Origin of the sequence: Streptomyces sp. NBC_01446, assembly GCF_026340095.1 — a bacterium.
GTDB classification, from domain to species: Bacteria; Actinomycetota; Actinomycetes; order Streptomycetales; family Streptomycetaceae; genus Streptomyces; species Streptomyces aureus.
The window spans coordinates 57,672-106,690 of record NZ_JAPEPO010000004.1; the positions used below are offsets into that span (position 1 = coordinate 57,672).

At 67.7% G+C, this 49,019-nt stretch carries 38 protein-coding genes, 5 pseudogenes and 1 CRISPR repeat array (1 of these 44 only partly in view); of the genes and pseudogenes, 18 read left to right on the forward strand and 25 right to left on the reverse strand.

Features of this window, described 5'->3' with window-relative positions:
• On the forward strand, positions 1–1,859 hold the 3' portion of the coding sequence (locus OG456_RS50150) for a hypothetical protein (protein WP_266571855.1). Its footprint begins 448 nt before the window's first position; 1,859 of the gene's 2,307 nt are visible here — the last part of the coding sequence; the start codon falls outside the window, past its left edge; it ends in the stop codon at positions 1,857–1,859.
• Between the two features lie 10 nt (positions 1,860–1,869).
• Complete coding sequence (locus tag OG456_RS50155; protein WP_266571857.1) at positions 1,870–2,241, forward strand: hypothetical protein; 372 nt, start codon at positions 1,870–1,872, stop codon at positions 2,239–2,241.
• Between the two features lie 9 nt (positions 2,242–2,250).
• Here OG456_RS50155 and OG456_RS50160 read toward each other — a convergent pair whose 3' ends face one another.
• Positions 2,251–2,877: a hypothetical protein gene (locus OG456_RS50160; protein WP_266571858.1), complete on the reverse strand. Its 627-nt coding sequence runs from the start codon at positions 2,875–2,877 to the stop codon at positions 2,251–2,253.
• A 270-nt stretch (positions 2,878–3,147) separates the two neighbouring features.
• On the opposite strand from OG456_RS50160, the gene OG456_RS50165 reads away from it, so the two are divergent.
• Entirely contained in the window at positions 3,148–4,116 is a 969-nt protein-coding gene (locus tag OG456_RS50165) for a DUF6424 family protein (RefSeq protein WP_266571859.1), read from the forward strand.
• An 8-nt stretch (positions 4,117–4,124) separates the two neighbouring features.
• The gene (locus OG456_RS50170) at positions 4,125–5,249 is read left to right on the forward strand and encodes a DUF2235 domain-containing protein (RefSeq protein WP_266571860.1); all 1,125 of its coding nucleotides are present in this window, start codon (positions 4,125–4,127) and stop codon (positions 5,247–5,249) included.
• 526 nt (positions 5,250–5,775) lie between these two features.
• Here OG456_RS50170 and OG456_RS50175 read toward each other — a convergent pair.
• Positions 5,776–6,081 carry a hypothetical protein gene (locus tag OG456_RS50175; protein WP_266571861.1) on the reverse strand — a complete coding sequence of 102 codons (306 nt, stop codon included), beginning with the start codon at positions 6,079–6,081 and terminating at the stop codon, positions 5,776–5,778.
• A 50-nt stretch (positions 6,082–6,131) separates the two neighbouring features.
• Complete coding sequence (locus tag OG456_RS50180; RefSeq protein ID WP_266571862.1) at positions 6,132–6,461, reverse strand: hypothetical protein; 330 nt, start codon at positions 6,459–6,461, stop codon at positions 6,132–6,134.
• A 386-nt stretch (positions 6,462–6,847) separates the two neighbouring features.
• Here OG456_RS50180 and OG456_RS50185 point away from each other — a divergent pair, with 386 nt between their 5' ends.
• Positions 6,848–7,357, forward strand: coding sequence for a hypothetical protein (locus tag OG456_RS50185; protein ID WP_266571863.1), 510 nt, complete (start codon positions 6,848–6,850; stop codon positions 7,355–7,357).
• Here OG456_RS50185 and OG456_RS50190 read toward each other — a convergent pair.
• Positions 7,326–8,105 (reverse strand): IS5 family transposase, encoded by a 780-nt coding sequence (locus OG456_RS50190; protein ID WP_266571894.1) that lies wholly within the window; start codon positions 8,103–8,105, stop codon positions 7,326–7,328. The two genes, OG456_RS50185 and OG456_RS50190, sit on opposite strands and share 32 nt — an antisense overlap.
• A gap of 303 nt (positions 8,106–8,408) precedes the next feature.
• Here OG456_RS50190 and OG456_RS50195 point away from each other — a divergent pair, with 303 nt between their 5' ends.
• The 4 genes and pseudogenes from OG456_RS50195 (at position 8,409) to OG456_RS50210 (ending at position 12,663) form a co-directional block, all read left to right on the forward strand.
• Positions 8,409–9,059 (forward strand): hypothetical protein, encoded by a 651-nt coding sequence (locus OG456_RS50195; RefSeq protein WP_266571864.1) that lies wholly within the window; start codon positions 8,409–8,411, stop codon positions 9,057–9,059.
• A 205-nt stretch (positions 9,060–9,264) separates the two neighbouring features.
• A pseudogene (locus OG456_RS50200) lies at positions 9,265–9,978 on the forward strand (transposase); the annotation flags it as partial.
• Positions 9,979–10,229: 251 nt separating this feature from the next.
• Entirely contained in the window at positions 10,230–11,360 is a 1,131-nt protein-coding gene (locus OG456_RS50205; RefSeq protein ID WP_266571865.1) for a hypothetical protein, read from the forward strand.
• Positions 11,361–11,482: 122 nt separating this feature from the next.
• Positions 11,483–12,663, forward strand: a protein-coding gene (locus OG456_RS50210; protein WP_266571866.1) for an IS3 family transposase whose coding sequence is annotated in 2 segments (ribosomal slippage) — positions 11,483–11,747 and positions 11,747–12,663 — 1,182 coding nt in all. Because the reading frame shifts where the segments join, the coding sequence is not laid out codon by codon here.
• Between the two features lie 40 nt (positions 12,664–12,703).
• Here the strand turns inward: OG456_RS50210 and OG456_RS50215 are convergent.
• Positions 12,704–12,967: an integrase core domain-containing protein gene (locus tag OG456_RS50215; RefSeq protein WP_266571867.1), complete on the reverse strand. Its 264-nt coding sequence runs from the start codon at positions 12,965–12,967 to the stop codon at positions 12,704–12,706.
• Positions 12,968–13,010: 43 nt separating this feature from the next.
• Here OG456_RS50215 and OG456_RS50220 point away from each other — a divergent pair.
• From OG456_RS50220 to OG456_RS50230, 3 genes and pseudogenes are all read left to right on the forward strand, one after another.
• Positions 13,011–13,157 (forward strand): annotated as a pseudogene (locus tag OG456_RS50220) (IS6 family transposase); the annotation flags it as partial.
• A 155-nt stretch (positions 13,158–13,312) separates the two neighbouring features.
• Positions 13,313–14,203 (forward strand): DUF6424 family protein, encoded by an 891-nt coding sequence (locus tag OG456_RS50225; protein WP_266571868.1) that lies wholly within the window; start codon positions 13,313–13,315, stop codon positions 14,201–14,203.
• A 22-nt stretch (positions 14,204–14,225) separates the two neighbouring features.
• Entirely contained in the window at positions 14,226–15,347 is a 1,122-nt protein-coding gene (locus OG456_RS50230) for a DUF2235 domain-containing protein (RefSeq protein WP_266571869.1), read from the forward strand.
• Between the two features lie 24 nt (positions 15,348–15,371).
• On the opposite strand, the gene OG456_RS50235 is transcribed toward OG456_RS50230, so the two are convergent.
• From OG456_RS50235 to OG456_RS50250, 4 genes and pseudogenes are all read right to left on the reverse strand, one after another.
• Positions 15,372–15,731: a M23 family metallopeptidase gene (locus OG456_RS50235; protein ID WP_266571895.1), complete on the reverse strand. Its 360-nt coding sequence runs from the start codon at positions 15,729–15,731 to the stop codon at positions 15,372–15,374.
• 36 nt (positions 15,732–15,767) lie between these two features.
• Positions 15,768–16,007, reverse strand: a pseudogene (locus tag OG456_RS50240) (peptidoglycan-binding protein); the annotation flags it as partial.
• Between the two features lie 16 nt (positions 16,008–16,023).
• Complete coding sequence (locus OG456_RS50245) at positions 16,024–16,716, reverse strand: transglycosylase SLT domain-containing protein (protein ID WP_266571871.1); 693 nt, start codon at positions 16,714–16,716, stop codon at positions 16,024–16,026.
• 203 nt (positions 16,717–16,919) lie between these two features.
• The gene (locus OG456_RS50250; RefSeq protein ID WP_266571873.1) at positions 16,920–17,798 is read right to left on the reverse strand and encodes a peptidoglycan-binding protein; all 879 of its coding nucleotides are present in this window, start codon (positions 17,796–17,798) and stop codon (positions 16,920–16,922) included.
• A gap of 602 nt (positions 17,799–18,400) precedes the next feature.
• Here OG456_RS50250 and OG456_RS50255 point away from each other — a divergent pair.
• On the forward strand, positions 18,401–19,501 hold the full coding sequence (locus tag OG456_RS50255) for a M4 family metallopeptidase (protein ID WP_266571874.1): 1,101 nt from the start codon (positions 18,401–18,403) through the stop codon (positions 19,499–19,501).
• 501 nt (positions 19,502–20,002) lie between these two features.
• Complete coding sequence (locus tag OG456_RS50260) at positions 20,003–21,304, forward strand: hypothetical protein (RefSeq protein ID WP_266571875.1); 1,302 nt, start codon at positions 20,003–20,005, stop codon at positions 21,302–21,304.
• Here OG456_RS50260 and OG456_RS50265 read toward each other — a convergent pair.
• Both OG456_RS50265 and OG456_RS50270 read right to left on the reverse strand, forming a co-directional pair.
• On the reverse strand, positions 21,288–23,099 hold the full coding sequence (locus OG456_RS50265) for an asparagine synthase-related protein (protein ID WP_266571876.1): 1,812 nt from the start codon (positions 23,097–23,099) through the stop codon (positions 21,288–21,290). The two genes, OG456_RS50260 and OG456_RS50265, sit on opposite strands and share 17 nt — an antisense overlap.
• Position 23,100: 1 nt before the next feature.
• The gene (locus OG456_RS50270; protein ID WP_266571877.1) at positions 23,101–23,724 is read right to left on the reverse strand and encodes a lasso peptide biosynthesis B2 protein; all 624 of its coding nucleotides are present in this window, start codon (positions 23,722–23,724) and stop codon (positions 23,101–23,103) included.
• Positions 23,725–24,008: 284 nt separating this feature from the next.
• Between OG456_RS50270 and OG456_RS50275 the strand changes: the two are divergent.
• Positions 24,009–24,173: pseudogene (locus OG456_RS50275) on the forward strand (IS5/IS1182 family transposase); the annotation flags it as partial.
• A gap of 261 nt (positions 24,174–24,434) precedes the next feature.
• Here OG456_RS50275 and OG456_RS50280 read toward each other — a convergent pair.
• Positions 24,435–24,683, reverse strand: coding sequence for an HD domain-containing protein (locus tag OG456_RS50280; RefSeq protein WP_323136498.1), 249 nt, complete (start codon positions 24,681–24,683; stop codon positions 24,435–24,437).
• 947 nt (positions 24,684–25,630) lie between these two features.
• Here OG456_RS50280 and OG456_RS50285 point away from each other — a divergent pair.
• From OG456_RS50285 to OG456_RS50295, 3 genes are all read left to right on the forward strand, one after another.
• Positions 25,631–25,831, forward strand: coding sequence for a hypothetical protein (locus tag OG456_RS50285; protein WP_266571878.1), 201 nt, complete (start codon positions 25,631–25,633; stop codon positions 25,829–25,831).
• Positions 25,832–25,854: 23 nt separating this feature from the next.
• Entirely contained in the window at positions 25,855–27,357 is a 1,503-nt protein-coding gene (locus tag OG456_RS50290) for a glycosyltransferase (RefSeq protein WP_266571879.1), read from the forward strand.
• 210 nt (positions 27,358–27,567) lie between these two features.
• A complete protein-coding gene (locus OG456_RS50295; protein WP_266571880.1) occupies positions 27,568–28,899 on the forward strand; it encodes a UDP-glucose/GDP-mannose dehydrogenase family protein in 1,332 nt (443 codons plus the stop codon).
• A 320-nt stretch (positions 28,900–29,219) separates the two neighbouring features.
• Here OG456_RS50295 and OG456_RS50300 read toward each other — a convergent pair whose 3' ends face one another.
• The 13 genes and pseudogenes from OG456_RS50300 to OG456_RS50360 all read right to left on the reverse strand — a co-directional run.
• Entirely contained in the window at positions 29,220–29,945 is a 726-nt protein-coding gene (locus tag OG456_RS50300) for a hypothetical protein (RefSeq protein WP_266571881.1), read from the reverse strand.
• A 24-nt stretch (positions 29,946–29,969) separates the two neighbouring features.
• Complete coding sequence (locus OG456_RS50305; protein WP_266571882.1) at positions 29,970–32,984, reverse strand: CHAT domain-containing protein; 3,015 nt, start codon at positions 32,982–32,984, stop codon at positions 29,970–29,972.
• Between the two features lie 612 nt (positions 32,985–33,596).
• The gene (locus OG456_RS50310; protein ID WP_266571883.1) at positions 33,597–34,418 is read right to left on the reverse strand and encodes an ATP-binding protein; all 822 of its coding nucleotides are present in this window, start codon (positions 34,416–34,418) and stop codon (positions 33,597–33,599) included.
• On the reverse strand, positions 34,415–35,977 hold the full coding sequence (locus OG456_RS50315; RefSeq protein WP_266571884.1) for a transposase family protein: 1,563 nt from the start codon (positions 35,975–35,977) through the stop codon (positions 34,415–34,417). The genes OG456_RS50310 and OG456_RS50315 overlap by 4 nt, the downstream gene beginning before the upstream one ends.
• Positions 35,978–35,989: 12 nt before the next feature.
• Complete coding sequence (gene cas6e, locus OG456_RS50320) at positions 35,990–36,661, reverse strand: type I-E CRISPR-associated protein Cas6/Cse3/CasE (protein ID WP_266571885.1); 672 nt, start codon at positions 36,659–36,661, stop codon at positions 35,990–35,992.
• Entirely contained in the window at positions 36,631–37,449 is an 819-nt protein-coding gene (gene cas5e / locus OG456_RS50325; protein ID WP_266571886.1) for a type I-E CRISPR-associated protein Cas5/CasD, read from the reverse strand. Before cas5e ends, cas6e begins: the two co-directional genes overlap by 31 nt.
• The gene (cas7e, locus tag OG456_RS50330; protein WP_266571887.1) at positions 37,446–38,618 is read right to left on the reverse strand and encodes a type I-E CRISPR-associated protein Cas7/Cse4/CasC; all 1,173 of its coding nucleotides are present in this window, start codon (positions 38,616–38,618) and stop codon (positions 37,446–37,448) included. Before cas7e ends, cas5e begins: the two co-directional genes overlap by 4 nt.
• 89 nt (positions 38,619–38,707) lie before the next feature.
• Complete coding sequence (casB, locus tag OG456_RS50335; protein ID WP_266571888.1) at positions 38,708–39,331, reverse strand: type I-E CRISPR-associated protein Cse2/CasB; 624 nt, start codon at positions 39,329–39,331, stop codon at positions 38,708–38,710.
• Positions 39,331–40,878, reverse strand: a complete 1,548-nt coding sequence (casA, locus tag OG456_RS50340) for a type I-E CRISPR-associated protein Cse1/CasA (RefSeq protein WP_266571889.1) — start codon at positions 40,876–40,878, stop codon at positions 39,331–39,333. The genes casB and casA overlap by 1 nt, the downstream gene beginning before the upstream one ends.
• Before the next feature lie 304 nt (positions 40,879–41,182).
• Positions 41,183–44,026 carry a CRISPR-associated endonuclease Cas3'' gene (locus tag OG456_RS50345; protein ID WP_266571890.1) on the reverse strand — a complete coding sequence of 948 codons (2,844 nt, stop codon included), beginning with the start codon at positions 44,024–44,026 and terminating at the stop codon, positions 41,183–41,185.
• 243 nt (positions 44,027–44,269) lie between these two features.
• Positions 44,270–44,598: direct repeats of the CRISPR family, unit length 22 nt; unit sequence CCCGCGCGAGCGGGGGTGACTC.
• A 2,597-nt stretch (positions 44,599–47,195) separates the two neighbouring features.
• Positions 47,196–47,897 (reverse strand): annotated as a pseudogene (locus OG456_RS50350) (DUF2637 domain-containing protein); the annotation flags it as partial.
• A 313-nt stretch (positions 47,898–48,210) separates the two neighbouring features.
• Positions 48,211–48,783, reverse strand: coding sequence for a hypothetical protein (locus tag OG456_RS50355; protein ID WP_266571891.1), 573 nt, complete (start codon positions 48,781–48,783; stop codon positions 48,211–48,213).
• Positions 48,783–49,019, reverse strand: a 237-nt coding sequence (locus OG456_RS50360; protein WP_266571892.1) for a hypothetical protein, incomplete at its 5' end; no start/stop codon positions are given. The genes OG456_RS50355 and OG456_RS50360, both read right to left, overlap by 1 nt.

Genomic DNA, 49,019 nt, shown 5'->3' on the forward strand with positions numbered 1-49,019 from the left:
TCGTGTACCTGGCCTCGCTGGAGAAGCAGCGGATGCTCCGGCAGGCCAGGGAAATCGCCGCCTGCCGGCACGTCGGACTCGCCTTCTCGGGCGCTCTCGACTCGCTCGGCCGCGATCTCGGCGTGTACCGCCTGCCCGACGAGGACGACGACCGGTACCGCGGCCGCCTGAAGATCTTCACCTCCTGGCGGCTGCCGACCCCCGCCGGGCTGGGGCGGGCCCTCAACGGCCCGGGCGCGGACACGGACGGCAACACCGGGCTGCCGGGCGGCTTCGGGGTCACCGCGCGATTCCGCCTGGTGGAGGAGCAGAACCCGCTGGCCCTGGCCATCTGCCTGGTCGATGTCGGCCCCGGCGGGGCGGCCGTCCGCGCCCAGGTCCACGAACTGCTGCGCACCGTGTACCTACTCGACCTCGACCAGCCGCTCCCGGCGCTGGTGCCGCCGGAGCAGCGCCGGGAGCTGGAGGATGTACGCCGGGTGCTGACCACCGAGGTGACCCGGCCCGCCGGCCCGCCCGAGGTGCGGCATCTGGCACCCTCCCTGGCGGTCTGCCTGGCCCGGATGGTCCGCCTGATGCGCGCGCTGGGCGATTCCGGTCCGGTGTCCCTGCTCCGCGCCCACGTGGAGAAAGCCGACCCGCTGCACGAACTGGGCCTGGGCGCGACACTCGGGCGGTTCGGCGCGCAGCGGCTGACAGCGATGGCCGCGGCCGTGGACGGGCTGGCCCGGGCCAAGTCGGAGCTGTCGGCGCTGGCCGCGACACTGGTTCCCCGTCCTTTCGCCGAGGACCCGGTGGGGCGCTGGCTGGCCGAGCCGTGCGGGCTGCGCACCGTGCATCCGCTGACCGACGACGCCTTCTTCGTCTCCAGCCTGCCCATGGCGGGACTCGCCATCGACGGGCCGTCCCGGATGGCCGTCGCCGAACAGGCCGGCTACCAGGCCGGGCACCGGGCGGACGCGACCTGGGGCGGCCTCCACCCGCTGGCCGGCGAGGCCGCGCACCGGGCGGCGACGCGCTTCTCCGAGGCAGGTCTCGGTCCGGCCCCCGCGCAGATCACCGGCGATGCCCTGGCCACCTCCCTACAGGACCTCTCCGGGCGGACCGGAGTGACCCCGCCCGAGGCACTGGCCCCGCTCGTCGCGGGCGACCTGCTCGCCACCGACGGGGCGGCTTTCGCCGCACAGGTCCTCGACGTGGTCGTACTCGACCAGATCGTCGCCTATCCGTTCACCGTGGCCGAGCTCGGTGCCCTCGGCAGCGGCGAGGCGCTGCGCGGTGCCGTGGCCGCGCGGGCCGGACTCCTGCTGGACAGCGGCTTCTACAGCGTGTACGGAGTGTTCGACCGCGAGGCGCAGCGGGTGCTGATGCTGGCCGCGGTGAGCCTGCTGCCCGGCAGGCCCCCCAAGCCGGGCGAGGCGCCGCCCGCCGAGTTCCAGTGGCTCGTCACCGAGGTCCCCCGTCCGCCCCTGCCTGCCACCGACGACCTGCCGCTGTCCCTGGTCAACTCCTCCGGCGGACGCATCCATGCCGTGGCGCAGCGCGAGGGGCTGGCCCTGTTGGTGTGCCTCGGCCATACCCGGCGCGGCCTGGCCGATCCCTACCAGGTGCGGGTTGAGCTGCCCGGCGACGCCCGTCTCGACCGCGAGCAGTACAGCTACGTGATGAACATCCTCGAAACCCTGTGTCCGCTGGGCATCGAGATCAACACCGTCGAACTGCGGCGCGATCACGTCGACTTCGGGGCGGACGTGGCGGGCGATGCCTTCCCCACGCAGGACGCATCGCGCACGTACCGCCGCTACCGGCGCAGGCGCGACGTGGGCAGCCATGCCGAGCGGCCGCTGAACGAGACGTAGGGAGAAGTCATTGGCGGACGACAAGGTAGTGGTGGTGCGGGGCGGGATCACGGCGACCGCGAGCAAGGCGGCTCAGCCCAACGAACTCGTGGAAGGCGCCAACAGCGGGAAGTGGACCGCCGGAGAGGTGAAGGAGGTTGCCTCCAGCACGCTCAGCGTGGGAGGGGCGTTCGTGCTGCACGAGGCGACGTGCGAGTTCGGCTTCTCCGGGGCGAACTCCAGTGGTGTGGCTGTGGTCGGTGCATCGACCGTGACCCTGCAGGCGAGTAACCGCCGTCTGCGGGCCGACGGCCGGGGCGTCCTGCTCGACGGCGACACGGCCAAGGACAAGTACGGCAACACGCTGGCGGCCTCCTCGACGGGGCCGCTCAGCTCCACCTGACCGTACGGATCAGGACTCCTGATACCTCACCCGGAATCCGGTGAGCGTCACCGAGCTGTCGTGCCCCGTGCCGCCGACATGGGCGGTGATGTAGTAGGCCGATTGCGGATCGATCTGCGCCACGGAGGGAGCGGGCTGCCTCTCGCGGAACGCCGCGCTCTCGGACGCCTGGATCCGCACGATCGGGGGCACTTCGCCGCCGCTGCCGTCCAGGCTGCGCCGGGTCAGATCGACTCTGACCTCGGCGGCCTGTGCGATCGTCCCGAATGCCTGGAAGCCCAGGATCCGCCCTGGGGCGGGCAGGGTGACGGGCACGGCTCCCGTGATCCCCACGGTGTCCACCTCGCCGCGCACACTCGCCTTGCCCGGGGTGGTGGACAGGTCCCAGTCCGAGGCGCCGCCGACGGGGGTCAGCAGCGGCGGGACTACGAGCGTGCGCTCGGCCCCGCCGACGCGGACCAGGGAGTCGAGTGCCGCGCTCACGGTTGTGAAGCGATCCCCGATCGTGTCGAGATCCTCCCCAAGCCGCTGGAACCGGATGTTGAATCCGTTGTCACCCGCAGCCGACACCCGGTCGACGGCGTCGATCCAGGGGGTGTGCTTGAAGGTACGCGCGAACGAGATGCCGAAAGCCAAGAGGACCACCTCCTCCGGCGCAGCCCGCCGTTGCTCCGGCCTGCGCCATTCCCATCGTCTGCCCTCCCGGTCCGGCCTGTCCACCGCAGCCGTCGGCGGCCGCCAGGGGCATGGCCGCGGCACGCCAAGTGGCGGACGCACGGCGGGGCTTCCGCAGCCGCAAGAGCCGTCCGTCGACTGGCCTGCCCCCGGCTCCGGGCGCACGATGGAGACATAGGCACTGGCGCCGCGGGTCCGACGCGAGTCCGCGTCACCGGCGCGAGGCCGACCGTGACACACACCGCTTCCCCTTCAGCAGCCAAGTCCCGTACCGCAACCGGCGCGAAGCCCCGGCCATCCGCCACCGCCAAGCCCCGAACCCGGGCGGCGCTCACGCCCGGCGGCACGGAATCGGAAAACCACCCCTGGAAAATACAGCTGGTCGACCACCCCCCGCGTTTCGAGTCGACGTACTTCCAGGCCGCGAAGAAGGCGGCGCACAAGATCCTCGCCGAGATGAGCGAGGACGACCTCCCCTACGGGCCCCGGCCTCCCGGCGCCGAGCACTGGGAGATGCACCACGGCGGCAGTCTGTGGGTCAAGGGGGCCAGTAGCTGGCGGATGTACCGCGCGCGGGTGGGCATCGAGTGGAGCATGCAGTTCTGCGCCGACCCGGCGAAGGTGGACCGGCTGCGGCAGGAGGCCGCCGAGCTCATCGGCGCCTTCCCGGACACCCTGCCCGCCCTTGGGGAACTGGGCTACAAAGGCGCCGAAGAACTGCTGCGCACTCCGATCACGGACGCCGACGGCGTCGAGCGGTGGACCGACTCGTTGTTCAACGCGTGCGTGCCGATGAGCCACGGCAACCACCACGGCATCCTGCCCACAGTGCCCGGCGAACACCACTACCCGTGGCCCGTCAAGGGCGCGGACTTCGTCCGGTACGACGACTTCCAGCTGTGGGTGAACCTGCCCGACGGCACCCACGGCGCAGTGGCGCCGGTGGACCGGCGCGGATCGGGCGACGGGCACGTACGCCTGGTGCACGCCCCCGAGGGGAGCACGGCGGGCGACACCCTCGCCAGGGCCCAGAACCTCGGGAAGATGGCGGTCTTCCCGGCCAACAGCCCCGTCGCCCTGAAGGCGTTCAAGCAACAGATCGAGCCCGGGCGGCGCACCGCGACCGGCCCCCTGGCCACGGCCACGGCGCCGCGGCGGGGCCGAGCGACCCGGCGCACCACCACCAGGCGCACCGGTTAGGAACGGGCATGCCACGCCGGATCGTCATCTGCCTCGACGGAACGGGCAACCAGGTCGGCGCCCGCCACCCGACCAACGCGGTCAGGCTGTTCGAGATGCTGGAAGCGGAGGCCCCCGACCGGCAACTCCTCTACTACGACCCCGGCGTGGGCACCATGTCGGCGGCCACGGCCCACGGACCGGCCGGCCGATGGCTCTCCCGCCTGACCGGCCTCGCGTTCGGCACTGGGCTGAAGGCCAACCTCGCCGAGGCCTACACCTACCTGATGCGGCACTGGCAGCCCGGAGACAGGGTCTACGTCTTCGGCTTCAGCCGTGGCGCCTACACCGCGCGCGCCCTCGTCGGGATGCTGAACAAACCGGGCCTCATGCGCCCCGGCTCCGAGAACCTCGCCCCCTACGCGGTGGCGAGGTACGCCTTCAACCAGGACATCGACAAGAGTGAGCAGGAGGTCGCCCGGTTCTCGCACGCCTTCTGCCGGCGCACCGAGAACGAGCCGCTGTGGGCGACCGTGAAACGCAACAACCCCCGGCAGGTCTCGCATCACGCCCTGCCCGTCGACTACCTCGGCCTCTGGGACACCGTGAAGGCAGCCGGCATTCTGCGCCTGGGCACCCTGAACTGGCCCTACACCCACCAACTGCCCAACGCCGCCCGCATCCGGCACGCCGTGTCCCTCGACGAAACACGCCGCCCCTACCGCGAGTTCCTGGTCACTCCCCGCCCCGAACCCCTCCAGGACACCGCCCAGGAGGTCTGGTTCGCCGGCGTGCACTCCGACGTCGGCGGCACCTTCGAACACGCCGAGAACGCCCCCCTGCTCTCCACCATCACCCTCAAGTGGATCACCGACGGGGTCTGCCGCGACCTTGACTTCCGCCCCGGCGCCTACCAGGAAGCCTGCGCGGTGACCGAGGACTTCGCCACCGCCCCGCTTCACGACAACGGCCCCCTCTGGATCCTCGTGGGCCGCCGCACGCGCCCGGTGCCCGAGCACGCGCGGCTGCACACGAGCGTCCGGCTCCGCCGGGAACGGGACCCCAAATACCGTACGGACCTGACCAATCCGGCGAATCCGGAGCCTTGGGCCGACCCCGACTGGACCAAGGCCCAGCCTCTGCCCGGCAGTTGACGCTACGGGCCGCGTGAGTCTCGGTCCGGTGCGGACCCGGCTGTGTCAGCCGCGGAACCGGCCACAGCGGGCCCGTCCCTGACCGCGCAAATGGTTAGACTTCAGCCGAACTTCTGTGTTTCTTGCTGGTCAACAGCCTTGCGGCGGAATAGCGAGGGTTTGGCGTGTGCGGCACAGTCTTGGACGGGCCGTCCCGCGAACGTGTAACCGTGCCGCATGCAATGACAGCGTCCCGAGCAGCTCGTTGTCGTGATCAACGACGTACCGACGAACGCCTAGGACCAAGAACTCGAGGAACTTTTCCTGCGTCCAGGAGCAGTGCGGCCAATTGCTGGCGGCGTCGTGCACTTCGAAGGTCGCTGAGAGGGCATCTCGCGGAAGTTCGTCCAACAGACTGAACCTTTACTGCCCAGCGCGCCCGTGACGGGCAATCGGGACCAGCAGGCCGACGCCCCGACCCCGGGCGTCCCACAAGAGCAGGCCATCGGGAGTACGAGCTACCTCCAGCCGAGGACCCGGCGCTCGGTCACAGCTGGTCCACGCACTCAGTGAACGAGCGGATCAGCAGGGCCCACGAAGCGCCACCGAGGAGACCCACGAAGCACACGGCCAGCGTTGGCCCGAGCAGCGCCTCGAGGATCTTGATAATCACGCCAGCGGCGATTCCCGCGGCCGCGAGCATGAGGGTTCTGTCGGCGTCACGCAGGCTCCGGTTCCATTCCACGACCCGGCGGATGGCGTCGGCACCCAGTGTGCGCAGGTCGTCGATTAGCGCGTCGACGGTGGTCCCGACGTGCCGCGCATAGCAGTCAGCGAATTCCTCGATCGCCATCGAGCTCTCCATTTCCCTCGTTCTCGTAAATCGCCCGCCGCACGCCGCGGCTAGGCGACACCGCCGCCGACCTGCTCGAGCGCCTCGTGCGTCGCCCGGAGCATCTCGGTCAGCCGCATGTTCGAGGTGCGGTCGTAAGCGGCGAGAATCGAGGAGATCTCGGGTGCGACGTTCACTGTCGGATCGGCCAGTACCGAGCACACGGGAAACTCGAGAGAGCCCTCGTCAAACCCTTGACGTACAGCATCGTCGAGCTGGCTGATGTACCCGTCGATGTTGTCGAGTGCGCCGCCGATCACGTCCGGGGCGGGGACACCGACAGGATCCATCTGGATCCCGCGCTGTGACAGCGCGGCCGCAAAGTCCTCGGCAAAGGCCATGAGCATCCTCCTGAGTCGACAACGCCGGCGTTGTTCGAGGAGCCGACCAAGCCCTTAGTCAGATACCACCCTGGTGCAAGCAGGAACTCCCGGGGCAGATAAATCACCCCTTTGACACTCGTGCCAGGTGCTCAGGATTACTGCCTTCGGCGTTTAAGGCGGCCCAGCCGAAACTGGAATGCGGACTTCACAAGGCGGGGCTTGCTCATGTGCCCGTGCCCGAGCTGGCCATGGCCTACTACGCGGACCTTCTGACGGACGAGGTGGAATCTCAGAAGCTGTTGTCTTTCCGTACTTGATCGCAGTGTTGTCGCTGGTCAGGCATGACGCCGGGGTTTCCGTGGCAGACAGAGCACGTCGTGTCGGCGTGGCTGTGGAGGTGCGGGATGCCGTCGGTGATCGGGCTGCTGGAGGAGCGGGAACGAGCTGCCGCTGAGCGGGTGGAAGTACTGCGGACCGAGGCGGACCGGGTTCTGGCCGCGTTGCGGGAAGCGGAACTCGACTGGGAGCGGTTCGTCGTGTCCCGGGAGACTGTGGTCGAGGTTCTCGCCGGCCCGGATGGTGTGTCGGAGGCTGACACGCTGGCATCCGGGGATCCTGAACCGTCGCCGTCGCCGTCGGGTGCGGTGCCGGGGTCGGTGGTGCCTGAATGGTGTGAAGGGCTCGTGGTGTCGGTGCTGTCGCCGGAGTATCAGCGGATCATGACGGTCCTGATCGCTGCGCAACGGGCGCTGTTCTGCCTGGAACTTGCCTCTGAGCTCGGGGTGGAGCCGGTGGCAGCGAAGGTGGAGGGAGTGCGGTCGAAGGCGAACCGGCTGGTGCGGCAAGGGTGGTTGGTCAAGGAGCCCTCGGGCCGGTTCGCGCTCAGGGCCGGCGTGCGAGGCGGCGGGTCATGAGCATCGTCATCGACCACAGGATCATCGCCTCACTGGAGTCGCACCGGCGCTCGTAGTCGCGGACCAGGCGCCGCGAGCGCAACAGCCACCCGAAACTTCTCTCCACCACCCAGCGGCGCGGCAGAACGCGAAATCCGCGCAGGTCATCGCAGCGTCTGACGACGGTGACGATCAGCTGGAGGACGGCCAGGGCCCAGGTGACCAGGACGCCGGTGTAGCCGCCGTCGGCCCACAGCTTCGTGATCGTGGGGAATCGCTCGCGCAGCGCGGGCAGCATGTCGGCGGCGGCCTGCCGGTCGGTGACATGTGCCGGCAGGACCCGGATCTGCAGGAGCAGGCCTATCGTGTCGCAGATCAAGTGCCGGCGCCTGCCATTGATCTTCTTGCCGCCGTCATAGCCCCGGCTGTCCGCCCCCACCACCGCGTCCGCCTTCACGGACTGTGAGTCGATCACCGCAGCCGTCGGCTCCGGATCGCGCCCGGCCCCCTCGCGCACTTTCCCCCGCAGCCGGTCGTGGAGTTCGGTGATCAGCCCGGTTTGGCGCCAGCGCCGCCAGAACGCGTAGACCCGGTCCCAGGCGGGGAAGTCGACCGGCATGTTGCGCCACTTGATCCCGTTGTCCACGACATAGAAGACCGCGTCCAACATCACGCGGTGACAGTAGCCCTCCGGCCTGCCGCCCCGGCCCTCCATCCACGCTGGCACCGGCAGCAACGGCCGAATCTCCTGCCACTCGGCATCCGTCAGGTCCGTGCCGTAGGCCCGGACCCGGTCGGGCTGGTCGGCTGCGTTCCCGAACCGGTGAACGAGGCAATCGCACGCACCGCCGGACGAGTTGAACCCAACAGCTTCGACCGCGTACAACGGTGACAACAGGGCCTCCTGGCGTGATCGGTGTCTCAGCAACTCCGAACTGCACCAGAGGCCCTGTCCTCATGCACGGCCACGACAGAATCACCCGCCCCGAGGGCCACTTTCGATCACACCGCACTCAAGATCGATAGGACAACAGCTTCTCAATCGGGTGTGTCCGCAGCACGGTTGGAGGACTTGTCGACTGCCGAACTGCGGGTGGCGTGGGAGTGGCTGCTGGCCATGGGGGTGCCCGAGCCAAAGGAGGCCCAGGCGGCATGGCTGGCCCCAGTCCGCCAGGGCATGTCCTGGCTGGTACGCAGGAAGGATGGTGTCGGGCTTGGCCAGACCTTGCGCGAGAGGGTGCTTGAGCGATTTGAGCGAGCCCTGTGCGCTCTGATCCTGGAGGTGCATGCCTATACCTCTCGGCCGCAGACTCGGGCGGCAGCGCGGGACCGCGTCGCGGCTGCCATTGCGGGGTGCGGGTCACGGGTCGTTGTGTCGCATTCGCTGGGAACGGTCGTCGCATACGAGACGCTCCATGCCTATCCCGATCTTGAGGTCGAACTCCTGGTGACGTTGGGGTCACCGTTGGGGCTTCCCTCCCTCAGTCGCACGCTCGAGCCCGCGCTGCGGCACGGGAAGGGAGCAAAGCCACACAGGGTGGGGCGCTGGGTGAACATCGCTGACGTGGGTGATCTAGTCGCTCTGCCGTCCGAGCTCGGGGGGATGTTTCCGGTGGACCTCCATCAAAGCGACGACATCGGGTTGCTCGACTCACACACGCTCGACGCCTATCTGAGCAGCGGAATGGCAGCTGCCGCTGTTGCTGCGTATCTCCCGCAGTGACCACCCATCCTGTCAACGGGTATGTGCCCATGATGTGATGCGGTGTTTTGAGTCCAGTGCGCCGCAGTTGTGAGGAGGGGGCGTCGCCAGTGCGCTCATTGGTCATTGGGGCCGGGGGCTTTACGCCGATCTTCATAGACGAGGACGACGTGGCCCAGGGCGAAGAGCCGTTCTCTCATCTGCCCAGCGTGGCCAGTGCGGTCCAGAACGCTGGATCAAGGTCCACGAGCTCCTCGGCCAGGGCGTCGGACTGCTCGACTGCGCCCGCCGCCTGGGCCTGGCCCTGAACACCGTCAAACGCTACGCCCGCATGCCCGAACCCCAGACCCTGCGCATTGCCCCCGCCTACCGGCCCACCCTCGTCGACCCCTACCGCGAGCACCTGCGCCGACGCCGCGCCGAGGAACCGGCCGTCCCGGTCACCCATCTCCTCGAAGAGATCCGGAAGTTGGGCTACACCGGCAGCGCGAACCTCCTGGTCCGCTACCTCAATCACGGCCGCGCCGAAGGCGACCGCCCCGTCACCACCCCGCGCCACGCCAGTCGCCGCCTGCTCACCGACCCCGAAAACCTGCGCCCGAAGGAAACGACCCTGCTGGAGAAGATCGCCGCGGCCTGCCAAGAGATGAGCGCACTCGCCGATCTCATACGAGGCTTCGCCGCCCTGCTGAAACCGGCCAAGGGCAACGATGTGAAACTCGCCGAGTGGATCACAGCGGCCCGTGCTGTCGGTCTGTCCCACCTGCGCAGTTTCACCAACGGCCTGGAAATCGACCGGCCCGCCGTCAACGCCGACCTCACCTCGCCCTACCACAACGGCCGGACCGAAGGAGTCAACACCCGCACCAAGAGGATCATGAGACAGATGCACGGACGCGCCGGATTCGACCTCCTCCGCCACTGCATCCTCCTGCCCTGACAGACACCCGGTCCACCGACTACGGGCCGGACCCGCTCGTTTGACAGACCCCGAACCGATCTCTTGCGGGCGCTCCGCGCCCGTTGCCGCGGCGATGCTCCGCATCGCCATCACCAGATGCGATTCCTCCCCGAGGGGTGAACCCCCGGGGTTCCTCGCAAGAGCACGCTGCCCCCGCCACCTGCGACTATCGCCCGTAAAGGCGTGTCACAGAGCAAGAAATCCTCCTCGCAGGCTCCATAGTCGTTCGCGTGACCGACAAAACGCCAGAGCCAAACCAATCAGACGAAAAGGGCAAGATCGAACGCGGATGGTGGAAGCAGCGCAGATGGGCTGCCGCCGAACTGGGCCCGTGGGAGCAGAAGGAGGGACTCCTCGCGAGGATTGCCGAACTGGAGGCGATCCTGGACGCCGTGGCAATGCGCGCGGCTGCGGACCCCGACCGATCCGACGTTGCACCGACCTACTTGGAAAAGGCCCGCCACGAACTAAGAAAGGCATGCGAAGCTCTCTCGCATCATGCTCATCCAGCCCTCAGAGGTGCGGCACACCTCGGTGTCGCCCAGTCGCATCTCGATGCCACCCAGAACCTCATCATCTGGTTGGCTTCCCCCGAGGACATCAAAGCAATGCTCCCCCAGTTGATCGCCCTGGCTGAGGAGCACTTCCCCTCCAAGGACCCGCGTCGCGTCCGCATCAAGGAAATCGCCAAAGTGGTCCAAACCAACGGCGAGCTCAGCTTGAGCCAGCGCGCCTTCCTTGCCGAGACGGCAAGCCTTGCGCGTCGTCTTCTGCACAAGGAGACACTACGCGTCCGAAGCTTCGTCAGGATCGTCACCGCTGTGACAGGCACCATACTGCTTATCGCGATCGGGATCGCGATCGTTGCCTACAACTGGCCTGGCATGGTCCCGTTGTGCTTCACCCCAGAAGACGGCGCAAAGTTCATGGTTGTCTGCCCCACGCACAGTAGCGCGAGCACCCCGAGCAAGCCGCACACAAACCAGATCGCCCAAACCGCTCAAGCCGGGGACTACCTCGTCATCGAGATTGTCGGCACGGTGTCTGCCGCCATCGCCTCGGCCGCGTCGCTACGTCGGATCCGGGGAACCGCGCTTCCCTATAACGTGCCGCTGGTCATCTCGGCCCTCAAACTGCCCACCGGAGCTCTGACAGCCCCGCTTGGGCTATTGCTCATGCGCGGCGGATTCGTACCGGGCCTCAGCGCGCTCGATTCCTCTGCCCAGATCATCGCGTGGGCCATTGTCTTCGGCTACTCCCAGCAACTGTTCACCAAATTCGTCGACTCTCAGGGCCAGGCGCTTCTGGACTCCGTCCATGGCCCGCACAGTCCACAAACAGGTGAGGATGCAAAGCCATGATGCGGCACCCTCGGCGGCAGCAAGGCTGACTCAAATACTCGTTGCCGATGCCACCTGAGGGGCCACGAAGTTTCCGGACAGGCACCCAATAGGGTTGTCCTGAACAAGGAAACGAGGAAGAAGTGGCGCCACCCAGTAAGTACTCGCCGGAGTTCCGCGAGGAAGCCGTCCAGATCGCGTTGAGGTCAAGCAAGACGATCTCCGAAGTCGCCCGGGAGCTTGAGCTGAACTCGGAGACGCTACGCGGCTGGGTGAAGAAGTACCAGAGGCAGCAGGAACCGGCCCCCGATGCGGAACTGACCGTGAACGAGCGGGCGCGTCTGAAGGAACTCGAACGACGCAACCGCGAGCTGGAGATGGAAGTTACCTTCCTGAAAAAAGCCGCAGCGTACTTCGCGAAGGATCCCCGGTAGCAAGCAAGTACGAGTTCATCGACGAGATGCGACTCGACACCGAGAAGTACGCATACAGCGTCGAGTTCATGTGCGGCCGACTCGGCGTCTCCAGATCCGGCTACTACGACTGGCGATCCCGCCCGGAATCCGCGACAGCTCAGCGGCGCGGAGATCTGAAATTGCTCATCGAGAAAGCCTTCGACATGTCCGACAGCACCTACGGGCACCGGCGCATCCAGGCCCAGCTGCACCGCTGGGGCGTCGCCGCGGGCGTGGAGTTGGTCCGCCGCCTCATGCGCGAACAGGGCCTGGTGCCCTGCCTGCCACGGCCGAAGAGGTTCAACCTCACTCAGGCTGCGGCCGGCCAGGTGCCGGACCTCGTCGGCCGCGACTTCACCGCGGATGCGCCCGGCGAGAAGCTCGTCGGTGACATTACGTATATCGCGACCGGGGAAGGCTGGCTGTACCTCGCAACGGTCATCGACTGCTGTACGAAGGAAGTCATCGGTTATGCGATGGACGACCACTACCAAACCCCACTGATATCCAGGGCAATCCGTAACGCGGCACGGAACAGGAACCTCTCGGCCGGCGCGATATTTCACTCGGATCGCGGAAGTAACTACATGTCAGCCGAGTTCGGGAGGACGCTGGACCGCTTCGCGCTCCGCAGATCTTCCGGCCGCACCGGGATCTGTTTCGACAACGCCATGGCCGAATCATTCTTCGGCGCCCTGAAGAACGAGCGCGTATCAAGGGTGACTTATCTGACCCGCGAGGCCGCCAGGCAGGACGTCACTCGCTACATCGAATTCTGGTACAATCACAAACGCCTCCACTCGGCGGTGGGTTACCGCCCTCCGCGCGAAGTTCACGCCGAGTACGAGAAGTTGCGAATCGTCGCGTGAAATAGACGGTCAGAAGCCTGTCCGGAAAACGCGAGGCCCCTCAACCGAGGACCCTGGTGCGGAGCAGGCTTCGGTCGTCGAGGTCGTGCATGATTGCGGGTTGCTCGGTCGCGCTGGGCGGTAGCTGGTGACGGGATCGGTGCGACCTGTGTCCGTTGTAGTGGTCCTGGTAGTCAGTCAGGACCTTCCTGGCGTGGCTCTCGCCCAGGAGCAGGACGCGGTCGCGGGCCTCGCGGCGGATGGTGCCGATCACGCGTTCGCAATGCGCGTTCATGCGCGGTGCCCGGGGCGCGCTGAGCAGCACCTGCGTGTCCTCGGCGGTGAAGACGGAGAAGACCCGGGCGGCGCCCAGGGTGATCGTCGCCGACAAGCTCCGTTCCTACGGCGCCACCCACCGCGAGGGCATGCCCTCGGTCGAGCACCACTCACACAAGGGCCTCAACAACCGGGCCGAGAACAGCCACCAGCCCACCCGCCAGCGCGAACGCGCGGTGAAGGTCTTCGATCTCTACCACCCGGTGCAACGAACCACCGCTGGTTCATTGGCTGCTCGGGTTGGCGTACCTCCGACCGCTGGCGGACGATGAAGACGGGGGCACTCGGCACCGTGGGACGGACACGGACCGCGGTCGGCACGTGGAGGTCGGACATGGCCCGAGCCGGTTCCCTTGCATCGTCCCCGATTCCCGACTCGCTCAAGCCCGGTGGGATCGAGTCGGAGAACCATCCCTGGAAGATACGGCTGGTCGAGCACCCCAAGCGCTTCGAGTCGTCGTTCTTCCGGGCCGCGAAGAAGACGGCGCACAAGATTCTCGACGAGATCAGCGACACGGATCTGCCATACGGGTCCCGGCCCGCAGGCTCGGAGCACTGGGAGATGCACCACGGAGGCAGCCTCTGGGTCAAGGGAGCCGGCGGCTGGCGGATGTACCGGGCTCGGGTGGGCATCGAGTGGAGCATGCAGTTCTGCGCTGAGCCGGTGAAGGTCGACCGGCTCAGGCAGGAGGCGGCCGAACTCATCGATGCCTTCCCGTTGACCCTGCCCGCCCTCGCCGAGCTGGGGTACGAGGAGGCGGACGCACTGCTGCGCACCCCGATCAAGGACGCGGACGGCGTGGAAGCGTGGACCGACTCGCTGTTCAACGCGTGCGTGCCCATGACCCACGGCAACCACCAGGGGATTCTGCCCAAGGTGCCCGGCGAGCACCACTATCCCTGGCCCGTCAAGGGGGCGGACTTCGTCCGGTACGACGACTTCCAGCTGTGGGTGACCCTGCCCGACGGTACCCATGGCGCCGTCGCTCCGGTGGACCGGCGGGGTTCCGGAGACGGACACGTCCGCCTGGTGCACGTCCCCGAGGGCAGCAGAGCTGCGGACACCCTGGCTGAGGCGCAGGATCAGGGGCTGATGGCGGTGCTGCCGCCGAACAGCTCCGCCGCGCTCCAGGCGTTCGCCGGGCAGATCGACCCCGGACGACGCACCGCGGCCGGCGCCCTGGCCGCGGGCCGGGCGCGCCACAACGGCCGAGGCCCCCGCTAGACCCGCCGGACGAGGAGCCGATATGCCGCGCAGGATCGTCATCTGCCTCGACGGGACGAGTAATCAGGTCGGCGCCCGCCACCCCACCAACGTGGTGCGGCTGTTCGAGATGCTGGAGGCGGACGACCCCACGCGCCAGCTCCTGTATTACGACCCCGGCGTCGGCACCATGTCGTCGGCCATCGCCCGCGGTCCGGTCGACGGCCGGCTGTCCCGTGTGTGCGGTCTCGCCTTCGGCACCGGGCTGAGGACCAACCTGACGGAGGCGTACACGTACTTGATGCGGAACTGGGAGCCCGGCGATCTCGTGTACGTCTTCGGTTTCAGCCGCGGCGCCTACACCGCCCGCGCGCTGGTCGGGATGCTCAACAAGCCCGGACTCATGCGGGCCGGCTCGGAGAATCTCGTCCCCTACGCGGTGGCCAAGTACGCCTTCAACCAGGACATCGACAAAAGCGAGCGGGAGGTGGCCCGGTTCTCGCACGCCTTCTGCCGGCGCACCGACCGCGAGCCGCTGTGGGCGGCGGTCAAACGCAACGATCCACGGCAGGTCTCCCACTACGCGCTGCCGGTCGCCTATCTCGGTGTCTGGGACACGGTGAAGGCGGCGGGCATCCTCCGCCTGGGCGATCTGCAGTGGCCCTACACTCACCAACTCCCCAACGCCTCCCGCATCCGCCACGCCGTTTCCCTCGACGAGAAGCGGCGCCCCTTCCGTGAGTTCCTGGTGAAACGTCGGCCGGAGCCGCTGCGCGACACGGCGCAGGAGGTCTGGTTCGCCGGTGTCCACTCTGATGTCGGCGGCACCTTCGCCCATGAGAAGGGCGATCCCCTGCTCTCGACGATCACCCTCAAGTGGATCTCCGATGGAGTCTGCCAGGACCTGGTCTTCCGCCCCGGCGCATACGCCGAGGCCTGTGCGGTGCGCGAGGAGTTCGCCGACGCGGCCATCCACCACAACGGCCCGTTCTGGATCCTGGCCGGCCGGCGCGCGCGCCGCGTACCCGAGCACGCCGTGCTGCACACAAGCGTCCGGCTCCGCCTGAAGCGAGACCCCAAGTACCGTACGGATCTGTCCGATCCGACCGAGCCACGCCGTTGGGCCGACCCCGAGTGGACCAAGCTCGCCCAGCAGGACGGCTGACAACGCCGGACGTCCTGCTGGGAGTCATGACCAGCTGGGAGTCATGTCGGACCCGAAACGACCACCGGCCGGGCGCTTTTCGAAGTGCAGGTGGGGTCCGGTGGCGTTCCCGGTCGAGCCCACTTCGGCGACCTGTTGCCCGGCCCGAACGGAACCACGGCTGACGTCCCGATGGGAGAGGTGGCAGTACCAGTAGTCGAATCCGCCTGACCTCAGCACGAGGTAGTTGCCGAAACTGCCGTCCTGCCCGACGCGAACGGAACCGCTGACGACGGCGACACAGGACGTACCCTTCGGGGCGGCGTAGTCCGCACCCGTGTGGTAGCCCAGACTCCAGTGGGGTCCCTTCTTGTGGTACGAGGTTGTCACTGGGTGTCCTGGCACGGGAGAGGAAACGCGCCCACCCGCGCCACTCGTCGCCGGGACGTGGAGCCGGTCCCAGGACTGCCGGCCGGGTATGCCGTCGGCGTCACTCGCCGAGAGACCGATCTTGTGCTGCCAGGCGGCGTAGGACTGGCGGTCGGTGTTGGTCCACTGGGGGCCTGGGCCCGTCGTGTACTTCCCACACCCTTCCGCGACGAGTCGTTTCCCCATGGCAGTGATGATCGGACTGCGTCGGCCTATATGGAAGAACGCAGCTCCAGGGAAAGGCTCTTGCGCAGGCATGACTCTCTCCTCAATAGGGATGGGGCGGGAGGTGCGGATTTGCCTGCTGGACCCGCGAGATGTCTCCGTATCTCCGCCAGATGTAGTTGATGGCAGCTGCGACGTTCGCAACCGGGTCATAGATCCGGTTCGTCGTACCTGCCTGGTGATTTTCGGCGAAGGTGTCGGGAATCACCTGCGCATACCCGCGGGAACAGTTGAGTCTCGCCCCGTCCACCTGTCGCGGCCCCGTGGCGTTCACGTCGTTCTGATTCACCGCGTTGGCATCGAAACTCGACTCCCGCTGTATGAGGGTGAGCAGGTTCGCGTCATTACCGACCCCGGTGACCCATTCCGTCGGGGCACCTGTTCGCTCGCACGCCTCCAGCGCAAACGTGCGGGCGGTACCCTCGTCCTTGCTGATCCCGGAATTCTTTGTGCACAGGACGGAACTCGTGGCGACAGACCCGGTATGCCGACAATCCACACTGAACCCAGCTGTGGCACCGAGTTTTCTCAGAGAGGAGCAGCCGGGGAATCCGTCCGCATCAGAGCCGTTGAGGCCGATCGACCGCTGCCAGGCAGCGTAGGCGGACTTCGTCTGCGGGCCGAACAAGCCTGTGGCTCCTGAAGGGATACTGAAACCGGCTTCGATCAGTGCGCTCTGCAAGGCCTTTACATCGTTGTTGGTCTTGCCGAATCGCACGTTCGAAAGGGAGACCATTGGGATCCTCCTCAACTTGGAGGCCAATTCAAGCGATTCCCACAGCCGGTCAGGCTTCGCGCAGCGCCCCACACACGGGTACTCCTCGCGAGATTTTCTTTCTCCGCGATGCTGTTACGCTCCAATTCCAGCGTGCGCCGACTGGTCTTGTCCCGCAAACGGAGCAACGCACCGAGTCCGCCGCGGGGCCCTGGAGACTGCCGTCAGACGTTGGGGACGCGCAGCCTGTCCCAGCTCGCTTTGCCAGGGGTGCCGTTGGCGGCGCTGCCGGAGTAGCCCAGCTTCTTCTGCCAGGCGGTGTAGGACCTTGCGTCACCCGCCCCCCACACAGCGATGTTGCTGCTGGACCTGTACCGGTCGCAGTCCTCGGCCACGAGCCGATGGTGCATCGCGGCGATGATCGGCGATTTCCGTCCGGCTTGGAAGAAGGATGGGCTGGGAAACGGTTCGAACTCCGTGCGATCAGCGGGTCCCCCGCCCGGTTCGCCCGGCTGCTCCCGCGCGAACGCGGGCCAGGACCCGGGGTCGATGTGGTTGTTCTCCGGGACATGGGCGTGCGCGTACCAGCCGCCCCGGGAACTCCAGACGTCTGGTGAGCGGGCCGAGACGAAGTCGGTCGGACGGCCCATGGGCCAGGTGTCCGGCACACCCCAGGAGCGTACCCATGCGTTGAGTTCGCTCCAGCCCTTGCAGGGGGTGTCGGTCAGCCCGGCGCACACTCGGCCGTCGGCACGACAGTGCGGGAAGAAGAGAGCTTCGATCTGGAGAACGACTTCGCCGGCACGGTTGGTGCGCGTACCACCGGGAGCATCTTCGAGCGCTTTGCTGCGGGAGGTAGCAGGCAAGAACTGGGCGAACGCGCCAGTGAAGGGATCCCACAGGATATGCGGCGCCAGGCCCTTTCCGCCGTGGGTGAAGAAGTTTTGGAGGCGGGCGAATGGCACGAGATCCTGCGGGGCTTCCGTGGTGGCATCCCGGTCCGCGGTGATATGTGCGATTGCCTTCGGCGGAAACGCCGGGTCACACGGCGCGTGATCGCCGAGGTCCATCTTGATGGCCTGTGGCATCCATATATCGGGCATGTCAGCAGAATGCCTGACATATGCACGATCGCGCGACCGGAAACCGTCTCACGCTGTCGAGCCTCGCCCCGAAACTCACGCCGGGTTACGCCAACTCGCCCTGGCTTTCGGGGCATTGGCCTCGATGCCGGCGCCGAGGCCAATACCGCCCCCCTCGGTGCGACCTGCCTGTAGTGACGGGCCACGGCCGGAGCTGCTGGACGCTGAGTTGCAGGCCTCTGGTGACGGGCGGAAACTGAAGCCATAGCACGCGCGCGCATGGATCGCCCGTTGAAACCGGAAGCGTCTTCTCCTCCAGGGAGAGAACTCCATGCTCGGCACAGCAATTGGCCACCTTCGGCATGAAGACGTTCTCGCGCCGCGGCATCTCGAGGCGGACGTGCGTGCTCTTCAGGCAGTGGATCACGTCGTCCCCCTTGAGTGTGTCCGTTCCCAGCACCACGGTGGCAGCGTCTTGTCCGTCGCGGGCGTGGCCGCTCGTGGCGGCATCTGACGGGCCGACAGCACTTTGTTCACCAGACCGCCTTGACGTGCGCACACGGGTGCGAGCGTCAGGCGGATGAGGTGCGCTACCGCCATCCGCACCGATCGGAGCACATCCCATGACTGACGACATCCGGCGTTCCTCGCTCAGGTCCGTGGCCACGACGCCGTGCGCGATCGTGCCACCGCATCTGCTCAACCGGCTGGCCCGAGCTGAGGAGCCGGCCGTGCACGAGCCTGCCCGCCGCACCCTTGCGCTCGACGCGGCACAACGCGTCCAACGCAGGCTGACGGCCGAGATCGGCCCGACCGCCGCCCTGCCGTCGCGCGGCTCCGACCACTCCGACCGCACCGTCTGCGACGTCGAGCACCGGCAGGAGTTGCCCGGCAGACGCATACGCGGAGAGGGCGAGGCCGACGTACCGGATACCTCGGTCAATTACGCCTACGACGGCCTTGGAGCCACCTTCGACTTCTATCTGCAGGCCCTGTCCCGCTCGTCCATCGACGGGGCCGGCCTCCCGCTGGACGCCAGCGTTCACTACCGCCGGGACTACGACAATGCCTTCTGGGACGGCGAGCAGATGGTCTTCGGTGACGGGGACGGGCGCATCTTCGGCGACTTCACTCAGTCCCCCGACGTCATCGGCCATGAGCTCACCCACGGTGTCACCCAATACACCGCCAATCTGACCTACATGGGTCAGTCCGGAGCCCTGAACGAGCATTTGTCCGACGTGTTCGGGTCCCTGGTCGAGCAGTACGCCAAGGGCGAGACGATCGAGGAGGCGAACTGGCTGATCGGAGAGGAACTGCTGCGCCCCGGAGTGCAGGGCGTCGCGCTGCGCTCGATGAAGGCGCCCGGCACCGCGTACGACGACGATGAGCTCGGCAAGGATCCGCAGCCTGCCCACATGAACGACTTTGTACAGACTTTCGCCGACAACGGCGGCGTGCACATCAACTCGGGCATCCCCAACCACGCTTTCTACCTCGCCGCGACTCAGCTCGGCGGCCACGCCTGGGACGGCGCCGGCCGTATCTGGTACGACGTGCTCACCGGTGGCGAACTCACCGGCGACGCCGACTTCACGTCCTTCGCACGGCTGACCGCGGACGCCGCCGACGCCTACGGGCCGCAGGAGCGCGATGCGGTACTGCTGGCGTGGGATGCGGTCGGCGTACCCACGGACGGGCTGAGTCGGCCAGTGACCCAGTAGAACTGCGCGCCTGCGTGATCGGCGCGAAGGGCTTGTGCACCTACGGCTGGGCGCTCATCCCCGCCGACGAGTACCAGCACGAGTTTCTCGTTCGCCGCAGCATCGACGACAGCGAACCTCCAGTCCGGAACCCGAAGGGGACTCATTCGTGTAGGCCGTCCAGCGGCATCCGGATGGTGATCCGAATGATCACCACGGACGATGGTGCTCGAGTCCCGGCGCAGCACCAGCTCTCCTGGTCCGCGCGGGGATCGGATGCTCCGCGACGCCACCGCGAGGTACCTGCCGCAGGAAGTAAGCCGGCAGGGGCTCGCCGGACGGCGCTCCATCCGTGCAGCGCCCCAGTGACGTTCGAAGGAGACACCTCTTGGGTTCAGTTGGCGTAGGCCGGTGCCGACCGGCGGGACCTTGCACCAGCCGGCTCGGGTGTGCTTCCGGTCGCGGTCACCATCAAAGCGGACGGCACTCCCGCATCGGCCTGTGGCGTCGGGAGCTGACCACGTGAAGGTTCCCCTCTGGTCCGGCGTCGGATCCCGTCTGCGGGAGTTGCTGGTCCCGACGAGCAACAGGCGCTCACCGGCAACCGTGGTATTGATCGTGGTGGTTCTGCTTCTGACGGGGCTGCCGCTGGGCTGGCTCGGCTTCGAAGACCTCGTCGGCGCCCTGACCTACGCGGGTCGCATCACCGGTGCCATCCTCATCCTGGTCTCGGTCACCACACTGGTGGGCGCCGTCGCGGCCTGGGACCACTGGTTCCGAAACCGCATTCCCTACTCGGGAACGGTCGCCCTGATCGGCACGGTCGCGGCATTCTTGACCAACGCCGCGCTTTTACTAATGACGTTCAAGGACGTCGATTCCACGGCCTACCGGGTGCTGTGGTGCCTGATCACGGCGGGTTGCGCCTGGGCTGTCTTCGCGGTGTGGCGGACATCGGTCGAGATCCCCGCTCCGAGGCGGGTGGCCGCGGCGCTGATCGCCACCGGGCTCATCGCACTGGCGAACTTCGGCTACGAGCGTCTCTACCAGCCGTCCCAGAACGGCGCCAGACCCCTCATCACGATCACCGTGGGAAAGCCTGTGCTGAGGCAGGACCGTAAGGCGTTCGCGTTGCCGGTCGACATCAGGGCCGAGAACCGCAGCGATGTGGGCTTCTACGTGCTCGGCACCGAGTTCCACGCCATGGGGGAACGAGTGCAGATCAGCGCGACGGACCGGAAGCGCGAGCAGTGGCGCGACGATGCCGAGAAGTGGCGCACGTTCCAGGAGACCCACCCGCTCTCCCGCCGGGAGATCCAGCAGCCCGGCGAGCTGGTCGCGGCGCAGCCATGGGCGCCCCCCGGACACTGGATCGAGCCGGGTGACACGTTCGTCAGCCAGACGGTCGTGCAACTGCCCATGGACACGCCGTACGACCAGTTGGCGTTCTACGCCAACGGGAGCTTCGCACGCAAGGACAGACTCGGCCTGTCGCAGATGCAACTGACCGGGTACTCCTGGAGCGACGGCAAGGTGCCCAATTGGGTGAAGTCGACAAAGGGTGTCGACAACGTCGTCTACCGCGGCCGGGTGTACGAGAACAACGCGATCGCCGCGCATACCAGGGACACCCGTTACGTCACCGTCTACTGGCAGTTCGGTGTGCATGGCGCAGACCTGCTGCAAACCATCAGGCGAAACGGCGAGGAAAGCCGCATCAACAGCGAACCGGAAGACCGCGCGTTGGAGAGCCGGTACGGCATCGTCGACTCCAGGCAGGGCCCGATCGAACGGACCCTGTGGGATATCAAGGGCCGGCACTGACCGGCATGAGCGCGCGGGAGCACTGGTCCGATCTCTCCAGCCACACCACCAGGGCGAGAGAGCTGTTCATACGATCCCAGGAGTATGAGTCCCCGATGCCGAGCTGCGCCTCCCGCACCGCCCGGCACAGCGTCTCGACGTCGAACATCTCCGCGATCAACGGATGCCGCGCGGAGCGGCAGAGGTCGATGAGTTCGTCGCCGTGTGTCCGCAAGCCGCGGGCGTAGAGTTCGTCGAAGGGGACCTTGACCGTTCGGCCGAGGATCCGGGGCGGGAGCAGATCTGCCATGGCCTCGCGCAGAACCGCCTTCGGACGGCCTGGATGGAACGTGGCTTCGGCGGGGAGGCGGCGCATCGTGGCGATGACCTCCGGGTCGAGGAAAGGGTGCGAGAGGAAGAATCCGTCCTGCCGTGCGCAGCGCCAGGAGAGCGGGTCCGGAGCGGCGATGTAGTTGGCCGCGTCGTAGAGCGACTGTTCCGGTCGGCGTCCGAACACGAAGCGGCTCTCCGCGACACTGGCCTCCCGGTAGCCGTGAGCCCGCGCGAATCCGGATCGCAGCCATCGGGGGCGGGCGAAGTTGCCGAGGCCGCCGAGCACCGTTCCGCGGCGGCGGACGAGCGCGGTGAGCCGTTCGGCGGCCAACGGCACAGTCGGCTGCACTACGTAGGCGGAGAGGACGTCCCGCAAGCCCCGCTCGCCGCCCGTGGCCCAGGCACGTGCCTGCTTCGTCATCTGCCGGAGCTGTCCTGTGCGGGCCAGCCTGTGCAAGTGAAGCGGGTTGGCGTCGACAATCGGATCGGCCCCGCAGCCGGTCATGAGGGTGTCACAGCCCAGTTCCGCCGCGGCGGCATGGAGCCTGCTCCAGAACGGGGCGCGGAAGGCGTGCGCATGAGGCTCGTCCGCGTCCCCCGCGTGGTGCCAAAAGTCGTCGAAGTCGGCCACGTCATCTACATCGATCATCATCGGGTGGGCCGCGGGCACATGACGGCGGATCGCTTCCATCGCCTCGTCGAGGTACGGCTGTTCCTCGGCCAGTTCTCCTCTGCCGAAGCGTCCGGCAAGCAGGACCAGGTCCCCAGGCCGGTCCTGTCCCGCGGCCAGCAGACGTGCCGCGAGCAACGCGACGCCGGTGGAGTCGGTGCCGCCTGAGACATGGCACGCCGTCGTCCTGCCCATACGGCGCCCGACAGCGTTCTCCAGCGCGAGGCGCAGATCCTTCGCGGCGCCGCTGAAGCGGGGACCGTCTGCCCCGGGTAACGACAGGTCGTCCGCCTCACGGACGTGTCGCGGCACCCCACGGCGCATCTGCCCCGTGATCGAAAGTTCCACCACCTCGCCGCCCAGTATCCGGTGCACCCCGGCGAAAGGGGTGAGTTCCGAGTGGGGTTGCGCCATGTTCCCGGTCAGGTACCGGCAGAAGTAGCGACGTTCCAGCTCCGCTCCGGCGCCCAGGCGGCGCGCCGAGGTACTCACCGCGCTCACACGGCCGCCGGACTCCCTGAAGAAAAGGGGGATACGTGCCTGCTCGTCCCGCATCAGCAGGATGCGGTCGTGGTACACCAGGACAGCCGCGTAGTCGCCGGTCGGCAGACGCGAAACGGCTCCCGGCCGGCCGAAGTCGTCGAGGAGGCGGCGCGCACCCGCCATGCGGTCCCGGACCGAGCCGACCCAGCCGGCGACCACCGCGGTTCCGTCCTGGGAGGAGACCGTCGTCACGAGCCCTTGCTCGGCCATGGCCCCGGCTGCCGAGAGCTTCGGTGTGCTCCCGGCCCACTCGAGGCGTAGTGCTTCCACGTCACTGGCCTCCGCCGTTGATCGAGAGAACCGGAGTGAACGCGTGCCCGCGCGGATCGGCGTCAGGGATGCACACGCCGGACGAAAACATCCAGGCGTGCAAAGCGAAAGGGTGCTCGCGTACACCAACGTGGAGCACGGCCTTCAGGCCGCGCCGACGCAGCAGGACAAAAGCCGTCACGGCCTCGGCCTTGCAGTCATCGTTGACGAACCAGCTTCTGCGGCTGTGTGATTGCACTGCTCGTTTCAGCCGTGCGACGTCCTCGGCAGAGGCGGGGTCTGCCCGGGCATAATCCGGGGCTGCTAAGGACAGGAGCCGAAGGACGCGCCCGAACCCGATGGTCCGGATCAGCACATGCACTCCGCGCAGCCAGAGCCCGACCGCGACGTTGGAATGCTCCTTTTGGCGGCCCGCCGCGCACCCGGCACGGATGAGACCGGTGACGAGTTCGGTGCGTTCCGTGGAGCTTTCGTCGGCGAACTTCTGGATGTCCGCCGTCGCCATTCCGAGAAAACGCGTCCGCTTCCAGTCCGCGATCAACGCTCCGCCAGACGTCCGGGTGACCCGGCAATGCGGTGACAGGATCCGCTCCATGGCCACCAGGGCATCGGGGTTCTCTGCCACCGCACATCCTCCAAGGTCGCCTGCCGCGGCGACTCTGCGGCGGACTCGGTTCGACTTGCGGACGGTGTTTCAGGCAAGGTATCCGTGACCGTCGTAGTGGGCGCCGCTGAAGCCCCGGATCAGACGGCCGTTGCCGAAAAGGACAAGCCCACGCGGGATACGACGCCGCAGCAGTCGGGCAAACATGGCCTACCTCCAGATCGGTCAGCGCTTGTTAATTCGAGGCTACTCTGCCCAGGATGCCCCGCAACCGGGCAGAGTAGCCCCGCCCCGGGCTGAGCGAGATCTCCGTGGACGGCTGCACCACCAAGGCCCCGTCCGGCGGCGAGAAGGCCGGGCGCTCCCTGGTCGACCGGGGCAAGCAGGGACTGAAGCGCGCGTTCGCCTCCGACTCGTGCGGTGTCCCGCTCGGGATCATCTCCGACGGTGCCAACCGGCATAACTCGCCCTGCTCGGCCCCACCCTGGACACAAGCACACGCGCGTCAGTCGTTGACCGGAACGCCTACATTGTCGTCTCCGTAGAGGATCGGATCGCCCCTGCGCGCCAAGCGAGGGAGTGCAAAGTTGAAGCCCACTCGCGCAAAAACCGTTCGCGTACCTGCGCAGACGCGGCATCAAGGCCACGATCCCGATCCCTGCGGACCGCACCCGCAACCGGCATCGCCTCGGATCCCGAGGCGGCCGACCTTCGAAGTTCGACAAGGCCGACTACCGCGAGCGCCATGCGAACAGCCGTCGCCCGCGCCCCGGCCCACCGGCGATCTCATCCAGGGCCGCCTGTGTCGAACGCGCCAGGAAGCCGTCCCACAACAGCTCGGCAACCGCAGCAGTGTCCAGGAGATGCGCCATCAGAAGGCTCGTGGTGCCGCCGGCCCGTTCCCGCGACTTTCCCCACAACGCCCCCAGGGCCCTCACCACAAAGGGCTCGTACCGCTCAGCCAGCTGCTGCTTGTCCACTGGACCTCCACGCACTCGTCCGTAGAGCACCGGACAGTAGAGGCCAACACTGACAACGCGGCCTGAACTGCGAAAACCGAAACCCCACCCCTGACACCTTGAACCCGAAGGAGGCCACCACCACCATCGACGGACAGCAGCCAGCCATCCCCCACCACGGACCGCATTCCCCGGGGCGACCTCCCCCCAACGACCACCTGAGCCGGCGGCACTCACTCATCAGCTGCCCGCGGAGTTCTGATCTCAAGGGGACCGGCAACTGGAGTAGCCCGGCGGGCACTTGTGATCGGGCGGCCATACGGTCGGCGCGGGCGCCGCGGACGGTGCCCCGGCAGAGGGTGGCCCCGCGTCCCGTGCGCAACGCGGGGCCACCCTCTGCCGGGGGGCACCGTCCGGGCTCGGTGGACAGGGCGACCCTGCTGCCTGCTCCGGCCGCCAATCCGGCGGTCGCGACCGAAGCGTAGAACCCCGGACCCTGCCGGCCAGTGCGCGGATACGGGGCTCGCGCATTGCTGGCGTAAACCCTTCGCCCCCTATGGCTTGAACGCATCGCAGGCGGCGCTTACTTGTTCCCCGTGACAGCCAAGTGGCGTACTGCGGCCCCGGTTTTATATTCCGCTTCTTCATTGAATTTAATTGACCGTTGGCCATAGATCGGGGCGATCATTGGCCAACGGTTCGGGGGCGGACGGGGCTTGACGGTGTGACAGGTGTGACGCGAGGGACCGTTAGGCGCGGGTGCCGGAAATTGAATGTCGCAGTTGTGTCACGGGATTCGATCATGCTTATGCGTCACTGACCTGGCATTACTCTCCGTGGCCGTACCGGAGGGTGCCCCTCCGGTGGGCATAGAAAGCTCTTTCAAAGTTCAAGGGCTGCACGGAACCTCCACACTTGCTCCTATCATTTTTTCTATCCAACGGCCGTTCCCATGGGGGGATATACGTATGTCTGGACACGCTCAGCTTGCGCAGACGGGGGCTCCGGTTCTGGTGATCGGTGGCATCAGCTATCCGATCGGCGGCTGGATGCTCGCCACCGCGGCGGGCCTGCTCTGCTTGGGTCTGCTGTGCATTCGTTTCGGGTTCCGCCGCAAGCTCGCCGCCGGCGAGGCCGCGTCCACGACGTCAGCGCGGCACGGCAAGTGAGTCGCCGTCAGCGCAGTGCGCCGGTGCTGAGCGCCCATCAGCACCGGTCCGCGACCGTCGTCATGGGCATCATCGTTCTTCTGCTGGCCGCCGCGTGGGCCACGCACCACGCAGTGGTCGCCTTCGCCACCGATGCCGAGACCCGCAGCCGTCTCACCGTGGTCTGGATCAGCCTGTTCCTGGTGTTCCTCCTGCAGACCTTCATGTACCACCTCGAGCGGGTACCGCACCTGACCGAGCGCTCCCGCCGTCAGCTGGACGCGCTGCACGTGTCGATCCTGGTACCGGTCTACAACGAGGACCCCGGCTACCTGCGGCTCGGCCTGGAGAGTTTCCTGCGCCAGACCCGGATGCCCGACTCGGTCCACATCGTCGACGACGGCTCCACCAGCGGCGACTACGGCGACGTACGCCGGTGGTGGGAGCAGGCGGCTGCCCGAGCCGGCGTGGCCACCACCTGGCAGGTGGTGGCCAATGGCGGCAAGCGGCACGCCCAGGCCCACGCGGTACGGGTGAGTTCCGAGGCCGACATCTATCTCACCTGTGACTCGGACTCCTGCTTCGCGCCGAATGCCGTCGAGGAGATCCTGGTGCCGTTCGCCCGGCCGCGGGTGATGTCGGTCGCAGGCATCGTGATCGCCACCAACAACCGGGCGAACTGGCTGGTGCGGGTGACCGACCTGTGGTTCGTGGTGTGCCAGCTGGTGGACCGCTCCGGACAGTCCGCGGTCGGTGCCGTCATGGTCAACTCCGGCCCGATCGCCGCCTACCGGGCCGCCGTCATCCGCGACAACCTCGGCTCCTACCTCAACGAGACGTTCATGGGCCGCACCGTGATGTTCTCCGACGACAGCCTGCTCACCCTCTACGCCCAGCAGCGCGGCCTGACCGTGCAGCAGCCACGGGCGATCTGCTTCACCGCCATGCCCGAGAAGTGGAGCCACTTCTCGCGCATGTACCTGCGGTGGATGCGGGGCTCGACCATCCGGTCGGTGTGGCGGATGCGCTACCTCTCCCCCGCCCGGCCCGCCTACTGGCTGCACGCCATGCGCTGGCTGCAGATGCTCCTCACCCAGATGGTCACCGTCTGGCTGCTCATCGTCGAACCGTTCGTCTTCCACGAACTGCCGCCGGGCAGCATGCTCGTCATTCCGTTCCTCATCGGCTATGCCATGGGCCTGCGCTATCTGAGCATCATCCGCTCCGACGAACGCATCCGGCAGCGGGCCATGACCTGGCTGGCCATGCCGCTGGCCATCGTGCTCGCCTGGACCCTGCTGCGGTTCCTGCGCTGGTACGGCATCCTCACCTGCGCCAAGACCGGATGGGGAACCCGCCACAACGGCGCCGAGGTATCTCTGGACACCCGCGTCAGCGAAATCCGGCAGCCTGAACCCGCACCGGCGCTGGCCGGACCTGCCGCACCACCCAGTGCTGCCACTCCTGCATTCGGGATGCCGGAGCCGCACTACTACCCGACCAGCGATCCCTGGGCCGAGCAGCACCAATCAACCGACACCTGGTAACCCCGCGCCACGGCACGTGCCCGGCACCACCCGCCGGGCGCACCCCGCGAGCCCATTCCACCGGCAGGTACGCAACCCCGCTGTTTGTGTTGCGTGTTGACCAGTTGGCCTCGGCGCGCATCGCCCGGCCCCGGTATGACGCCGGGGTTCGCCGGCGCGAGCTCCCGCTCTTTCTTCGTTTTTTCACGACCGTCTTCAGGGGGAACGCTCATGGACCGCTTGGCGTCCACGCAACGCGTCGCCGTATTCGGCGCCGGCTACATCGGCCTGGTCGCCGGTGCCTGCTTCGCCGAGCTCGGCCACCAGGTCACCATCCGCGACATCCAGCCCGAGCGCATCCGACTGCTCAACGCCGGAGACGTCCCGATCTACGAGCCGGGCCTGGGCGACACGCTCGCCCGCAACAAGGAACGCCTCACCTACACCCTGGACGCCACGGCGGCCGTCGCCGACGCCGAGGTCGCCTACATCTGCGTCGACACCCCGCCCACCGCATCCGGGGACGCCGACCTGTCCCGCGTGTGGTCCGTCATCAACTCCCTGACCAGCGCAGGTCATCTCAAAGCCGTCGTGGTGAAGTCCACCGTCCCCGTCGGCACCGGCGCCCGCATCCGCCAAGCCCTCGACGACGCCGGCCTCGCCCACGTCGCCTACGCCTCCAACCCCGAATTCACCGCAGAGGGGCGCGCCATCGAAGACTTCATGCGCCCCGACCGCATCGTCATCGGAGCCGAGAACGACACCGCCGCCCAGCTCGTGGCCACCTTGCACCAGGGCATCCCCGGCCCCGTGGAAACGATGGACATCGCCTCCGCGGAAATGGTCAAGATGGCCGCCAACGCCCTGCTGGCCACCAAGATCTCATTCACCAACGAAATCGCCGCCCTGTGCGAGGCCACCGGCGCCGACATCACCCACGTCACCCGCGCCATCGGCCAGGACCACCGCCTGGGCCCGCACTTCATGAACGCCGGCCTCGGCTACGGCGGCAGCTGCTTCCCCAAGGACTCCCGCGCCCTGCGCGCCCTCGCCGCCAACAGCGGCTACCCCTTCCAGCTCCTGACCGCCGTCATCGAGGTCAACGAGCTCCAGCCACGCCGCGCCGTCCAGCGCCTCAAGACGGAGCTCGGCCAGCTGAAGAACCGCACCATCGCCCTGCTCGGCATGACCTTCAAACCCGGCACCGACGACATGCGCGAAGCACCCTCCACCATCATCGCCTCCCGCCTGCTCGCCGAGGGCGCCACCGTTACCTGCTGGGACCCCATGGCCCGCCCCCAGCCCGGCATGCACCCCTGGGACCAGGCCCACCGCCGGCCCACCATCCAAGAAGCCCTCACCGGCGCCGACGCCGCCATCCTCGTCACCGAGTGGCCCGAACTGACCACCACCGACTGGACTGCCGCACACCACGTCATGAATGGCACAGCTCCCGTCCTCTACGACGGCCGCAACCACCTCGACCCCCACACCATGCAGACCGCCGGATACACCCTCCTCAGCGTCGGACGCCCCACCACCGTTCCCCACACGGCCAGCTGACCCGTCACGGCTGAGCTTGGCAGCGTCAGCCGTCCGACCCGATGGCGGATGAGTGCGGACAAACTGGCCGACGTAGGCGGTGTCGGCCCAGACCTGGGGAGGTCCTACTCCGCGCTGACCGGTCCCGTAGATCCGCACGTGCCAGTTCCAGCCGGCGGCCCCTCCAGTGACGGGCCTGTCACTCTCCGGGGTGCGCGAGCGACGGCGGGCATCACCGCAGCACTCCTGGCAGTTCGCAACCCCGAAAGCCGGAACAGCCGCCAGACAGCGGGTTTCGGTTGTCGCGACCGCCCACCTTCTGGGCCAAAGCAGTATGCCGTTTAGGGACGGGTGGACCCCCAAGGCTGCGCAGTCCGGAGATCGGTTCGGCCATCGATGGCTGGCACATCGGCGACGACGTTCCGCACTCCGTACTTCTTGACGCGGATCTTGGCGCTAACACGCACCTCGGCTGTCACGGGTTGCCCGAGAGGGGCGTGCACGAGCATCGTGACAAGCTGCTGACCTGACAGCGGCTGGACGGGGCGCGAATAGAAGGTCCATCGAGGCAAGTGACTGCCCTCCTTGCTGGCGATGACCGTCTCCTCGACCGCTTCGCGGTCCGAACGGCCCATCTCGCCGCCCAGCTTCACGCCGCCCGCGGAGAGGCCGATCTTCAGAGACCAGGAACCGTACTTGACTGGGAGAGACGTGGTCTGGGGGGCCAGGTTCCAGGCTGTGGGCTGGCGAGGTGCGCCCAGGCTCTCGAACTTGAAGAAGACTCCCAACTCGTCGAAAGGCTCAGCATCCTTAGCCTCTCCAGGAAGGAGGTCGCAGCCCAGCCGTACCACGAAGAATTCGGTCTGGTCGCGCGCGCCAAGGTCGTTGAGATGCTGCAGCTCCTCGAGGTCCAGCTTCGGGAACACTGCGTCTGGGCGGTCCGCACAGACGGGGGTGAGTTCAAGTCGGCGGGCCAGCCGGGGCAGGGGCCCTGAACCGAGTGTGGGCTCGGCGACGAGATCCACCGGGAGTCGGGGGACACTGTCGGGGATGAGGGTATTAGCCATGCTTTCCTTCCAGATTCCTTCGGTTTATCGTGCGCCGATATAGCTGAAAGCGCCCCAGTGGCGATACTCCGGATATCTTTCGCGGGTGGCCTGCTGCGCTGCACGGAACGCTTCTAGCTTGGGCACTCCCTGGTGCAATCGGTCGTGCAACGCCCGGAAGAAATGGGTCGCTGGGGCGGGGTGAACCTTCCACAGGCAGCCCACGACAGTTGCGGCACCCGCAACGAGGAAGGCCGGCGCGATGCCCCGGTGGTTGTCCAAAATGTCGAACCGATAGGAAGTTGACTCGCAGGCGCTGAGGGTCACGATGTCAACGCCTCTCAGATCCAGGCCGAGAACGTCGTGGGCGTAGAGCCGGCCGTCACTGTCAGCGCTCGGTGTCAGGTACAGGCACTGGCGCCATCCGGCGATGTCGTCTCGCGATCCGTGAGCGGCGATGTGAATGAATCGCGCCGCGGGCATGGCCTGGAGAAGGTTCGCCCGAGTGGCATCCTCACCGACCATTGGGACCACGCCGACCTGATCCGCGACGGCACGGGCATGCTCTTCGAGGCTCACTTCTTCGTGAAGTCCGAAGTTCACGCCACCTACGGCGGAGGCCGCGATCACGTGTCCGTGCGCGAATTCTGCGGAGACTGTGGCGCGCTCGATGCTGTGCAGGCCCTGAATCGTGGTCACCGTCCAGTGGTCGGCCAGCGGACTTCCGTCGACCTGCATGAGGTGGAACGGCAGGCGGTGCATGGGGCCGTGAGGCCAGATGCAGAGGTGACGCTTCCCCTGTTCCCGCCAGGCCGTGAGCTCGCTGGCGAAATGATTCCCAAAATAGGTGCGGGCATCCAGCAGTCGCAGGGCCTCGTCTGTCACCTCGTCGAAACCCGGATACTTCGCCAATTCGTCGTGCAGAGGCCCCACATGCCCCGCGAAAGGGTGGAGAGCTCTGGTCTCATTCCGACCTTCTGCTCCGATGAGAGTCAAGGGACTGACCAGATCGGTGAAATGCTGTCCCGACATCACGGCTCCCTCGTGGGTCAACGTCACGCGGTGCGCGGAGACCATGGGCCGTGCCGATTTCCCCTCGGAACGAGGAAGGATGGTCAGACCAGCGAAGAATGAAATGAGGACGGTGTCCTCTGGGATGATTCTGTCGATTGCACCGCACGAGGCTTGCGAGCAGAAATCCATCCATGACTGAACTGATCGCGCAGGTGGTGGTGTGAGGGTCGCGGTGAACTGCCGGTCGAATACGCGCCACATATTGTCCACCCTTTCAGTCGGGGTGGCTCCTTCGTCCGCCTCTGTCTCGCTCAGGTAAGACAGCGACGCGACCATCCCGTCCCACGGATCACTGGGCGGCATTCCGGCGCGGTCGATCTCGCCTTCGGACGTGGTGGCCTCTCTGAGCCATTCTCTGACCGGTTCCGGCATCGGGCGTGGTCCAGGTGCATGGGCAGCGCAGTCGATCTCCATTCCCTTGCCGACACGATGGAGCATCAGGTGCGCGTACGGGGCTACCTGCTTCCCGGTTCGGGCGGTCGACAGGGCCTGACATGCCTCGTACAGGAGGTGGGTCATGTGCGAACGGTCACCCGCCCGCGGTGCGTAGCATGCGACAACTCCCAGCGCCCCGACCGCATGGACCTGATACTCGTGGCCGTCGCCTGCTCCAGCCTCGCGGACCAGCCCGGTGATGGCGGCTGCCGCTCTCTCGCCATGCCCAAGAACCAGGTACCGCCACGCCGCACCGCAGTGGTAACCGATCGCCGCGAGTGGGTCTGCGGAGGCTGCGCAGGAGTCTCCGGCCTGCATCGAGGCCCAGGCCGTCAGGTGGAGGACGGACGGCCATGCGTCCGGGTACAGGTCGGGCGTCACGCGCGCTTGATCGATGAGGCGGAGCGCGCGAACGCCGTCTCCGGCCTCAGACGCGTGCGCAGCAAGGTGGATGAGGCCGGAGGCCCCTCGCTGTTTGCCGGCTCCTCTGCGGAGCCGACTCTCGTGCGTTCGATCGTTCTTCCGCGCCGCTCGACAGGTGAGGGTGTTGCCGGGCAGAGCGTGCACCTCGGTATGCCACAGCTCAATGTCGATATCGGTCTTGGCGTGCGCCCGCGTCGTGGTGAGGCTGGCGCGGATACTGGCGATGACTTCCCGTAAGAGATCTTGATTCCCCGTGTACCTGGCTGCGGACAGAGCCAAGTGGGCCGTCCCTACGACGTAGTCGGTTCGGCGTGTGCGGAACAACTCACCCAGGGGAACAGGCAGGATGTCGGAGAGTTCCGTGGGCATGGGAGCTTCGTTGTTCAGCCAGGCGATCGTGGAGACGTGCAGGTAGGCGAGAGGATCCTCCGTCGCGTCGACGAAGGAGTAGGCCGAACGCATCGCCTCTGTGGCCTTGCGGCGGAGGGCTGCTGCGTCGGGTACATCCAGTTCCGCCAGGCGAGCGTACGCCTGGGCGAGGTTCCGTAGGTTGTTGGCCTTTCGATGCCCCGACGTCAGCGCCGCAGCCTCCTCGAAGTAGGGCAGGGCCGACCGGAGAGCGTGCCGCGCCTTCGGCATGGGTGACCGTGTGAGGGTCTCGAGGAGAGTACTGACTGCATTGCGTCGCCGCTCACGTGTCCGCCACCTGTCATGCCTGGCAACGGGGTCGTCGAGACTGACATAGCTGAGGTAGGGGCCGAGTCTCAGTCCGCCGGCAACTGTGAGAGTGGCAGCCAACTCATCGTGGTCCCCCTCTTCGCGCAGGGCCTCGATCTGCTGATCGGTGACCTGACAGGCTGCGGCGAAGCGCGAACCGTCGGGTTCTGCAACGAGCCACGCTGACATAGCATCATTGAAGACATCTGCGGCCAGCCACCACGGACTTGACCTAGTGACACCCCACCGGGGCTCGGCAGCGGTCATGGCGAGGCGAGCAGCCACGCAGGCAGTGCTGAAGATGCCGCGACGCATGTTCTCCAGGGCATCGCCACCAATCACGATGAGTGTCAGCGGGTGCAGCGCGGAGGTGTCCGCGCGAACCTGCCGCAGCACCTCGCCTTCCTGCACCACCCCATGGACCACGCTCCGGACCTGGTTGCGCAGTCGCTCGATAACGGCGCGGTCGGCAGTCGTGAGCGGACCGTGTTGGTCACACAGGGCCTTGAGGCGAGCCCAGTTCCTACTTCCGTACCCGTCTACTGGCGCGTCCGCCCAGTCCAACCTTGCCCCCGCCCATGTGGTTCGGCTGACCAAGGTACCGGGAACACCGTGGACGCACCGGACACTCGCGCGATCCACCGCCGGGTCGTCGTCCGCCCGCGCAGAGACCTATACAGCGCACGACCGCCCGGCTTCGACAAGGAGCGGTACAAGCGGTGCACACTGCCAAGGGGGAAACTGTCGACCTCCGCCCCGCATACCCGGGCGTCGGTACCTTCCCTCCCGTTAGAGGCACCCCGAACATCAAGGGCATGCGCAAGCTCTGCTAGGCGGTCTTGTTTGGATCATCTGGCAGAGCAAAGGAAGCTGCCCGCGACGTGCAGTCCGGCCAGGTAGATCGTCACTGTCTCATCCAGCGGTACACGTTGCTGTTGGAGCTGTCGGGCACGGAGATGGCTCCATGACCGCGCGGGATAGTTCCTCGCGGCTGCCTTGGCGTTGCTTCGGGGCATGACGCGGTCAGTCCCGATGGGGCGGGAGTCGTTGGGTGGAGTCGAGGCGGCTGAAGACCCAGCGGATGAGGTCTCTGTTGAGGGTGAGTCCTGGGTTGTCACTGAGGGCGTCGTGGAGTAGCAGGGTGATCTTGGCCCAGTTACGGAAGGAGCCGTGTCCGCTGTGGTCGTCGGTGTAGAGGATCAGGTCGGGGTGGGTGTCGCTCCAGATGGGGTGGTAGGCGGCGATCGTGCTTTGCACTTCGGTGGGGGTGAGGGGGGTGAACTGGTACCAGTCGAGGATGCGTGAGTGGAGTCCGGGGCAGCTGAGAATCTTCTGGCGGAGGTTGCCGCTGCCGACGAGGAGGATGGGGGCGCGTTGGGCGTCGTCGCCCCACAGGTCGCGGATGTACTCGAGGGCGGTTTTGCTGAGCCATTGGGCTTCGTCGAAGAGGAGGACGCGGGGGTCGTCTTCGAGGGCTTCTTTGATCTGCCGTCCGCTGTCGTCGGCGGAGGTGGGCGGGGTGCCGGGCAGGCCGAGGGCGCGCCAGAGGTCTCCGCGTACTTCGCTCATGTTGGCGGCTTGGCGGAAGCGTAGGCGCACGGTGGTGTCGGGGGCGTGGCGGCGTAGGGCGGTGTGGACGGCGAAGGTTTTTCCGAGGCCGACGTGGCCGTGGATGGCGACGATGGCGTTGTACTTGGTTGCCTTTTTGATGCGGTCTTCGGTCTCGGAGAGGGCGCGGGTGGCCATGATGTTGGCGCCGGTGAGGCCGAGGTTGAGGTAGTGGTCTTTGGCGGGTGGGGGGAGTTGGCTGGGGCGGCTCGGTGGTGTGGGGGCAGTGGTGGTCACTGGGGGTCCTGTTCGCCGTCGCGGGTGTCCTTGGGGTCGTTGTGGGGGCGGGTCCAGTCGTCTGCGGGCGGGGGCAGGGGGATGACGTCGGGCAGTGCTTCGGCGTGGAGTGAGTGGCCGTCCAGGTCGCGTAGGTAGGTGAGTGCTTGGTCTTCGGGCAGTGCGGTCAGCGGGGTGGGCGGCTCGGGTTCGGTGACGGCGGCGTACAGGGTGCGGCGGGCTTTGTCGGCCTTCTTCAGCTGGGCGCGTAGGCGGTCGGCTTCGCGGCGCTGGGCTCTTTTGAGGGCGTGGATCTGTTCGGGGGTGGCTTGGTTGGCCATGTAGGCGGGGCCGAGGTGGTGGCCGGATTGTGGGTCGTAGAGCTCGACGCGGTGGTCGTGGTGGGGCAGGTAGCGCAGGGTGACCTTTTCGCCGACGAAGCCGTGCATCCAGTCGGCGATGTAGTCGCGGTTTTTGAAGCGGACGCCGGAGTTGTTGATGGTCAGGGCCTTGCCGTGGTGTTCGAGGGTGTAGGTGTGCAGGTCGCTGGCGGGGACGGTGTGGATGAGGGCGGTGTCGGCGTGCCAGGACTGGGCGGGGGTTTGGTTGTTGAGGGACTTGAGGGGGTGGTGGTTCCATTCGTCGACCCATTCGCGGACCTTGCCGACGAAGGCTTCGAAGTGCAGGTAGGGCGGGTCGGGGGTGATGGGTTTGCCGTTGATCAGGGTGGGGGCGTGGGTGTAGCCGGGCAGGCCTGCGAAGAGTGTTTTCTTGATGGCGCCGTTGACGGCTTCGACGTTGGGTTTGCCGTCGGGGGTGTAGGGGGGTAGTGCGATGAGTTCGCTTCCCAGGGCGCCGAGGGCCTGGCCGACGGTGGCGCACAGGAATTCTTTGCCGCCGTCGACGCGGATGTAGTCGGGGATGCCGCCGAAGGGGCCGTGGTGGTCGTCGATGAGGACGGCGTCGCGGATGGCGACGAGGACGGCTTCGCGGCTGGGGCGTTGGGGGGTGATGGCCAGGCCGCAGATGGCGCTGTGGGCGCAGTCGATGAAGAAGGTGATCCAGGGTTTGCGGAAGTGGCCGTCGATGCGGACTTTGACGCTGGCTTCGACGTGGTCGGTTTCCCAGGCGTAGTTGCGGTGGTGGCGCTCGCGTTGGCCGTGGACGTCGAGGGCGCGGCGGGCTTTTTCGCCGGCGCGTAGGCCGGCGCGCTGGCCGGGTGACAGGGCGCGGGTGACGGCGCGGTGGAAGGTGGGCAGGGAGGGCAGCGGTGGGTCGTCGGGGTGCGGGGTGGTGTTCAGTTCTTTCCAGGCGGAGCTGGCGTTGCCGCACCAGCGGGCAACGACGGAGAGCATGTGCTCGGTGAGTTCGAAGCGGGCTCGGGTGGCAGGGGTGTAGGTGCCGTTGTGGGCGCGGGCGTTGGCGAGCCAGCGGTCGACGGTGCGGGCGTCGACGTCGAAGGCGTCGGCGACGCCGTGGATGCGGGTGCGGGTGAGCTGGCCGGCGTTTTGGAGGGCGATCAGGCGGCGGACGGCGGTGGCGCGCAGGGCGGTGGTGTCGGGCGGCGGGGGGAGATCCACGGTCGGCTCCGTTTAGCGGTGGTGGGGCTGTGTGGCGGGTGCGAGGGAGAGGAGGCCTGCGCCGTAGGTCTTGGCTTTGCCGATGCCGTTACGAATCGCGTGGGTGAGGAGGTCGGTGTCGGTGATGCGGGCCAGTCCTTCGAATTGGGTGAGTTTGTAGTGCGGGATTTTGTGCGTGCTCTCGTGCCGGGGGAAGGGGCGTGGGGTGCTGTGGCAGGTGAGGGTGATGAGGCCGGCTTTGCGGGCGCGGTCGTGCCACCAGGCCAGGGCGTCGTCTCCGGTGAGGCAGGTGCGTTTGCCGCGGCGTTTGCCGGTGACGGGGTCGGGGTGGGGGTTGCCGGCGGAGCGGCAGACGGTGGGGGCGGCGGTGATGCGGTAGCGGACGGTCAGGTTCGGGGTGAGGGCGTGGAGCATGGGGACGAGGCTGCGGGTTCGGGCGGTGGTGGCGTAGTGGGTGGGGAGGGCGGCGAGGTCGGGTGGTTGGGCGGTCTGCAGGAGGAGGGTGGGGTGGCGGTCGGGCTCGATGCGGTAGAGCATGCCGGCGCTGGCGCGGGGGGCGGGGCCGAGGTGGTCGGGGGCCAGGCGCATGAGGGTTTTGTGGAGTTGGTTGCTGTCGGTGAGGTCGTGGCGGGCGTCGCGGTGGCGGGGGTTGATCAGGAGTTGGGTGAGGGTGGGGGCGTGCACGGGGGTGCTCCGGTGAGGTAGGTGGTCAGGGCGTCGATGGGGCGGGGTCCCGCGTGGAGGGCGGCGGGGAGGTGTTCGGTGGTCAGCCACAGCGGGCGGGGCAGGTGGGAGCGGGTGTGGGGGGTGAAGTCGGCGGGTTCGCTGGTGGCTTCGCGGTCGGGGTAGGTGGCGTGGGCGCCGGGTGGGGGCGCTTCCCACACGAAGGTGGTGGGCAGGGTCGTGTCGGTGGGGGTGGGCGGGGTGGTGCGGGTGAGGGGGACGCGGGTGCGGAGTTCTGTGACGGGGTCGGTGCTGTCGGCGCTCAGCAGGAGGGGTTCGTCGGGCAGGCAGGAGCGGCGGCCGAGGTAGAGGCCGAACTGGGGGGTGGTGAGTGCCTCGGCGATGTCGTCGAGGAGGGCTGTGGGGCCTTGAACGGCGGCGGTGAAGCAGGCGCCGATGAGGTAGTCGCGGTGGGAGACGAGGGTGGATTCCTCTTGTTTGCGTGGGCGGCCGCTCGCGGTGGGCAGGCGTTTGCCGGGCGGGTAGCCGCCGCCGACGGTGTGGAAGTCGCGGTAGCGGGTGCCGGGGTCGTCGATGCGCAGGGTGAAGGTGAGGTCGTGGTGGTTGGGGTTGCCGGGCAGGTGGGGGTAGGGGGCGAGGGCCTGGGTGCGGGGGCGGCCCTGGGCGGCGGCGATCATGCCGATCAGCGCGGAGCGGGTGGGGAAGGGACCGGTGTCGCGGTGGTGGAAGGTGCCGCGTTCGCCCCAGGCCTGCAGCACGCCGCTCAGGCGCAGGATGAGGCCGCTCATACCGCGGTGCCGGTGAGGGCTGCGGTGGCGCAGGCAGCGGCGAGATCGTCGAACGAGAGGTGGTGGGTACCGAGTTGATGCTCAAGCGGGGCTTGGCTCGTGGCGTGGCCGTGGGCGATACGGCGGCGGGTGCCGGCCAGACGGTCGCTGACGGCGGCGTAGTCGGTCAGCGTGGTGAGGGCGGGGGCGAGGTGTCCGCCGCGGGCGTCGGCCTGGACGGGTTGTTCGAAGGCGGCGCTGTAGGAGATGGGGCGGGCGTCGCGGACGGCGTAGTAGACGAGGTCGGGGATGGTGTGGGGGGCGGTGGCGGTCTTTCGGCTGCCGGGCATGGCCATGATGAAGTGCCAGGTGAACAGTTCGATGAGGTCGCGGGCGATGTCGGGGCGGGCGTCGTGGGTCAGGTTGTTGAGGAGTTCCGTGATGTTGACGGTGGCGAAGCGGTAGAAGACGCCGGCGGTCAGGAACGCGGTTTCCAGGTGGGCGCCGCCCTTGTCGCCGTGTTGGGGCCAGTCCTCGCCGGTGGTGAAGTAGTCGGGCTGGGGGTTGCTGCGGTGGACGGTGAAGGCCGGTGCCATCTGGACGGCGGCTTCGACGTGTCCGTCGGCGAGTTCGGCGTGCATGCGGCCGAGGAGGTTGATGCTGGCGGTGCGCCGGGTCAGGTGGCGGGCCACCTGCTTGCTGTTGAGGACCGGCGCGGGTTCCTTCTTCCGCTTCTTGGGGTCGTCGGCGGCTTCTGCGGTGTGGGCGGTGAGGGCCTCTTCCAGTTCGGCCCGGCTGTCCTGGCACAGCTCGGCAAGGTCGGCGATGACGGCCCGGGGCAGGTAGAGCATGGCCTTGGTGCGGAAGTCGCTCTCGTGTTTGAGTCCGTCCTTCTTGGCGGACAGGACGGTCTGCGCGCCGGCGAATTCGGCGAGGTCGTCGGGCCAGTCGGTGTCCTTCAAGTGCTGGGCCAGGACCAGGGCCAGGGTGCGCGTGCGGGCGGCGTACTCTCCCAGTTCACCCTCGACGGCGTGGCGGATGGGCCGTTTCCAGGCCTGGCTGGAGACGAACGTCCGCTCGGCGTTTCCCCAGGTGATGCTTTTGGGTTCCTGGAACTCGTTGCGGTTGAGGTTGGCGGCCGGCACGGCGTGAAGGATGTGCAGGTCGAGGTAGCGGGCAGGGACGTACACAGGACTCCTGAACGGTGAGGTGGTGCCCGCTCCCCCGGCCGCGAGCGGCGTGGCTGTGCCGAGGGGCGGCATGGCAGAAAGGGGGTGGGTCAGGTGCCGGGGAGGACGGGTGCGTCGAGGACGTCGGCGAAAGCGTCGTCCCAGCGCAGATTGACCCGGTGGTGGTCGTAGTGGCGTTCGACGAGGTCGCCCAGGAGCACTGCCCAGTCCGGGTAGAGACCTTTGCCGTTCAGCCGCGTGATTTCTGAGGGCAGACGCCGATGCAGTTGGTCTTCGCCAAGCCGGGTGAGCAGGCGCAGCTTCTGCTCGGTGCGCTCCTCGTCGTAGCCGGCCTCGTGAATGGCGGTGGCGAGAGTGCTGCCCAGGTTGGGCCGGCAAAACCAGGCGGACGCCGGGTGCGCTGAGTCGGTGGAGTTTTTCTCGTGCAGCGGACGGTCGGTGCTGGGTGGGGTAATGGGGGCGTCGCAGGGCCTGTCGTGGTCGTCTTGTGGGGCCGCGCCGGTCAGGGCGATGAGGCTGGCGACGGTGTAGTAGGCGCGGCGGGCCGGTTTGCGCCTGGTGTCGCGCAGGTAGCGGTGCATGTCGGTGCATTCGGCGACCGGGCGGCCGCGTCCGGTGCCCAGTGCCCGGCGGATGCCTGCCTGTTGGCACAGGTCGTGGACGGATGCGGTGAACTGGTCGTATTCCTTGCGGTATTGGTCCATGGTCGGCATCAGGTGCGCCGCTTTCGCTGGGTGTGGTGTGGGGTGTGCAGGCTGCGTACGGCGCGTGCGACAGCACGGGCGGCGTGCGGGCTGCGGGCGCGGTCGCTTTGGGTGGCTGCGCGCAGGGCGCCGGCGGCGGCGCGGGTGAACGCGGGCCGGACGGGCTCGTCTGGTGTGTCCAGCAGGCGCCAGAAGGCCTTCTCCGCGCCGGGCCAGTACCGGGCGGTGGCGTCGGCAGCCCAGGCTGCGCCGGCGTTGCGCCGGGGGGCGGCCCGCCGGATGTCCTTCCAGGCCTGTCGGGCGGCGTGGTCCAGGGTTTCGGCGACTTCTTCCGCGCTTTGGCAGCAGTCGGCGATGCGCTGGGCGCGTGCGGGGTCGTGTTCCTGCATCCAGTGCAGCAGTGGCGGGGTCAGGGCGGTGTACCACTGGCGGTTGATGGTGAGGACGGGGTCTTGGTGGAAGCCGTGCACGCGCACGCGCAGGGTTTGGCGCAGGTCCTCGGGCAGGTCGTTGAGGGTGCTGAAGATGTCGGGGCGGCGCATCGCGCGGTCTTCGTCGGGGGCCAGCAGCAGCGTGTCCAGTTCGCGCCACCAGGCGCGGTCGGCATCCGCGCGGCGTCTGCCGCGGCGGGGTACGCCGGCGCGGTCGTGTTGGCCGGACGGGGTGGTGTGGGCGAGGTAGGGGTCGCTGGCCTCGAGGAACGCGTCGCTGGACGGCAGGGCCCAGCTGATATGGGCGTCGGTGACCGCGCTCCCCGTGGGATCGGGCACGAGGAGCAGGGCGTGGCGGGAGCGGCCGGTCAGCAGGCGGCCTGGCCAGGTGATGGGATGGGGTGGAGCGAGCGGGTCGGGAGGCGGGGCTTCCCAGGGGCACAGGTCGGCTTCGAGTTGTTCCTCGCCGGTGAAGGGCGGGCATCCGGCCACGAGGGTCTCGAACAGGGTGCGGCCCTGGGGGTGGTAGGAGACGGTGGTGCGCAAGGGGCCGCTGTACAGCTGTTTGCTGGAGCGGCTGCCCACGGTGCGGACGCGGCCGGTGCCGTGGCGGCCGTAGAAGTGCCAGATGAGCAGGTGCTGCAGGGCGTGGGGGGTGGGCACGGGGGCTGGGGTGTCGCCGGGCGCAGTGAACCAGACCAGGTTGTTGCCGGCGGGGCGGTGGACGAGGGCGTTGATGCCGTCCGGCGGGCACTGCTCGCGCAGGGCTGCATCCTGCAGCCAGGGCCGGTGCGGATCAAAGACGTCCCAACAGTGGCGGGTGAAGTAGGTGTGGACGTCTGCGGGATCGAGACGCCCGGTGTGGAGGACCTCGCGGCGCAGTTCGGTCCACTGCTGGGCTGTCAGGTCGGGGTCGTCGAGGCCGGTGATGCGGGCGGCGATGGCGACGGCGATCCGCAGCAGTGCGGAGGCTGCGGGCGGCGCGGCCAGCGCGAGGTCGTCGAGGGTGTGGGCGTTGAGGAGCAGGTCTTGCAGGCCGACGCGCCGGTAGGAGGGTCCGGTGCGGGCGTCGATCCAGGGGTTGGTGGCGGCGCTGTAGGTGGGGGGCGGCGGTAATTCGGGCATGGCAGTGGCAGGCCTTGCGGGCAGGGGGCAGCGGGGATCTGGGGTGGTCATGGGTGGGGTGCGGCGGTGGTTCTTGCCGCGGCACCTGTGGGGGCGGTGTGCCGTGCGAGGGTCGAAAGGGCGCCGGCGCGACGTTGGTGAGGTCCGTCAATGTCCTTGTGGGACAGGGGTGTTGGTGCCATGGTCGAGGCGCCAGCGGTGGTTGGTAGCGAATCACGCGGGTGGCGGCGCCCACAAACAGTGAGGAATTCTGACTGTCATTTCGTGGCCTGATTGCACCGCTTGGTCAGGGGGTGCGCGCCGGTCAGTGCTGGTCCTTGCGGTGGATCAGGCCGAGATCGGGGTCCATGCGCAGCAGGTACTGTCCGAAACAGTGGTCAATGTCTGGTTGACCTGTCTCAGTGGGCAGCAGGACGGTGTCGGCGAGCAGGGCGTGGCGTTGCCAGCTGTCGGGCGTCGCGGGGCCGCTGTGGGGGCCTGCCACCCAGGCGGCGGGTACGGGGAGGCTGTGTTCCAGGATGGTGCGGATCTGGCGGGAGTTGAGGCGCGGCTGGTCGGGCAGCGGGTGCCGGCCCTCAGGGTCGAGGGTCAGCCGTCCGGTCGGGGTGCGGTAGCAGGGCAGCAAGCGGCGGGGCATGGTGCCCAGGCGGGTGGCGGCCTGCGCGGCGGTCAGGTGCTGGCGGTGCAGGTCGGCCAGGGAGGACACCCGTTGCGGGGCCGGCACCAGGTGCACGGCGCTGTGGTGTTCCTCGGCGAGCACGCGCGTGGTGTGGCGGGCGATGAGCCGCTGCAGACGGGCCGTTTCCTGCGCGAAGGGTGAGTCGGCGCCGTGGACGGCTTCGACGAGGTACTGCACGTCATCGGGGAGCGTCACGTTGTGCAGGTCGCCGCGGGTGAGCAGGTGGGCGGTGGCGTGCAGCACGGCGGCGGGCTCCACACGGTGCCAGCCGGGCGGCAGAGCGGTGGCGCCACGGGAGTTGACCGGGTGCAGCACGGTCAGTTGCGGGCCCGCTTCGGGATCCCACCAGGCGGGGCGGGCGAGGCCGGGTTGATGGTGCGTGAAGCGGCCCAGCCGGCCGGCGCGCTGCAGCAAACGGGCCAGCGAGGCCAGGTCACTGACCATGAGGTCGACGTCGATGTCGAGACTGGTGTCCAGCAGGCTGGTGGTGATCACCACTAGCCTGGTCGGGCGCGGCCCGTAGCGCCCCAGCCGGTGGCGCAGCCGGCGCAGCAAGCGCTCGCGCAGCCCGTCGCCGCGCCGGGCATGGAGCAGCAGCAGCTCCCCCGGCGCCCATCCGCTCAGCTGGTGCAGGAAGGCGTAGGTGTCCTGCGCGTCGGCGACGGTGGCGCAGACGACGGCCGCGCAGCCGCCGTCATCGATGACCGGGGTTAGAGCGTCGGCCACAGCAGTCAGGCGCTCCCCCGCCACCGGGGTGCGGCCGGCCTGTTCCAGGCGCCGGTAGGTGACGTCTTGGAGCGTGATGCGGACGGGGCGGCGCTGGGCCTTCAGGTGCGCCTGGCGGGCTGTGTCGTCCATGTGGAGGGTGCGCGCTTCGCGGGCGTCGGCGAACATCCATCCGGGGTAAGCAGGTGCCAGGGGGCGGTTGTTGAGGTCGCTCGGGCGGTGTCCGGCTCCCGAAAGGTAGGAGCGGACCAGGTCGTTACAGGTGGAAGCGGGCAAGGTCGCCGACAGCAGCACGACGGGGCAGCCCAGTGCGCCCAGCCAGGCCAGCAGGCGGCGCAGCTGCAGCTGGCTGAACGCCGACAGGGCATGGGCCTCGTCCACGATGACCGTCTTGCCGCTCAGCGCCAGCAGTCTCAGGGCGCTGTAGCGCACCGGGAGGGCCGCCATCTGCGCCTGGTCGACGGTGGTCACGGTGAACTGGGTGAGCAGAGCGGCATCCCCGCCGCGCGGCGCCGCGTCCGCACCATCGCCCTCGACGCGCGCCTCGCCTGCGGACGGGGCAAGATCACGGGAGCCGCCGAGTACGGAGGCGTCGTCGCCGGCCAAGTCCCGGTCGGTGTAGGCGGCGCTGACCAAGCTGTGGCTGTGCACCAGCTCGACCCGGGCCGACTCGACCGAGTGGGCGCGCACGTACCGGTCGAGGGTCTCGTAGATGCCATTGGCTGCGGCCGTGCTCGGCAGCAGCCACGCCACCCCTTGTGTGCCGCACCGTTCGTTGAAGATCCGCGCCAGTTCCAGGGCCGTCACGCTCTTGCCCGTGCCGGTGGCGTCCGTGACCGCGACAATGCCCACCCCCCGCTCGGCCACGGCCTGCGGCATCTGCTTCAGCACCGCGGCTTGCGCCTCATTGGGCTCCTCAACCCCTTGGTGGGCAGCGGTGAACGCGAGCGGCGGCAGTACGATCCGGGCGAGCCCGCACTCCCCCACCGCCTCCCGGGCCTGTTGACGGGCCAGCGCGTGGTGCTCGTGGGCACCGAAGGCGGACGCGTGCGCGTTGCGCAGCCAGTACGCGTCCCGGCTGGCCAATCGGTCCGCCACCATGGTCAAACCGGTGATCAGGACCGCGGGGGGGACCGACATGCGCTCCGGGGCCTTACCGGAAGCGAACTGATGCCACAGCAGACGGGCATAGCGAGAACGCAACTCCTGCCACCGCGGTCCGCCCAGCACGGCCGCCACCCTGCCCGCAGAGGCCCCCTGATCGATGTCGAGCTGCAGAAACCGTCCATGGTGCCCGCCAAGGCACTGCGCCGCACGCACCGCCGGACTATCGTTGCCGCCGAGCGTGAAGCCGACTTCGGCCAACAGACCCAGTGCAGCGTGCATCGACACGCGGGCGTGATCCACCTCCGCCACGCGCCCCGCATCGGCCAGCAGTTCGTCCGACACTCTCAGCCACGCCGCTGGCCTGCGGCGCTGGAAATGCGGTGACAGTTTCCCGATGTCATGCAACGCCGCCAAAAACGCCACCACGCCCCGTGCTTGTTCAGGCTCAAGTCCCAACCCGGCAGCAATAACTGCCCGTTGACTGCCAGTGAGGAACTGGTCCCACAACTCGGCGGCGACCGCACCTACATCGATCAAGTGGAAAAGCAGGGAATAGCCAGTCGACTTCCACGCATCCCACTTGCCCCACGGGCTGACATCAATCCCGCCATAACGTCCGTCCTCTAACGCACTCACCACCCCAACTCTGCCACCAGGCCGGGAGATCAGCAGGATAAACAGACGACCCCACCCCAGGGCTGTCCTCCGCTACCACCCGTCGAGGCCCTCCCCCACACCCGTGCAGGCACCAATCGACTCGCCCAGCTCGCTCCGCCCCCGGACTCTGCTACTTTGGCCACCGCTAGTTGCGGAAGCGCACGCACTCAACTTGCCTAGAATCGCGCTCAGTTCTTGGCACGTCGCACGTCAGCAAGCCTCCGCCCCGCGCGCGCGGGGGTGACTCTTGATCCATGAGGTCTGTAAACAGTTGTTGAGCGTACGGCCCGCGCGAGCGGGGGTGACTCTTTCGTGGCGTAGACGTCCCGGGTGGTGACGGTGGACGCCCCGCGCGAGCGGGGGTGACCCCGGCAGCGTCGCACGCTGCGCGGCGATCTCGTCGTACGTCCCGCGCGAGCGGGGGTGACTCCAGCGGGTCATAGGAGTCGTGCACCGTCACCGTGTACGTCCCGCGCGAGCGGGGGTGACTCCAGATGGGCCATGTCCCAGTCGGTCAGTTCGTCGTACCCCCGCGCGAGCGGGGGTGACTCCGGCACGACGATGCCCGAGACCGTACATTTCGGGTGGCGAGCAGAGCGGTCCTCCCGGGGACTTCTCGATGAGCTGCCCGACAGTGCGGTCCGCACGAGCGGGGATGGGCTGACTGGCACTCACCACCGGCCAGAAAACGGGGCCCTCGCCCACGCGGAGGGATAGCGCCCGGCTCGACTGACTTCTCTCGCCATGGGCGAGCATGCGCACGGTTGCGGTCATGTGCATCCGTCATACACCAGGCAGCGGGCTCTCTCACCCGTCGCAAGCCTCAATTCCACAGGTCACGGGCATACTCGTATTGCGATTCTCAGCAACCTGAACTGGGGTTTCTCACAGCATGGCACCCGCAAAACTCACTCCACTGCGGTGGGTCATCGCCCCTGACCAGGCCCAATGGAGTGCCATACATGTCACTGCAATGAGAGGAGAGGTTGGTCGGGTGTCGAAGCGAGAGTCAGCACCAACTACGAGATCGTCATCCCGACCGTCGTCAGGAATGAGGCATCGCGATGAGCACCGTCCCCGGCTTTCACAGCCCGGAGATCTTCGAGGCGCTGCCTAATGCCCGCCTGTCTCCCACGGCTCTTGAGTACAACTGGTCGAAACTCGCTGCCTGTTCCTACTAGACTGCACGTCACGGAGGGTACGTCCCGCGCGAGCGGGGGTGACTCCTTCAGGGCGAGGCTGCTCTGGGTCATCGTCACGTACGTCCCGCGCGAGCGGGGGTGACTCCGCGCTCGGGAGCCAGGATGGCGTAGGAGAGCAGTACGTCCCGCGCGAGCGGGGTCCCCCCAAGAGGCTGACGCTGGATGGTGGTGGCGGGTAAGTCCCGCGCGAGCGGGGCTGACTCCTGGGGGAACGGCAGCTTCGGCGCTGTTGATCCGTGTACGCCCCGCGCTAGCGGGGGCGGTTCTCTCGGGGACTTCTCAATGAGCTGCACGACAGTGTGGTCCACACGAGCAGGAATGGGCTGACTGGCACTCACCACGGCCAGAAAACAGGGCCCTCGCCCACGCAGGGAAGGCAGCGCCCGACTCGAGTGGCTTCCCCAGCCACAGGGAGCATGCGCACGATTGCGGCCATGCGCATCCGTCATACACAGGGCAGCGGGCTCTCTCACCCGTCGCAAGCCTCAATTCCGCAGGTCACGGGCATGCTCGTATTGCGATTCTCAGCAATCTGAACTGGGGTTTCTCACAGCATGGCACTCGCAAAACTCACTCCTCTGCGGTGGGCCATCGCCCCTGACCAGGCCCAATGGCGCGCCACGCATGACACTGCGGTGAGAGGTTAGTCGGGCATCGAAGCGAGAGTCAGCACGCAGGGGACCATCACCCGTTGCGCAATCATTGCCAGTGGCCTCGCGTCAACGACTTGAGCAGTAAGAAAGTGCAGTCAGGACAGTGTGCAACGTCGTTGAACTGCCCAATGCCGTGCCTGTAGCCGCCGGCCGCTGCGCAGATGAGTGCGCACCTCCCCCTGTATTGCGCAGTGGATAAGGCTACGGGTGCGCACTGCTGTGGTGGCTGCGCAGTGCCTGGTATCGGCGCTCGAACCCGGAGGCGAGATGCTCGGCGCGCTGCAGATCGTCGCGGGTCAGCTGCCGGTTGCCCGACTTGATCCCGTCGTGGGCGAGCCGATTCAGCAGCGCCTCGTACGTCGGAGGTTCACCCAGGCGCCCGTATGCGTCGGCCCACCGGCGGTAGATGCGCTGCTCCAGTGCGTACCGGCGCAGGGTACTGGGGCTGACCGGCTGTCCCTTGTCGCCCAGGACACCAGACGCAGCAAGCTGTTGGGATATCTCCTCCCAGGCTGCTCCGCCCTTGGGTTCCCTGCCGTGGGTGTCCACGTAGTTCTGGTAGGCGCGGTAGTACCGGTCGGGGTTCGTGAGCCGGGCGAGCTCCTCCCCCACTTCCCCTGCGTCGTCCTGCGTCGTGGAAGTGTCGAGGGCTACGTCGATCTGTGCGCGGTCCCGCTGTGAGGGAACCGGCACCAAGTCGTCCGACGAAGTCTTGCTTGGCGCCAGCCCGGCGGCGGGACTCATGTCCGCGACGCTAGGGGCTGGGAGTGGCTCCGCTGTCACCTCAGCGGGCAGCAAGTGCGCCTCGGGAGCATCCAGGTTGTAGCGCTCTCGCAGGTACTGCGCGAACGCTGCCGCATCGGGTGAGGCACCGAACTCCTCGACATAGGCACGGGCCACATCCCAATAGAACGCCGCCCACGTCTCCTGCGAGACCGGCACCTCAGCCTGTGGCCCCTCCCCGTCGCCCATGTTCTGGCGGCCCACGCTCGCCTCACTCCTGAACGCATATTCGGCGAGGAGCGGCACCAGCTCCCCCTCCGGCAGCGGACTGCCGTCGACCTGGGCGGCGCCATGCTCATCCCGCAGATAGTGCGCGAACTGAGCCGCCGTCGGCACGACCTGATACTCAGCCAGAAACTCCTCAAAAGGGCCGAAGTAGTCGACTGAATCCGCCGCCTCGACATGGTGCGCCGGCAACTGCTGGGCGAACCACGCACCCGAAGGTTCTGCCGCAGAAACCTCTACAGCGTCGATCGGCAACTCCAGCTCCGCTGGCTGCTGCCGCGCGGCCGGCAGCAGCCGTGATTCGATGCCCGCTGCCTCGAGCCCCGCCGGAGCGGTCTCCGTGAGCGGGACGCCGTAGCGCGCCAGGCGCAGCGGCATCAGGGACTCGACGGGGGCCTTGCGGCGCCAGCCGCGCCCGAAGCGGGAGTGCAGCCGCGCCTGGTAGACCATGCGCTCCTGCTCCAGCTTGATGACCGCCTCGTAGGAACGCAGCTCCCACAGCTTCATGCGGCGCCACAGCAGGAACGTGGGCAGCGGACAGAGCAGCCAGCGCGTGAGGCGCACGCCCTCCATGTGCTTGTCGGCCGTGATGTCCGCGATCCGGCCCACCGCGTGCCGCGCCGCCTCGATGGAGACGACGAACAGGATCGGGATGACGGCGTGCATGCCGACCCCGAGCGGGTCCGGCCAGGCAGCCGCGCCGTTGAACGCGATCGTCGCCGCGGTCAGCAGCCACGCCGTCTGGCGCAGCAGCGGGAACGGGATGCGGATCCAGGTCAGCAGCAGATCCAGCGCGAGCAGTACACAGATACCCGCGTCGATACCGATCGGGAACACATAGCTGAAGTTCCCGAACCCCTTCCGGCGCGCGAGCGAGCGAACGGCCGCGTACGAACCCGCGAAACCGATGCCGGCGATGACCACCGCACCCGCGACGACCACGCCCATGAGTATGCGGTGCGTCCGCGTCAGCTGCGGCGCGGCCACACCATCCTCCCGCCCTAACCCACCCTCACCCTCTGCTCCTCCCCCGCCCCGCACGCCCCAACAACCCCCATCACCTCGCGGTCAACTCACCCACCACAATTCACTTTTGCACACCCGAACAAGCCACGACACAGCAAACCGCTAACTGCCCACAACCACACACCAGTTGACCCATCCAACAGGGACCGAGAAGTTGAACCGGCCGAACCATCTCACGTGCCCGGGAGACTCGACCCGCGACAACCTTCCTGCCAGCCCACCCCACTCGCGCCCCACGCACCCGGGCCGATGCTCACGCGGGTTCCCTTCCGTGTTACCTGAGTTCAACGGCGTAGCTGTTTCCGTCGAACTCCCATCCGTCGGTGCCTTCACCGATGTCCTGCACGATGACGTCGTCGATGAAGTGGTCTTCGAGTTCGTCGTCGGTGAGCTCGCCGGCCGTCCAGAGTTCCTCGATCGCGTCCCAGTCACCCTGGCTCCCGTCGATGCGCAGGGGCGCGGCTTTGCGTGTTCCGCGTTCGCGCCGGTCGGCGCCGGTGGTGACATAGCCGCTGATCTCGAACTGGCCGTTCTTGACCTGGTCGGGGATCGGGTCGGCAGGGACGAGGGCGACGTTCTCGTAGGCGGTGTGGATGAGATCGCGGTAGCTACGGCGGACGTTGTACTCCGGATCGGACAGCCAGTTGAGAAGAGTCTTGACGGTCACGTCGAGCCCGGACTCTTCCAGGGCCTGGTATCCGCGGTGTGTTCCGGTGAGCTGGGAGAGCTGGGCGTGCCAGTGCTTGGCGCTGTACGACGACAGCCGGTGGCGGGGCGTGACCTGGGCGCGCAGGAGGTCGGTGAGGGCGGCGCCCAGGGACCCTCCGTGGCCGGTGGGGCCGGCCATCAGTCGTCACCCTCGGGAATCATCTCGCCCGGCTGGATGAACTTGGCCTTGACCTCGCCGAAGCCGGTCCCGATCCGGTACGTGGCGGGGGGCGTGCCGGGTGGCGTCCAGAAGACGGCCGCGTCGACGTTGCGCAGGGCGATGAGCTGGTGGCCCTCCTGGACCGCCTTGAAGGCCACGGTCCAGTGGCGCACGGACGCCTCGGCGACCATGCTCATGCGCCAGTCCGGCCGCCA

Excerpts from the sequence above, each read along its gene's own strand:
- OG456_RS50250 (WP_266571873.1), bottom strand. The coding sequence starts at position 17,798 with ATGCCCGATATATGGATGCCACAGGCCATCAAGATGGACCTCGGCGAT.
- OG456_RS50225 (WP_266571868.1), top strand. The coding sequence starts at position 13,313 with ATGGCCCGAGCCGGTTCCCTTGCATCGTCCCCGATTCCCGACTCGCTC.
- OG456_RS50180 (WP_266571862.1), bottom strand. The coding sequence starts at position 6,461 with ATGGCCTTTGCCGAGGACTTTGCGGCCGCGCTGTCACAGCGCGGGATC.
- OG456_RS50300 (WP_266571881.1), bottom strand. The coding sequence starts at position 29,945 with ATGGCTAATACCCTCATCCCCGACAGTGTCCCCCGACTCCCGGTGGAT.
- casB (WP_266571888.1), bottom strand. The coding sequence starts at position 39,331 with ATGCCGACCATGGACCAATACCGCAAGGAATACGACCAGTTCACCGCA.
- OG456_RS50175 (WP_266571861.1), bottom strand. The coding sequence starts at position 6,081 with ATGGCGATCGAGGAATTCGCTGACTGCTATGCGCGGCACGTCGGGACC.
- OG456_RS50295 (WP_266571880.1), top strand. The coding sequence starts at position 27,568 with ATGGACCGCTTGGCGTCCACGCAACGCGTCGCCGTATTCGGCGCCGGC.
- OG456_RS50185 (WP_266571863.1), top strand. The coding sequence starts at position 6,848 with ATGCCGTCGGTGATCGGGCTGCTGGAGGAGCGGGAACGAGCTGCCGCT.
- casA (WP_266571889.1), bottom strand. The coding sequence starts at position 40,878 with ATGCCCGAATTACCGCCGCCCCCCACCTACAGCGCCGCCACCAACCCC.
- cas5e (WP_266571886.1), bottom strand. The coding sequence starts at position 37,449 with ATGAGCGGCCTCATCCTGCGCCTGAGCGGCGTGCTGCAGGCCTGGGGC.
- OG456_RS50255 (WP_266571874.1), top strand. The coding sequence starts at position 18,401 with ATGACTGACGACATCCGGCGTTCCTCGCTCAGGTCCGTGGCCACGACG.
- OG456_RS50170 (WP_266571860.1), top strand. The coding sequence starts at position 4,125 with ATGCCACGCCGGATCGTCATCTGCCTCGACGGAACGGGCAACCAGGTC.
- OG456_RS50285 (WP_266571878.1), top strand. The coding sequence starts at position 25,631 with ATGTCTGGACACGCTCAGCTTGCGCAGACGGGGGCTCCGGTTCTGGTG.
- OG456_RS50245 (WP_266571871.1), bottom strand. The coding sequence starts at position 16,716 with ATGGTCTCCCTTTCGAACGTGCGATTCGGCAAGACCAACAACGATGTA.
- OG456_RS50230 (WP_266571869.1), top strand. The coding sequence starts at position 14,226 with ATGCCGCGCAGGATCGTCATCTGCCTCGACGGGACGAGTAATCAGGTC.
- OG456_RS50355 (WP_266571891.1), bottom strand. The coding sequence starts at position 48,783 with ATGGCCGGCCCCACCGGCCACGGAGGGTCCCTGGGCGCCGCCCTCACC.